The following is a 54833-nucleotide window of genomic DNA, read 5'->3' on the forward strand; positions in this document are numbered from 1 at the left end:
AGCTTGTGCAATGGTTCGGCCTTGACCAGCGCCGCCCAGCGGTACTCCGGGGGAATGTTGCCTTCCTCGCGGTTCCGCTCCGCCATCATCTTCAGGAACAGCAGGTAGGTCAGCTCAGTGACATATTGCTGATAGGTGATGCCGTCCTTGCGCAAAACGGTGCAGAGACGCCAGAGTTTCTGGATGATGGCATTGGCATTCATGAGTGGGTCATTTCCTGATCGAGTAAGTTTGTTTTGCTTCTAACCTGATTCCGCCTTGATTGCTCATGCGGCTGGTGTCCCCCAGATGGCTTCATTGAACTGCATGAGCACCGCATCCAGCTCGCCGTCAAACTCTGCCGAGATGCGGGTAAATCCGCCTTTGTCCGCAAAGACGCCCTGATCCAGCAGCGAGGGGTCCGCGACAGGCTTGTCCTTCAAAGCCCGGCCAATGCGCCTAAGCCAGTCCTTCTGCTTCTTTGTCCAGGCTCTGGAATCCTCGATCTTCCTGATCGAATCCTCCACCCGAGTGGCATAGGGCACCAGAGGATCACCGAGGGCAGCCTGACGGACAAAGCCAATGATGTGGGCTGCGATGTCAGAATTTCGCGCCTTGCCGTAGGCCGCCCGGAGCATGGATTCGGAATAGTTCTTCTCGTCCAGCAGACCGGCCAGTTCCGACAGTTCCTTCCGGGTCAACTCCCGGGGACGTTGGGTGACCGCAATGAGGGCAGGAACCGAGTTCATGTTCTCCCTCACGTAGCGCTCGAAGCCCTCGATGTAATCCTCAGGCGTGGTGTTCTTGCCGAATATCTCCTCAATGCGAAGCAGCTCATCCTCGTGGTTCGAGATGACAACACCGTCGCCCGGCCTCTTCACCGTGACAGGCTTACGTTCCAGCAGTTCGACAGAACGCGGATGATCCTTCATCCATGCTTCGAGTTCTGCTCCCGATTTTGTGGCCAGCGACTGCACGGCAGCTTCCGGGCTCTGCCCGGTGTGGCGTTCGAAGCTCTCTCGGGTTTCCTCGTCCATATTCTTGGCAAGGTTGCGCATCCGGACCACCAGCTGACCGGCAACCCAGTCCTTGTCCTCAGTGTCTACGGCCTGAGTGAGGTCTGCCACCAGTTGCCCAAGCGAGATGTTCGGTTTTACCACCACCGGACGCATGTCCGACATTTCCTGAAGTTCGGCGTATAGATCGACAGCGTCAAAGATCCGAAAGTGCTGTTTGCCGATCTCTGGGCACAGCCGGGTGGCCCGTCCGATCATCTGGTCATAAAGAATGCGGCTCTTTATCCTGCGCAGGAAAACCAGATTGCAGATTGTCGGCACATCGACGCCCGTGGTGAGCAAATCCACCGTCACCACATATTTGGGATAGGGATCGTTCTTGAATTTGAGGATCCAATCCTGGGTATGGTCGACGCTGCCGGTGATCTTCATCACCATGTTGTGCGGGATGGCGTCCTTACCGTATTCGTCCTGCAGTTCCTCGGTCAGCAAACGCACGACATCGTCTGCATGGGTATCGCGAGCCGCAAAGATCAGCGTCTTGCCCGGGCTGTCCGGTGGTATCTCGGTGGCTAATGCCCGGCATACGACCTTGTTAAAGGCCTCTGAATAGACCCGTTTGTTGAAGGTCGCGAGATCATAGTCGAGCTCGACATCATCCGGCAGCGCGAAGAGATCAATCTGCCCGGTTTTGCGGTCAACGATCTCGACTTCCTCGCCGCCCTCGAAGTGGATCCCGGCTTCCGCAAGTGCTGTGGTGATGCGCCTCGGCGGCAGGTGATCATTGAGATAGCCTTCGACGACGGCCTGACGATAGCCGTAGTGATACACTGGGTGACCGAAGATCTCCCGCGTGTGCAGGGCAGGGGTCGCCGTCAGCGCAACCTTGACCGCATCGAAGTAGTCGAGAATCTGACGGTAGGCCGACTGATAATCATCCAGGTTCCGAAAGCCGATGTCGGTTTCCCTGAGTTCAGCATCCAGTGTGTAACCCCGGTGGGCCTCATCCACGATGATGCAGTCGAAAGTACCGGGTGTGGGGCGCTTGGTGACATCAGGCTCATTCAGAATCCGGGCTATGAGCGACTGCACCGTTGCGACCTGTACCTGATCTTCCGGCTCCGGCATCTTCTGCCCCAGACCAGCGACCTTGTAGATCTGGGCGAAGTTCAGAAGTCCTTCGAGCTCGGTGGTGTCGAGCGCGTCCTCGGTCTGCTTCCCAAGGGCCTTGCGATCCACCAGGAAGAGGATGCGGCGGAACCGCTTGTGCTTGAGCAGCCGGTACATCAGCGCAATGCTGGTTCGGGTTTTTCCGGTGCCGGTGGCCATCGAGATCAGAACATCCCTCTGCCCTGCCTCGATTGACTTCTCAATGGCTTCGACGGCATCTTCCTGGTAGGGCCGCAACTTGCCCTTGCCGAAGCTCTCTTCCGCGAGGCCTTGCACCGCCGCATCAACATCAGTTTCCAGCTTGTCCAGAAGGTCCTTGGGTGAGAACCACTGCAGCAGTGCCAGCGCCTGATTGGTCGAGCGCCGGACATCGCGATACCAGATGCCGGACTTGGTTTTCCACTGGCGGACGAAGGGACGCCCATTGGTGGCGAAGACGAATGGAACGCGGTACGGATCATCTAGCCCGTGTCTCCATGGGGCGTCCGGATGCGCCTCGTCGTCAGTCAATCGGATGGATTGGGCGTAACGCTCAGCCTGTATCAAGGTTGAAGGGACATCCACCGACTCCCGCTTTGCTTCAATGACGCCTACGCAAGTCAGCCCCACAAACAGCGCGTAGTCGACCGGGCCGGTTGCGGTCGGCCACTCCGCGATTGCCATGTTGTGCCCGATCTCGGGGCGAGTGCCCTTGGAATGCCGAAGCTCCTTGGTGTCTGCTTCCCAGCCCATATCCATCAGCTGGACATCGATCAGAAGCCGAGTATCTGCCTCGTCCAGCTCGAGACGGCTGGCTGCTTCCCTAGCTGCCTGCTTGAACTCAAGCTTCAGTTGCTCGGGTTCCGACTGGGCCTGTTTCTGAAGTTCGGCGAGCTTCTTGGCAAGCTCGACCTGGTTGGCCTCCAGCTCAAGAGCTGACTGCTCCCAGACGGCGCTTTCCTCAACCGACTGCCGTGCAAGTTCTTCAGCTGCCTCTCGGGCCTTGGCTTGTTCCTCGGCAGAGGCCTGAGCCGCCGACAGCTGTGTCTCTGCCTCAAGCACCTTCTTGCGCAAGGCTTCCAGTTCAGCTCGGGTCGTGTCGTCAGCCTGTACCGAGTCTCTTGGCGGAACGAAGGGGCCAGGCTTGAAACCGGGATCGCGCCCGTAGGTCCGGCGATACCAGACACCAAGGGTCCGGCAGAACTTCAGCGCCGCGAGGGCATCCGATGGCGTTCCGGAGAAGTCGTGAGTTGCTTCATTCCCCTTCTTGCGAACGGCATGGAATACATCGACTACCTCGCGCGGCAGAACTTGCTCGGCAGACAGTCGACGCAAAAGATCATTGGTGCCTTCGCGTTTCGCTGGATCATAGCTGCCCGAGAGCGCCGCGATCTCCTTGACCATATATTCCGCGAACTGTCGGCTCTTGATCAGCGATGTATTGGCATCATCTGCGAAGAACCGCTCTGCCAAAACGCCAAGGCGATGCAACTCGCTGCTGAGAGGCTCAAGGTGGTCAAAGTTCATAGAGCGCATGAAGCTGCCAATTCACAAAAGAACTATCGTTACAATTGCTAAGGCATACACGCCGAACATACAACCTGAGCCTAATCGGGTTTCAGATGCGACAGATCCAAGCCCGGATATTCTAATTTCTCCATTGCCTCTGCGAGCCGTTGCAAGCTGAAGCCGCTCCCGTAGCGAGCCGCCATGCCGCCCTCGGTATGACCCTGCAGTGCGTTCATAAGTTCAGATGAAATCCCGCTGTCGCGACAGGCATCCTCAAAGCTGTGGCGGAAGCTGTGAAATGCGTTCTTTTGAGTCTTAGCACCGACCCCTTTCAGTAGGTTACGAAACTTGCTCGAATACGGGGATGAATAATAGCCGTCCTTTCCCTTCGGCATCTCTGGGAAAAGGCGTTTTTGCTGCTTCTCTCGGCGGGTCTGAATGAGCCGGGGCAACCCGAGCTCCTTCAGTATAGGATGGACAGGAATGAACCGGTGCGATGTCGTAGTCTTGAGCCTCTGATCATCACCATCATCGGTCAACTCAAAGCGAAGTATTCCGTTTTCCTCGACAATGTCCGATGTGTAGAGCTGAATGATCTCTCCTGACCTTGCTCCGGTAAACAGCGCTATCAGGGGCACCCAGAAGAGGCCGATGTCGCGCGGAGTAATGCTGCCCGGTGTCCCCCAACTTCGTCTGGACCGGCAGCCAATGTATAGGGGTGCACTGAATATGGACTTGAGTTCACCCGGAGTGAACTTGTCGCGCTCATCTCGCGCCTTGCCACTCTTCTGCAACTTCATGCTGTCGAACGGATTGCTCGTCACGCCATCATAATGTGCTTTCGCCCAATTCCAGAAAGCTCCGACGAAGCCAATGATCTTGTTGATGTTGGAAATGGACATGGGGGGCAATTGAAGCGCAGCGGCCTTGGTCGCGGCTTCATTAATGCGCATGTCCTTCAGATCTGGATGACCGGTCCAGTTAGCTGGAAGCGCCATCAGAGTTTCCTTGAAACTCCTTCCATCAGCCTTGTTGTATGCTTCAAGGGGCTTGTCACCGGCGATTATCACGAACCGGTCCGCCCATATCCGGTGTGCGTCAGCCGTCTTTGGTACCCACGAAGTCCGGCTCTTCTCCTCGATCCATTTGTTTATTGCTTGAGATAAGAGAGGGGTTTCGGCGGGTATGGCTTGCGAGACAGATCGAATGACTGGCGTGTCAATGACGTCCCCCGCGTTACGAGCGCATTTTGCTTTATGGGCTCTCACAGTTGCAGATTGTAGTTCGCGGATCAGCCGGGGCCAACTCGGAGAACTCGGGGCAATTTTCAGATCGACATTGGTCCAGGTCAGCACTTCGGCAGCTTCGTCAGTGAAGAACGTGTCCTGAATGCCACGGGCCAGATTGTGCCGATTAACATCGGCAAGCGCGTCGACCTCCTCACTATGCTCCTCAAACGAACGGTCATCGAAGCCCGCAAGACGCAATTCCTCATCCTCATCTAGGAGGTGAGCGTAATAAGCTTCACTTATGTGGGAGAGCTGTGCTGCTGTGAGTTCGGCTAGCGCCGGTTCGGGCTCCCGTGTAAGCCTATGCCGATGTGCATCGAAGAGGCGATCTACCCTTGCAGCTTCAATGCGAACCATTCGGACGGCTTCCCGGAAATCTTTCGTTCTGAGCGAGATCGTTTCCTCGGCCTTGGGGTAGGTAACTTTGATGTCGGCGGGTATCGCTGCGCGGTGATAGAAGGTCGCGCCGCGACGAAAAAGACGGGGGTGGTTTGCCATTGCTTCCATCGCTCCACTGTAACAGTGTAATGGAACAGCAGGAAGGATTTTGCCTTCTAAACCAACAAGTTATTGAAATCATACGCTTGAAACTGGTGCTGCCGGAGAGATTCGAACTCTCGACCTCTCCCTTACCAAGGGAGTGCTCTACCCCTGAGCTACGGCAGCCCTTTGCTTCAGTTCCCGATCAGCGGCGAGACCGGAGATTGTCTCCGCAAGCCGCTGTCTGTGTCACGCTCTCGATTTGAACGAAAGGCCGTAAACGACTGAAGCGGCCCGCTATTGCCACAGCTTGGACAGGAGTGCAAGCGCAAACGGGCGATTGGCGTGACAAGTTTCAAAAAGCCCGGAAACGGCCGGACTCACCCACCGCAAAACAGCGCTCCGCTCACCTGCGGAGAGCTCAGGGCTTTCCCGCGAAGTGGTTATACCGGGTGAGTCTCCGCGAAGAAACTGTGCCTGATGATCTCTCACGGGCCAGCGGCCAAGCCGTGATCGCAGGCAGGTGCCCGCTGGATCTTCACCTGGGCGTGATTTTGCGCTATCGGTCCCGTGTCATGACCGAGAAAACATCCACAGACACCGGGACGACTCAGCGCAAGGCGGAAGTCGAGCGTCAGGCCGCAAAGCGCGCCCAGCGCAGCGCCGAGCAGTTGCGCGCCAATCTGCAGCGCCGCAAGGCGCAGGTCCGTGCCCGTCGCGAAGGTGGTGCTGATGAGACAGACGGCCTGCCTGCGTCCGGCAGTCGTGGTGACATGGGCGGTTCCGGGGACGGGGATTAACTGCAAGCCCGTCCTTGTGTTGCCGCATTCCCGTTGATGGTCTAAACAGCCCACCAGATATTTTTCAGGGCTTGCCGCCGGGTAACCGGCGCAGCCCGAAACTCCAAGAGGACAGCATGGATCGCATCAGGATCGTTGGCGGCAATCCGCTCAATGGCGTCATTCCGATTTCCGGCGCGAAGAACGCAGCTCTGCCGCTGATGATCGCCTCGCTCTTGACCGATGACACGCTGACGCTGGAAAACCTTCCGCATCTTGCCGATGTCGAGCAGCTGCAGCGCATTCTCGGCAATCATGGCGTCGATATTGCCGTTGTCGGTCGCCGTGAGCGCCAGGACACTGCTTATGCCCGCACGGTGCATTTCACAGCCCGCACCATTGTCGATACCACGGCACCTTATGAGCTTGTCTCCAAGATGCGCGCCAGCTTCTGGGTCATCGGTCCGCTTCTCGCCCGCATGGGCGAGGCCAAGGTTTCGTTGCCCGGCGGTTGCGCCATCGGCACCCGGCCGGTCGATCTGTTCATTGACGGCCTTCAGCATCTGGGCGTCGAGATCAACATCGAGAACGGCTACATCAATGCACGCGCCCCCAAGGGCCTGATTGGCGGTCGCTACGTATTCCCGAAAGTCTCGGTCGGCGCCACCCACGTGATGCTGATGTCCGCAACGCTGGCCAAGGGCCAGACGGTGATCGAGAACGCCGCGCGCGAGCCTGAAGTTGTTGATCTTGCCAACTGCCTGATCGCAATGGGCGCGAAAATCTCCGGCGCCGGCACCTCGACCATCACCATTGATGGCGTTGCCTCGCTCTCAGGCGCCCGTCACCGGGTTCTGCCGGACAGGATCGAAACCGGCACCTATGCCATGGCGGTTGCCATGACCGGCGGCAATGTGCTGCTCGAGAACACATCAGAAGCGTTGCTTGAAAACGCATTGCTGGCGCTGCGCCGCACCGGTGTCGAGATCACCCCGGAGGCCGGCGGCATTCGCGTTCGCCGTAATGGCGGCGACATTCTGCCGGTTGATGTGACGACAGATCCATTCCCGGGCTTCCCCACCGATCTGCAGGCGCAGTTCATGGGCCTGATGACCCGTGCCAACGGCATCTCGCATATCACCGAGACCATCTTCGAGAACCGCTTCATGCATGTCCAGGAACTGGCCCGCCTTGGCGCCAAGATCTCATTGTCGGGACAGACAGCGACCGTCACCGGAGTCCCGTTGCTGCGCGGTGCGCCGGTGATGGCAACCGATCTGCGCGCCTCCGTATCACTTGTCATCGCAGGCCTCGCGGCCGAGGGCGAGACGGTGGTCAACCGGGTCTACCATCTCGACCGTGGGTTTGAGCGGCTGGAAGAAAAGCTTACAAATTGCGGGGCCATCGTCGAGCGCATCAGTGAGTAAATCCCGAATGTCGGGCTGATGTGTGCGCAGAAGCTGAAGTAACCGCGTGTTTCGGAAGCTACGGGCTACTGCTCATTGCGCTTTGACCCCGGCGCACCTACCTTGCAGTGCAGCACCTGCTTTGCGGCGGGGTGAGCCCTGAATGAAGCCATATCGAGGTACCCATGGACAGTCTGAAACTGATCGCGCTTGACGAAGCAGACCTCGCTGTGATCTCCGCCTGCCTGCAGGATGCCGTCTTCAAGACCGGCGATACGCAGTTTCTCGGCAAGGACGGCGTTTTCACGCTTGAGGCCAACCGGTTTGTCTGGGAAGAGGGCAGGGACAAGAAAACCTTCGAACGCCGCCGTGCCCTGTTGGTGCTCAAGCAGGTCCGCGCGGTCAAGTCGCTTGGGGTCAAGCCGAAAGACACCGACGCGGTTCATTCGCTGCTGGCCTTGCGGTTTCTGGCGGGCGACGAAGCACCTGCCGGTGTGATCGAACTGGTTTTATCCGGCGGCGCGGTGATCCATTTGGATGTCGCCTGCATAGAAATACAGCTTGCCGATGTTGCCGGCGGCTGGGAAACGAAATTCAAGCCGCGCCATCCGCTGGGTGGCTAATACGGTCTGCATGCAGGCCCGCGGACGATGATGAAGACATGATGTAGGGGCAGAAAATTGGTATTGAGGCTTGATTACCGGCAGTCGGATTTTGAAAGCCGGTTTGCCGCTTTCCTGACAACCAAGCGTGAAGTGTCCGTGGACGTCGAGGCTGATGTGCGCGCAATCATCGCCGAAATACGGGCACGCGGCGATGCGGCACTGCACGATTTCAGCCAGCGCTTTGACGGTATCGACACGCGTACGCTCGGTCTTGCCGTGACCGCGGACGAGATCGAGGCCGCTTTTCAGGCGACAGACCCGAAGATCATTTCAGCGCTTGAACTGGCGCATGACCGCATCGCTAGCCATCACAAGCGGCAGATGCCGAAAGACGATAGCTATGTCGACGCGCTTGGCGTGGAACTCGGCTCGCGCTGGACGGCGATTGAAGCCGTCGGCCTTTATGTTCCAGGTGGCACGGCGAGCTATCCGAGCTCGGTGCTGATGAATGCCGTGCCTGCCAAGGTGGCAGGGGTCGAGCGGATCGTCATGGTGGTGCCGGCACGCGATGGCGCGCTCAACCCCGTGGTGCTGGCAGCCGCCCGCATCGCCGGTGTCAGCGAGATCTACCGTATCGGCGGCGCCCAGGCGATTGCAGCACTCGCCTATGGCACCGAGACCATCCGCCCTGTCGCCAAGATCGTCGGCCCTGGCAATGCCTGGGTGGCAGCCGCCAAGCGCCAGGTCTTCGGCACCGTCGGCATCGACATGATTGCCGGACCATCTGAAGTGCTGGTGATGGCCGATCCCGACAACAATCCCGACTGGATCGCCGCCGATCTTTTGGCACAGGCAGAACATGACGTTGGCGCACAATCGATTCTGATGACCCGCGACGAAGCCTTCGGTGAGGCGGTGATCGCCGCTGTTGACCGCCAGCTCGCAACGCTGAGCCGTGCGGAGACAGCGCGCAAGAGCTGGGCCGATTTCGGCGCTGTGATTGTCGTGCGGGACTGGGAGGCGGCGCTGCCGCTCGCCAACCGGATTGCTGCCGAACACCTGGAAATAGCCACCGGTGACGCTGAGGCACTGGCCGCCCGGGTCCGCAATGCCGGCGCTATCTTCATCGGCCGCCACACGCCTGAAGTGATCGGCGATTATGTCGGCGGGTCCAACCACGTGCTTCCCACGGCGCGCTCGGCGCGGTTTTCCTCCGGTCTTTCCGTGCTCGACTATGTCAAGCGCACCTCGATTCTCAAGCTCGGTGCTGAGCAGTTGCAGTCACTCGGCCCTGCTGCCATAACATTGGCGCAGGCGGAGGGGCTTGATGCCCATGCGCGTTCGGTGTCGATCAGGATGAACCAGCGTGACGAAGGGCTGGATGAGGGGCTGTAGAAGGGATGACAGCGGCGGACACTCAACGGCTTTCAGATGTTGTGCTCGATGAAACCATCGGCCGCGCAACCCCTGATGTTGAGCATGAGCGCGCTGTGGCCATTTTTGACCTGATCGAGGAAAACAGCTTCGAGCCGGTCGGTCACGACAAAGGCCCCTACAAGCTCAAGCTCTCACTGATTGATTCCAAGCTGGTGTTCTCGATTGCCACGCAAGCCGACGAAGCCGTTTCCACCCACATTCTGTCGCTGACGCCGTTCAGGCGCATCGTCAAAGACTACTTCATGATCTGTGAAAGCTATTACGAGGCCATTCGCTCTTCGACGCCCTCCCAGATCGAAGCGATCGACATGGGCCGGCGCGGCATTCACAATGAAGGCTCGCAAACCCTCATGGACCGGCTGGACGGCAAGATCCGGATGGATTTTGACACCGCCAGACGTCTGTTCACGCTCGTCTGCGTGCTGCACTGGCGCGGATAGAGACCGTCATGGCGGACGACATCGCCCCGGAAGCCGCCAAGACAACCGCCAAGGCAACACCCGGCGCGGTGCTGTTTGTCTGCGGCATGAACGCGATCAGGTCGCCGATGGCCGAGGTCATCGCCCGATCGATCCTGCCGCCGGGCACCTATATCGCCTCTGCCGGCGTGCGTCCGGGTGAACGCGACCCGTTTGTCGACGTGGTTCTGGCCGAGATCGGACTTGATCTGGGCAACCGCCAGCCGCAAACGCTTGATGAGCTTGAAGACGATTATTTCGATGTCATCGTTACACTGGCGCCCGAGGGCCACCACCGCGCATTGGAACTTACCCGCGGCAATGCCGTTGAGGTCATCTACTGGCCGACCCCGGACCCGACGGTGGCGACGGGAACCCGCGAGCGCATTCTCGATGCTTATCGGGAAGTGCGCGACATGCTGAAGCTGCGCATTAGCTCGGGCAAGGGCTGGTCGCGGGGGCCTCCGGGCATGTGAATCAATTTGGTTCACAAAGCGCTCGTCTTTGTGTAGGTTCCGGCCAAATTTCAGGCCCGCGCATTATGCGCCGCCTTTTTTTAAAAGAAAGACAGACACTGAATGGCGAAAGAAGAAGTCCTAGAATTCCCGGGCGTGGTCACCGAACTGCTGCCGAATGCAACCTTTCGGGTGAAGCTCGAGAACGAGCATGAGATCATCGCGCACACGGCAGGCCGCATGCGCAAGAACCGTATCCGCGTGCTTGCAGGCGACAAGGTGCTGGTCGAAATGACCCCATACGATCTGACGAAAGGCCGCATCACCTACCGCTTCAAGTAAGCGCTAGATGTGATGCCACCCCATGGCACGATCGCAAAAACTGATCCTCGCTTCCGGTTCTCCGCGCAGGCTTGAACTGCTCGACCAGGCAGGCATCGCCCCCGACCGGCTGATGCCGATGGATCTCGATGAGACCCCGCAGCGTTCTGAACATCCTCGCTCTCTCGCCCGGCGCCTGTCGCGCGAGAAGGCCGAAGCTGCGCTTGCCCAGACCCGGATCGATCCGGCCTGGAAGGACGCCTATATCCTGGCGGCTGACACTGTGGTTTCCGTCGGTCGCCGCATTTTGCCAAAGGCCGAACAGATCGATGAGGCGTCCAACGCGCTTTATCTGCTGTCGGGCCGCAACCACCGTGTGTTCACTGGCATCTGCCTGGTCACGCCCGGGCACACCATTCGTCAGAAGATCGTCGAGACAAGGGTGCGCTTCAAGCGGCTCTCGAGGATTGAGATCGAAAGTTATCTGGCTTCGGGCCAGTGGCGCGGCAAGGCTGGCGGCTACGCCATCCAGGGGCTGGCCGGAAGCTTCGTGGTCAAGCTTGTCGGCTCCTACACCAACGTCGTGGGACTGCCGCTCAATGAGACCGTTGGCCTGCTCACCGGCGAAGGCTATGATGTCCATTACAAATGGCTTGAGGGCTGAGACAATGAGTGACGGCAAAGTGACCCCTTTGCGCAAGGCGCAGCCATGTCCGGAGTGCGGGCGTTCATCGACGCGTGACAGCTATCCCTTCTGTTCAGAACGCTGCCGTGCGGTCGATCTCAACCGCTGGCTGGTCGGCGGCTACGCTATTCCGGTCACCGAAGTCGAGGACAATCAGGACGAGGATTTCGACGACCGCGGCTGACCTCGGTACCTGTTTTTTCGCGTGTTGGAAAAAACCGCAAAAAGGGTGCTGGACAGTGCCTTTCAAGATGGTATAACGCGCTCGCTTTCGGTGGTGGAAAACTTCTTCGCCGGCAAGCTTCTGGTCCCGCCTTTAAGGCTTACGGACCGGATGCCCGGATAGCTCAGTTGGTAGAGCAGCGGATTGAAAATCCGCGTGTCGGTGGTTCAAATCCGCCTCCGGGCACCATTTTTCCTCAAATATGTGATGATGGTGCAGCCTTCCGCAATTTTGGCGGACTTTGGCATTTTACGGTTCTATCAGTCTGGGTTGGCATCTGCCCTGTCTCAAGCTGTCGGAGAAGCTGATCAGATAATATGTTTGTAGCTCGGCCCCTCAGGGCGCTGCTGCACGCCCGTGTGAGTCTCGCCCGCGGCTAAAGCGGCGCGACATCTTTGAATTAGGCAGCTTTGGCCAGCATGCCTATTTCAAAGGACTGCCGTCACTATTCATCCCGCGCCATTTTCATCAATTGGAAGCGTGTGGCCGAAGCGCGGTGCGAGGCCGCTTTGGATGACCTTCGCCTCAAAGAGGATTGCGTCTCGCACGGCTGCATCGCCGCTTTCGTGATCACCTGCTGCCATCGCGTCAACAACCGCGCGAAGTCGAGCGACAGCCTCTGTTTTCGCTTCTGTTGTAATGTGTGGGAAAAAGTAGAGCAGTTTCATCCGAACAGATGCGTCCTGCGCCTCAAGGAAATATTTCTCGAGGAACCGGTTCTGCGCCTGCCTGGCGATAAAACGGTAGAGTTCGAGCTGGGCGCGAAACGCGCGCTCGACGTCTCCCGCCTCCAACCCGTCCGCATAGTCCTGCAAGAGCTCTTCCAGCCGTTTGCGGTCTGTGCCTCCGTGCATGCAGGCGGCTCGGATCAGTCCCCGGGAAAGCAGGATATAGGTGTCCAGGAAGGCTGCCTGATTGTGGAGCGATAGCGGTGCCACGATCGAGGTCCGGTTTTGAAGAAACTGCACAAACCCTTCTCTCTCAAGCAGTAGCAAGGCCTCGCGAACGGGAGTGCGCGACACGTCGTATGTTTTGGACAGGGCGACTTCATCCAGCGCCGAGCCGGGGTCGATACGCAGCCACTGAATGTCCTCGCGCAGCTTTTCATAGACCAGCAGCGCCCCGCGCCTCTTGCGCAACGGCACTTCGTCCTTGGGTTTCTTGTCAGCGTTCTTCATCTTGGTTTCTTCTTGCATTAAGTTTGTATAATGTGCGACCTTGTTTCCATCAATGAATACGGCTTTCTCGCGGAGGATCAGTGATGGGGCTTTCAGGACCCGCACTGTCGGCTTGTTCGGCCTTAGCACGGGCGTTATCGGTCCCGACAAGGGTCCGCTGTTTTTCAGCGACGTCTCAGGGCTGCTTCAAAATCCTCCGTATCGATCCGTTGTGTCGCGATACCACCATGGCGTTGATCATTCCGGCCGCAGTCGGAATTTCTGCCCGGGAAGCACTACCTCCGATCGCCGGCAGCAGGTCCATACAATTCCAAATTCAGCACAACTCGAGAAATAGGAGATCTGAATGCCTGAAGCAAATTGCGAGTGGGTTATCAACGAATATACCGGGATATCCGGTCTCCAATTGCGCGACTACGCGCCCAAGACCGCAGGGCCAGGCGAGGTTCGTTTGAAAGTCGAGGCCTTTGCCCTGAACTGGGGTGACATGGACCTCATGCAAGGCCGCTACTCATTCAATTTCAGCCAACTGCCAGCGCGCATCGGCTGCGAGGCGGTTGGTATTGTTGATCAGATCGGCGAAGGGGTCACCGGGATCAAACTGGGGGAGCGATACTGCACGCTTCCGTATTTCTATGACATGGAAGGTGTCAGCGGCGACAGCGTCATCAGGGATCCCCGCTACCTGACAAAGGCACCGGAGGGCATGAGTGCGGTCGAAGCCGGATCGATCTGGATGCAGTTCATGACCGCCTATTATCCGATCGCTGAACTGGCCAAGGCAGGCCCCGGCGTCAACATCCTCGTGACCGCGGCGACCAGCACTGCAGGCCATGCCGCCTTGGAAATCGGAAAGCTGAAGGGCGCAACGATGATCGGGACGACCCGTTTCGACCACAACCGTGACTACCTGATGAAGGGTGGCGCAAGCCATGTCTATGTCGGCAACGGCGAGGGACTGGCTGAGGCCGTAAGGGAGGCTACCGGCGGCGTTGGCGTCCATGCTGTCTTCGACTCGGTCGGGGCAGGGATGATCTCGCATTACAGCCAGGCACTGGCAAAGGACGCACAGATATTCTTTTACGGCACTCTCGACGAGAAACTGCCCGAACTGCCGATGATGTATCTCTATCAGGCGAACGCCACCTTTAAGCCCTACTCGCTTTTCAACTACATCGAAGATGCTGACTGGAAGAAGAAGGGCCTCGATTTCGTCTATGCGGCCTTAGCATCCGGCAAAATCGCTCCGACCGTTGATCGCGTCTTCCCGATGGAGGAATTTCGCGAGGCCTGGGACTATCTTCGCGCGCCACGCAAGAACCACGGCAAGGTGATGATCAAGATCTGATTGCCTCTGTATCGACAACAATCAAAACCGGGATATCGCACACTTCTGACAGGATACTTGAACCATCCGGATCAGGATCTGCAGAAGGCGTCGAAATCCTCGGCAATGGCAGTAACAGCCGCTTCAACCAGCAGGTGCCCATGTTCGGGTCTGGCGAGCGCTGAATGGGAACCAACCCGGCCATCCGGAAAATCGCGCCGATGCTCGTCCGGCGGCCCGTGCCGGTCTCCAGTATGCGCGCGCATATAGTCGGGGCTCAACTTTCGTGGTGGCTGCTTTGCAATCTCGGATGGTTCGATCTGGCGGTGCAGCGCCTGGGTGATGGCGATCTCCGAAGGCGTGGCGTGCATGCCTTCCCAGTCGCCGTAATACTGTTTGCGCAGCACATTGACCGGTTCAAAATCCCACCAGCTGCGATAGCGCACAGAGGTGCCGGCCGGCGGGGCCAGCTGTGAAAGCGGCGCAAGATTGGCGCCGTGGCCGTTGACGATGTAGATCCGGGTGAAGCCTTGCGCCGACAGGCCTGTAATCACTTCGCTCACAAGCGCCAGAAACAGTTCTGTCGAAATCGATACCGTGCCGGGAAAAGCGGTGTTGAAAGGAGCAGGCGTGTAGCTGAAGCCCGGCGCACAAATGGCGCCTGCCAGATCTGCCGCCCGCTCTGCAATTGCGGATGAGCAGAGCGCATCGGTGCCGATCAGGCCCATCGGGCCATGCTGCTCAATCGAGCCGGTTGAAAGAAACACGCCGTTTCTGTGAGCCAGATAGGCTTCAACCTCCAGCCATGTCATGTGATCAAGCTTCATGATTGGCCTCAATCGTCACGCCCGAGGACAGCTTTCGCTAGCCAGCCGTCAAGCACCGGTCTGTAGGCATTCAGTTCCGCGGCGATCGCCGGCAGCGCACTCAAGCGCTCCCGGTAAGCCACCACTGCATCAGGCCAGACCATCCTCAAGTCGAAGACGGGGTCGAGCCTTTCGATCCATTCAAAGCTGATCGGAAATCCGCAATCGGCGAGCGTCAGCGTGTGACCGGCGTCCTCGCGTTCGCCAAGCATTTTGCCGAGCTGGGCCAGCCGGGCGGATAGGGCATCCGATTGCCGCCGTTGCACATCGTTGTCGCGCTCGTCAGCCCCGATATGCGCGAACAGCACACGTAGCGCCGGTTCCAGCCGTGTGTCATGGAACCGGGAAAGCTCGCGAACTTTCGCCCGAGCTGCAGGGGCGTCGGGCAGCATCTGTGGGCGCGGATGAAGCTCGTTGAGGTATTCGGCGATGGCTTCAGAATCTGCCAGTGTGATATCGCCATCAACCATGGCCGGCAGATTGCCCGAAGCGATCAGGCGCTTGTACTCATCTGAGCCGTAGCCGCCGGGTGGCGGCACTTCTTCCCATGTCAACTGCTTGTGACGCAGCAGGATCCTGAGCTTGGCGCAATAGAGGCTGGGGGCAATGGCATAGATGGTCAGCATGATTGGGAACCGTAACGGGGCGCTTGCGCGCCCCGCATCATCAGTTGGAAAGCTGCCATTTTTTGCTCAGCTCATCAAAAAAGCCAGCTTCTTTTTTCAAGGTGATCCAGGTGTTGATGTAATTGATCCAGACCTGATCTTCCTGCGGCAGCAGCATGGCAACCGGCGTCCGCGCACGCGGAGCGGAAACCGGCACGATCATCATCTCGGGATACTGCTCGACCAGTTTGTAGGCCTCGACATTCGATGTGATATGCGCGTCGGCGCGACCGCCAAGAACTTCCTGGAAATCCCGTGCCGGTGCTTCGACAATCTTGTACTGGGCGTTCGGGAAGAATTCCTTGACCTGCTTTTCCTGGGTCGTGCCAAGGGTGGCAGCGACTGTCACGTCGGCCTTGTCGAGATCAGCCCAATCCTTGAACTTGTCGGCGTTCTTTGCCAGGATCAAGGGCACTGTTGCGAGCGAAAAATAGCTCATCGAATAGCCGGCGGCCTTGGCGCGCGCAGGCGAAATCGAGGCCGAACCCGTCAGGTGATACTTGCCGGCGGAGACGCCGCTCACAAGTGTCTTCCAGTCGGTAGGAACGAACTCCACCTCGACACCGAGGTCTGTCGCCAACTGTGTCATCACGTCGATGTCGTATCCGGTATAGCTGTTGGTTGCCGGATCTTTCATCGTCATCGGGTTCCAGTCACCGGTGGTGCCGACCTTGAGTGTGCCGGAACTGAGGACGTCCTGAAGAGCGGATTGCGCATGGGCTTGCCCTGATGCGATTGCCATCATCAGAGCCATGGCGAAGGTGGTGAGAAAACGCATGGTAAATTCCCCTTTATTGAGCGTTCAGGCATCATTGTCCGGAAAATTTGAGTTTGCAACCGGATAAATTTGTTGCATAGAAAGCAACAGTATTTTGGTTTGTCTGTCTGAATCCGCCCAAATGGAGCAGTTTTTGTCCGATACCGCGCCGCCGATCATCAGTTTTGAACGGGTTTCGAAGCACTTTGATGATTTCAGGGTTCTAAACGAGATTTCTCTCGAGATTCGGCGCGGAGAAAAATTGGTCATCTGCGGCCCGTCGGGGTCGGGAAAATCCACACTTATCCGCTGCATCAACGGACTAGAGAGCCATGGCTCCGGCAAGATTGTCGTCTGCGGAGCGGAACTCGGGCCGGGAATGGGAGCAGACATATCGAACCGCTCCAAGGTCGGCATGGTGTTTCAGCAATTCAATCTGTTTCCCCATTTGACCGTGCTGGAAAACCTGACCCTGGGCCCGATGCGGGTGATGGGGCTGAAAGCATCCGATGCACGAGATCTGGCGATGCGCTATCTTGAACGCGTTCGCATCCCTGAACAGGCAGCGAAGTATCCGCGCCAATTGTCCGGAGGCCAGCAGCAGCGCGTGGCGATTGCGCGCTCACTGTGCATGAACCCGGAGATCATGCTGTTTGACGAGCCGACCTCGGCGCTGGATCCCGAGATGATCCACGAAGTGCTCGAGGTCATGGGCGAACTGGCTGAAAGCGGCATGACCATGATTTGCGTCACCCATGAGATGGGGTTTGCCCGCCGGGTCGCCGACATGATGGTTTTCATGGACCATGGAGAGATCGTCGAACGGGCCGAGCCCGCGACATTCTTCACCAGCCCCAGGAGCCCGCGATGCCGCGAGTTTCTGCAAAGGATACTGCAACATTGATGGGCCGGATCCGCACTCCGATTGTCTTGTTACTGCTCGCCACGGTGCTCAGCGGCTGCTCGGCCAATTGGGGCTGGTATGTCGTCAATCCGGCCACCAAGAACGGTGCCATCAATCTGTCCTTCATGCTGAGCGGGCTCAAATACACGGTTCTGCTGTCTTTAACGGCCATCGTCATTTCCGTGGTGGTCGGCCTGCTGATTGCATTGCCCGGGCTTTCGAAAAATCGCGGCCTCAGGTTCATGAGCCGGACCTATGTCGAGATCGTTCGGGCGGTGCCTATTCTGGTGCTCATTTTGTGGGTCTATTACGGCTTGCCGCAATTGTCGGGCCTGACGATCAGCGTCTTCTGGGCAGGCGTCATTGCACTCGCCCTGTCCGACAGTGCCTTTGAGGCGGAGATCTTCCGGGCCGGCATTCAGTCGATCGCCAAGGGGCAGTACGAGGCTGCGCATTCCATTTCGCTCAATTACCGCGACACCATGCGTTATGTCATACTGCCGCAGGCCATCCGCCGCATCCTGCCGGCGCTCGGCAACCAGCTCGTCTACATGCTCAAGATGTCATCGCTTGTGTCCGTCATCGGCATGCAGGAACTGACCCGCAAGGCCAATGAACTGGTCGTCAGCGAATACCGCCCGCTCGAAATCTATACGGTTCTGGTGCTCGAATATCTGGTCTTGATCCTGATCGTGTCTGCCGGAGTGCGCTGGCTTGAGCGCCGCATGAAAACCGATGAGCGAAACTAGGGAGACGCAGATGTCAGCCGCCTGGATCCACATGATTCCCGATGCCGAGGCCGATGACGCCTTGATGGAGACACTGAAGCTGGCGCGCACGCCGCATGGCACTGTCGACAATGTCATGCGCGTCCATTCGCTCAGACCCGGCACCATGCGTGGCCATGTGGCGCTCTATCGTGCGGCGCTTCATGACGACAGCAACACCCTGCCCATGTGGCTGCAGGAGACCATCAGCTCCTACGTGTCCATGCTCAACACATGTCCCTATTCACTCGCCAATCACTGGGCCAATGCGCATCATCTCATCGGAAACAACGAGCGCGCCGACGCCATCCATGCCGCGTTGCAGGAGAAGCGTCCTGAGGATGTTTTCGCCGGCGCCGAACTTGCGCTCATGCGCTACGCGGAAAAGCTGACACTGAACCCGGGTGAGATGGAAAAGGCTGATGTGGAGGCCTTGCGTGAGGCCGGACTTGATGATGGCCAGATCCTCGAAGCCAACCAGATCATCGGCTATTTCAACTACGCCAACCGGCTTCTCAATGGCTTGGGCGTGACCACCGAAGGCGACATCGTCGGCTACTATGCGAAGACTTGACATGTTGCCTGAAAAGCAAATAATTTACCTATAGTAAATTTCTCGGAGGAGGCTTGATATGGGTTACTCGCAGGCTCGCCAAATGGACGCCGACCAGATTCCGGTAGTCGATATCACTCCCTTGCGTGATGGCAGCGATCCGCTTTCGGTCGCCCAGGCGCTGCATGCCGCCAGCACAGGCCTTGGTTTCATCTACATCAAGGGACACGGCATCCCTGAAGACGTGATCGCCAATTGTCGCACATCGGCCTACGAGTTCTTCCATGCTGACGCCGCGCTCAAGGAAACGGTGCGCGTGTCCTCCAAGCATCGCGGCTGGCTCGGTCAGGGCGGCGCCAAGATGCAGGATGAAGCCAAAGCCGACCTCAAGGAGAGTTTCATCTGGGGTTACCAGGATGATCAGGGGCAGACGCCGGAAGATCATGCGCTGCGCGGCCCCAATCAATGGCCCGGTTTCCTGCCGGACATGCAGGCCAATGCGATGACCTACTTCGAGCATGCCCATGGTGTTGCCCATTACCTGATGCAGGGCTTTGCCATTGGGCTGGGTCTGGAGCCGGACTTCTTCCTGCGCACCGCGACGCGTCCCCTGAGCCGCGCATCCTTTGTTTTTTACCCGCCGCAACCCGCTGAAATGGGCCAGAACCAGTTTGGAGTGGGACCACACACGGATTTTGGCGTCCTGACCGTTCTGTGTCAGGATTCCGTCGGCGGCCTTCAGGTTCAGGATACCAACGGTGAGTGGGTCGAAGCACCGCCGCTTGAAGGCACCTTGATCGTCAATGTCGCTGACCTGCTCGCCCGCTGGACCAATGGCGCCTACAAATCGACACCGCACCGGGTGGTCAATGCGTCAGGCCGCGAGCGGCTGTCGCTTGTCTTGGCATTTGATCCCGATCCGGACACTGTCATTGACGCCACACAGATCTATGGCGAGGATGGTAGTCAGGTCGAGCCGCCGATCACCTGCGGCGACTACCTTGTATGGCGTTTTGCCAAGGCATTTGCTTACCGAAAAGCCGAGTGATGGACGAAATGGAACAACCGGGTACGAGTGTGGAGCATCCAGTCGAAGCTTCGACCGGCAGTTCCGAAACCGATCTGGCAATCGGCCTGGCGCTGAAATCCATTCGGGAAGACCGCCAATTGTCGGCACGCCAATTGGCGACAAAGGCCTCCGTGTCGCCGGCGATGATCAGCCGGATTGAAAGCGGTCAGGTTTCCCCTTCGATCTCGACCTTGACCGCGTTGAGCCGCGCGCTTGATGTGCCGTTGGTCAGCCTGTTCAGGGAAACCGCATCCGACCACACCGATTTCACCCATGTCGAGAACGGCGGCGGCCTGAAATCCACCCGTATCGTCGGCAACCACCGGCATGATTATGTCAATCTGGCTTTCCACACCCGGCGTGATCTGCAGTTTGAAGCCCGAATTGTAACGTTGGAGCGCCAGGATGCCCGCCCGCCGATTTATCTTGGCCACGGGGTCGTTTTTATTCACATCCTCACAGGCGAAGCCATCTATCAGTACGGACCGAACGAATTCAGCTTGAAACCCGGTGACAGCCTCAGCCTCGACGCCGAACTCAGCCACGGATTTCGCAAGGTGCTGAGCCAAACGCTGACGTTTCTGACGGTACAGGCAGAACGGCGTGGATGATGGCACAGGCGGCTCCATCTGACAGCGATACGAAGGCTGGAGCCTACAATCTTCTCATCAACTGCGGTGGCTTCAAGCGCGGTGAGAAACTGCTGATCCTGCACGAGGATCCTGCGCTGGGTTGGTACGACCAAGCTGCACCGCTGGCAGTGGCCGAGACTGCATCAGAGCTTGGGCTTGTTGCGCATCTGGTTCAGGTCGGCGCGCCTTCCCAACCACTGGATCCTGTCGTCTCGGCACAGATCGCTGAAAGCGACAAAATAGTCTATTTCGCCCGTATCGGCGACGAAGACCGTTTCGGTGACGCCGCGCCTGGCAAGACATCGGTGATGAGCTACATCCGCTCCGCCGCCATGCTGGCGTCAGCCTATGGCAGGCTCGAGCACCAGGCCATGCTGTCCCTCAAGCAGGCCGTCAACGACGTTCTTGCGCGGGCTTCGCGGATCGACATCGAATGCCCGTTGGGGACGCAGGTTACCGGATCGCCGATCACCAATCCCAACGGTGCGGTGGATGTATCGATGCGGCGGTTTCCAATGGGCGTGCCGGCTCCCGTTTCAGCAGAACGATTTTCCGGCCGTGTTGCGCTTGCTGGCTATCTCACCCCGAGTGGGAATCGTGCCTACGCACCTGCCTGGCTGGCACTGGAAAAGACGATTTATGCGGAGATCGAGAATGGTCGCATCTTGGATTTTTCGGGCGATGCGGAGACTGTCGCAAGCGTTCGCAACCACTATCATCATGTGTCCAGCCTCTTCGGCATAGACGCTGGTGCGGTGCATTCCTGGCATGCCGGCATCCATCCCGGGGTCAAGTATGATATGGCTGTGGCGGATGATCCCGACCGTTGGTCAAACACGATTTTCACCAGTCCCGGCTATCTGCATTTTCACACCTGTGGCGCCTATGCCCCGGGAGAAATCTGCTGGATGCTGGCCAATCCTGGCGTCTGCGTCGATGGTGTTGCGCTTTGGAGCCAAGGCCAATTGCGTCCGGAGCTGCATGATGAAACGAGAAGCTGTCTGGAGGCATTCCCGGCGTTGAAGCAGCTGTTTGATCTCGCCTGACTTGCAACCGCGGCCCGGTCTCTTGGCGTGTCCTTGTGCGCGAAGAGCTTGTCACGACGATCTTTCTTCTGCCGCGCGCATTTTCCGGCGATGAAACGATTCCCTTTCCAACAAAACGGGTCTAGCTTTCGCGTTCAATGACGTGAGGGGAGCAGTGATGGACCGACCGGATGCAAGCAATAGCATACTGGCGCTGCGCCGCGCCGCCACCGATGTGATCGGCTTTTCAGATCTTGGCCGGGAAATGGTGTTGCAACGCGCCTATGGCAAAGCCATCGAATACCAGGCGCTGGCAGCAGCGGGCTGCTTGCGGCTTGGGACAGTGGCAGAAACCTTGCTGCCGCTGATGGAAGAAACAGCGCCCGGACAGGCGAAAACCATCGAGCAAATGCGCGCCCGCATAGTGATGCTCGCGCTTGGCGAATCCTGTCTCTCGTTTGATGAGTCCGCAGACGACAGCGATGATCTGATGTCGGAAACCGCACGTGCCTTTCACAGCGACGCTGTCCTCGTGCACGGCACCAAGCTGGCGCTGCTTATTCTGAATTTCACCAAAGCGATGGAGAAGGACGATGAATGAGAAAAGGCCGGACGACCGCCAGCCTCAAACGCTCAAAAGCCTGCTCCTTCGAGAAGGCCTGACCAAGAACAATTACGGCAAGGCGCTCATGGCCGAGTTGCGGGCAAAACTGGGCGCGCTTTAGGTCATCTGCGCAGTGTCAGAACCGGCGGGTTGGCAGATCGCTGTGATCACGCGAAGCGCTTTTCCAATCGCTCGGTTTCACAGGCTCTCAGCCACATCTCGTCGATCCGGGACAGCGCCCGGGCATCAAAACGCTCGGTGTGATGCCAGTATTCGCCGTCCTCGACCATGTAACCGAGCCTGGCTTCCTCTGAAAGTGCGTCTTCAATCATTGCCGGGTCAGTCTCAAAGGCGGCTAGCGGTCTCTTGAGATCTGCAAATGTGGCGCGTGGGAAGACTAGGCGGCTGTCAGGTTCCGCCGAAAGATTGATGCAGGCGCATCCCTGCCGCCCGGCAAGCGCCATCAGCCGCCCGGATTTGGCTTCAAGCGATTGCAAGGTCACATCCGGGCGCAACGGATCGGCGGTGCCATTGCCGTAAAAATGGGTCACCTTGCCGGAATAGGTCATGTCGCAGGCAAAATAGGCCAGGATATCCGGCTTGAGCACATCGAGAGCCCAATACCCGGCGGTAAATGCCATGGTGCCGCCGCCATAGACAAATCCTCCATAGCGGTTTTGAGCCGAAACGTAGCTTTCATGACTATGCACAGACTGCCATGGTGCGACCTGTTCTGGCATGCGATCGACCGGAAAGTCGCCTGCATGAACCAGATAATCCCAATCTGCGCGTGCCTGCCAGGCGTTGTTGATGGCAACAATTTTCACACGATCAGGCTTCTGCCAGTTCTGGATATTAGGCGCACTGGGGCCACTGCCGAGAATCAGGGCAATCGAAGGAAGCGTCATCTCAAGCATCTTTTCAGGTCCTCGGCGCCCCGGTACGCGAAACAGTCAAATCTGGCGTTGAGGTGAACGTAGGCACGGTTCGGCGGTCGGCAATGCTTGGGTCAATCATCCTGTCATTTTTTCACAATTCGGCATAACCGCGTTGCTGGTGGTTTGGGGCAGCATGAGACGCGTCTGGTCCCTTTATCAGGCAAATTGGCCCACTTTCCGGCAGTTATCTTCTTGTTGCATCTGTCAGGTTTAAGCCGTTAAGGCCCCGGTATGGCCAACCTGCGTAACAGTTTGGATTCATTCTAAACTATACAGTTTGACTCCACTTTCAGAATACATTACCCAAAATCTCATGTTTAGAAGGCGGGTCGATGAAATGGCACGAATGGAACACGATGATTGTGGAGACTGTCCGGCTGCAGCCTACCTGCGTCAGCAGCCGGAGAACCTGGTCATCAATGGATATCGCAACTGGATTGCCGGCCTGACACATTCGGATTCGCGCTACTGGGATGCGGCCCGGGCAACCCACGCCAAGGCGCTTGGGGCGATCGACGGGCCGGTGGCGCTTGATGCGATGGCGGCGCTGATCCGCCAGCTTGGCGCCTGCGCAACCTGCCCGCTGCGGTTTTACAAACCCGGCGCCGGACATCTGTGTCGCGATGAGTGTCTGGTGCTCGGCATGGTATCGGGCGCGCAGCACGGTGACGAGGATCTTCTGGTTCAGTCTGCCAGGCTGCTGACTTGTTCCGATGCATGCTTCGAGGTGGTCGACCGCGCAAGTGCTTACGCCGCGATCCTGCTTGGCCACAGCCAGCGACTGGCGCCGATCCCGTTGAGCGCGATTGCGGACATCGACATCAGATCATCTCTCGCCGTATCCGGCGCGAGTGGGTCTATCCACTGAATGAAATTGGAATAGTGAGAGTACTGCAGACCATGAAACGCTTCGCACATTTACTCGGACTTGGCCTCGCCGCCTCAACCGCCATGACCACCATTGCGCTTGCCGATGTGACTCCCGAAGCTGTCATTGCCCACTACGTTGATATCGCCGAAGCCAAGTACGGCGATGCGCTTTCAACGGCGCAGGCATTGGATGGCGCGATCGAGGACTTGCTCGCAAATCCGACGGACGAGACACTGAAAGCCGCAAGAACTGCATGGCTTGCGGCCCGCGTACCCTATCAGCAGTCCGAGGTCTATCGTTTCGGCAATCCGATCGTGGATGACTGGGAGGGGCGGGTGAACTCCTGGCCGCTGGACGAGGGTCTGATTGACTATGTTGATGCGAGCTATGGCTCCGAGAGCGACGAGAACACGCTTTTCACGGCGAATGTGATCGCCAATCCGTCCATCGAGATCAACGGCAAGACCATTGATGCCAGCAAGATTACCCCGGAGCTGATTTCCACCACGCTTCAGGAAGCCGGCGGCATCGAAGCCAATGTCGCTTCCGGATATCATGCGATCGAGTTCATGCTTTGGGGGCAGGACCTCAATGGCAATGGTCCCGGCGCGGGCAGCCGTCCCGCCACTGATTACAGCCTTGAGAATTGCACCAATGGCAATTGCGAGCGCCGCCGTGACTATCTTGGCGCAGCAAGCGATTTGCTTGTGGCTGATCTCGAAGAGATGGCTGCCAACTGGAAAGACGGCGGAGCGGCGCGGTTGGCGGTTGAGCAAGGCGGCGTAGCCAGCGGGCTTTCGACAATCCTCGCTGGCATGGGCTCGCTCTCCTATGGTGAACTTGCGGGCGAACGCATGAAGCTCGGTCTGCTGCTTGGCGACCCGGAAGAGGAGCATGATTGCTTCTCCGACAACACCCACAATTCTCACCGCTATGATGCGGTCGGCATTCGCACCGCTTATACCGGCGTCTACACCAGGCCCGATGGATCTGAACTGACCGGCCCGTCGCTCTCAGATTTGCTTGTTGCAAAGGATCCAGCGATCGCGAGCGAACTTTCGACTGATCTTGATGCCACTGTCACCGCCATGGAAGCGATGGTTGAGCGCGCAGAAACGGTTGAAGCCTATGATCAGATGATCGCCGTTGGCAACGACGAGGGCAACGCCACCGTACAGGCCGCTATTGACGGTTTGATCACTCAGACCCGATCGATTGAACGCGCCATAGCTGCACTTGAGCTCGGCACGATCGAACTGGAAGGGTCTGACAGTCTCGACAGCCCCGATGCCGTATTTCAGTGAGAACTAGACCATGATTGTTTGCAGCTGCAATTTCGTTTCGACCAAAGACATCGAGCAGGTCGTTATCGACTTCCTGAACGCCGACGAATGGCAGCTGATCACGCCGGGAAAGGTGTTTCAGGCAATGAGTGCGCGCGGCAAATGTTGTGGCTGTTTTCCTGGCGTGATCGACATCATCGTCGAAACAACTCAGGCGTATCATGCCCAGATGCAGAGCCCGGAGCCGAAGGTGGTGGAACTTTTGACCCGTATCGCGGATCAGCGTCTGCGTATGGAAAACGCAAAAAAGAAGGCGGCGGCCAAAAGGCAGTCGCAACTGGTGGCTTGATGGTGCAAAATGCAAAGCGTTTTCACCACAAGGACACGGACGACTTATGAAAAAGAGCAAGAAAGTCATCGACTGCCTCAATGAGGCTCTGTTTCTGGAGCTGGGGGCGGTCAATCAGTACTGGTTGCATTACCGGCTGCTTGACGATTGGGGTTACTCGAAACTGGCGGCAAAGGAGCGGGCGGAGAGCATTGAGGAAATGCAGCATGCCGACAAGATCATCGAGCGGATCATCTTCCTCGACGGTTTCCCCAATCTTCAGACGGTGGCGCCGCTCAGGATCGGCCAGAACATCAGGGAAGTGCTCGAAAGCGATCTGGCCGGCGAGCAGGATGCCTGGACCGCCTACACCAAATCTCGCGACATCTGTGAGAAAGAGGGCGACTATGTCAGCAAGAACCTTTTTGAGTCTTTGATCGCCGACGAAGAGGGGCATATAGATTTCCTTGAAACTCAGCTCGAGCTGCTCGGCAATCTGGGCGAACAGAAATATGGCCTGCTGAACGCATCACCTGCTGACGACGGGTAACTAATACAAGAACGCAAAGGCCTTTTTCGGGCCAATGCCGGGATTGAACATGATCGCGGAATCCAAAGTTTATGTGCTCACTGATGTAAAATTTGTGTGGCACTGTATGACCGATTACTTTTCATTACGTATTTCCAAACCGAACCGAATGCCTGCCTCCCGTTTTGTCCTCCGGGGCTGGGCGGCGGGCTGCTTGGCTCTTTCTATGCTGCTGCCGGCCTTGGCCGACGATCTGGCGGCGTTGCCTCACACACGCGATGACCTCACTGAAAAGGACCGCAAGCGTGTCGAGCGGGTTGTTCAGCCAACAACCAGCTTTGATGCGGCCGAACAGTTCGAACGAATGCAGGGCGGCGCAGGCACTTCCGTCAAGCTGGTCAATCGTGATGCCTTGTCGCAATTCAACGCCAATCTCACTTTTGAGCAGGAAGAGACCTTCAAGCTCGGCAATGCCCTGTTTCGCAAACTCTGGGTATCCTCGCCATCGTCAACCCTCGCATCTGACGGCCTCGGACCGCTGTTCAACGCACGGGCCTGTCAAAGCTGCCACATAAAGGATGGTCGCGGTCATCCGCCCGAAGGGGCTGCGGACGCGACGTCAATGTTCCTGCGGCTTGCACGTCCGGCAAAAACCGATGAGGAGCGTCAGGCGCTCGAGAATTTCCTTGTCGCCTCGCTGCCGGACCCAGGGTATGGCGGCCAGCTCCAGGATCTTGCCGTGCCCGGACTAAAGGCCGAAGGCCGGATGGTGATCGAGTATCAGGAGCAGCCGGTCGAACTGAGCGATGGTTCGGTGGTTTCCCTGCGCAAGCCAAGCTACAGCGTTGCTGATCTTGGCTTTGGTCCGCTCGATCCCGAGACCACACTGTCGCCGCGGATGTCGCCGCCGATGACCGGCATGGGCCTGATCGAAGCCATTCACCCGGCAGATATTCTCGCGCACGCCGATCCCGAGGACCTCGATGGTGATGGCGTTTCGGGTCGTGTTGCAATGGCCCGCGATCCCGCTACGGGCAAGCTTGCCGTCGGGCGCTTCGGCTGGAAGGCGCAGAATGCGACGGTACGTCAGCAGTCTTCCGGAGCCTTCGCCGGAGACATCGGTATTTCCACGCCTGACGTTCCCAACAGCCATGGAGATTGCACGGCCAGACAGGCTGAATGTCTGGCTTTGCCAACCGGTGTTCAGGCAAGTCTCGGTAACACCGAGGCGCCCGATCCGGTGCTGGATCTGGTCACATTCTATTCGCAGAACCTGGCGGTCCCGGCCCGTCGGCAGGTTGGCGATGCCGATGTTTTGGCAGGCAAGCAGACGTTCTACGATCTCGGATGCACGTCATGCCATGTGCCAAAGTATGTCACATCCCGGCAAGCGGCGACCAAGGAGCATCGGTTTCAGTTGATCTGGCCCTATTCCGATTTCCTGCTGCACGACATGGGCGATGGGCTGGCAGACGGCCAACAGGTTGGATCAGCCAGCGGCAAGGAATGGCGGACGCCGCCGCTATGGGGTGCTGGCTTGACCAAGATCGTCAATGACCATACGTTTTTCCTCCATGATGGCCGTGCGCGCAATCTGACCGAGGCCATTCTATGGCACGGCGGCGAGGCAGAAAATGCGCGGGATGGTTTTGCCGCTTTGCAGAAGTTGGATCGCGACAACCTGTTGAAATTTCTGGAAAGTCTCTGATGAACCGCATCTTGATCTGTCTAGTGGCGCTGGTTGCCAGCGCCGGTGCTGCTCTCGCGGATCAGGACACGACGCGTCCTCCTATCGGGCCAGTGCTGGAACGGATGCTCGTCGATTACATCCGTCCCGGCTATGCGGCCGTCAATGTCGCAGCATCGGATCTGACAGCCGCCGTAACTGCGCTTTGCAGCGCCCCGTCTGATGAGAATCTGCAAGCCTCACGGTCTGCATTTCGCGCTGCCGTGGACGGCTGGGCACGGATTGAATGGCTGCGGCTCGGTCCGGTGATGTCTGACAACAGGCTTGAGCGCATCCTGTTTTTCCCTGATCGGAAGGGCACGGGCAGAAAGCAGGTCCAGGCTGCCATCGCATCAAAGGATGAAAGCGTTACCGAGGTAAGCACACTCGCAGGCCAGAGTGTCGCGATGCAGGGCCTGGGCGCACTTGAGTTCATCCTTTTTGGTAGCGGTAGCGATGCGCTTGCCAAGTCTGAGGCGAGTCACCGCTGTGCATTTGCGAAGGCTGCTTCGTCCAACCTTGTTGACCTGTCGGACGAGATCATCGCCGGTTGGCAGGACGACGCCGATCTTGTGCCGGTGTTTCTCAAGCCAGGCCCGGAAAATCCCTTGTTCAGGACCGATCAGGAGGCTTTGAACCTGCTGCTGGGCCAGATGATCCATGGCCTCGATGCGATCCGCGACACCCGCGTGAGCGCTTTTCTTGATCAGGAAAATCCTGATCATGATCGGCCGAAGTCCGCACTTTTCTGGCGCTCCGACATGACTTTGCCGTCGATCAGCGCCAATCTGGAAGGTCTCGAAGCGTTGTTCAATGAAAGCGGCATCGAAGTCGTATCCAAAGACAGCGCACCCCGCCTCGCCGATACCATTCGCTTTGAGTTCAGGCAGGCAACTGATACCGCAAAGAGCCTGGAGGCCCCGGTCAGCGATCTGTTGGGCAATGCTGAAACGCGTGAAAAACTGGTCTATCTCGATTACGCCATCAAGATCATCGTGGGTCGTCTCGACGAGGAATTTGCTCAAGCCGGAGGTCTCGCGGTCGGATTTTCGTTTGGAGATGGCGATTGAAACCGGTCGTTCTTGAAAGACGCACATTTCTGGCGGGAGCAGGGCTTGCCTGGCTAAGCAGCCTCACACCGGCAGGGGCCGAGAAACTGCTTGCATCCGATGTTCTGTTTGCTGCCGCCTACAGGGATCCGCAGGGTGCCTATGGTGTCGCGATACTTGATGAAAAGTCAGCGATCGTTTCAACCCATACACTTCCGGGTCGGGGGCACGGTTTTGCAGTAAACCCACGAGCGCAATGGCTGGTGGCCTTTGCCCGTCGCCCCGGCAATTTTGCAGTCGCGCTGCATCGCGGGCGGGAAGCCGAACCAATTGCGTTCCATACGCCAGCGACCCGGCATTTCTATGGCCACGGTGTGTTCTCGGCAGACGCTCGTTTGCTCTATGCGGCTGAAAACGCATTTGAAACAGGCGACGGCGTCATTGGCGTTTACGATGTCACCAATGGCTTCAACCGCATAGGGGAGTTTGCCTCCCATGGTGTAGGGCCGCATGAAATCGTGTTGATGCCGGACGGCAGAACACTGTGCGTAGCAAACGGCGGCATACGCACCCATCCTGATCAGGGGCGCCAGAAGCTCAATCTGCCCACCATGGCGCCGTCCATGGTGTTGATCGACATCTTGACCGGGGCATTGCTCTCCTCCCACGCCCTGCCCGAAAGGCTGCATCGATTGTCCTTGCGCCATATGGCGGTGGACTCTAGCCATCAAGTCTGGATAGGCGGGCAGTACGAGGGCAACGCCGTCGACGAGGTGCCGGTTCTGGCAAGACTTGATGATGATTCGGGTTTGGTCTCGGTCGAACTGGAAGACGCTGCGGCGACGGCCCTTGGCAAATATGCTGGATCCGTGGCTATCGCCAATGACGGCGTGACCTTGGCCGTCACGTCGCCCAAGAGCGGCGCCGTGGTCATGCTGGATACCCGCACTGGCAAGGCTTTGAAGGTTGATAATATTCCAGGTACTTGCGGAATCCAGGCCCGTCGGGATGGCTTTGTCACCTCCAGTGAATCCGGCCGGTTTGGAACCGTTGGATATGATCGCGCCTGGGACAATCACATAGCCCGTGTATGAGATCTTTACTGCGCACGAAGATTTGGTGGCCCGTTGTGGGCCCGCATCTGTTCGCAGGTCAGCAGAAAAGCCGGCCTGAAAATGCTCGCGGACTGCAAGATCTTGTAGTCAGCGATTAAATTGTTAGCTTTTTAGCATGTTGAACTGGACCGAGCTGGCACCAGTAAAACGTCTGTAGCGGTAACAGATTTCTTCTTTGTCAGAAAATCCGCTTGAACCGGCGACGTGTTTCACTTGAATGAAGAAGAAGTGAAAAGCTTGCGAGAGTGGTGATAGCGATTGCAATCGCACCAATTCCTAGAACAATCATTGCTCGACCTCAGCTGACATCATTGTCATTGTCGGAATAAGCTTTAGGGGATGCAACTTGCCCGAAGCTTGTGTTGTAACATCTCCTTTTGCTTGAAACTGAACCGAGCTTGGCAAGTCAGATCGCGATTTATGCCCAATATATGATTAACACTGGCAATCAGCGTTAACCTTCGGGCAAGGATTAATACGTAAAAAACAATCTGATCTTCGGATTGTGGATATGAGCGATCATTGCGACCCCACAAAGGCATGAAGCCGCTCCGAGGTTCCGGCCAGATCCGGATTTCCAGAATTTCATGGGCCAAGCGGCGCGACGGTATGAAAACACCGACTGTGCTCTGTCAACAAGTGTGACAGGTACACAAGGTGTTTTGACCCCGCACACGCAGCAAGATCGGCCCAACTTATGTTTTCGGCACATAGCCGTCTATTGGGGTTAAACGCGTGGGGCAGGTTCAAGCAAGAGTGAGGGATGCAGCGGCTGCTGACGGCCTGCGCGCGCGCCTTGACTTGACCAAACTCGATCAGGCAAGCGGCGAACGTTTACGTGACATGCGGCCGATGATCGAGGCAGAGGCCCGAACTGCACTCTCCGCATTCTTCGAACGCCTTCAAAATACCCCGGAAATTGCCTCCCTGTTCACGTCCGGTCGCCAGATCGACCGGCTCGAAGAGCTTGAAGTCGCCCACTGGTCAATTTTGTCTGATGGCCGCTTTGACGGCCTCTACGTGGACCGGTCGGTTATCCTTGGAGAGGTTCGTCAACGCATCGGGCTTGATGCAGGCTGGTCGATTGGTGGTCATGCACTGGTACTCGAAAGGGTCATCCGCAGACTTGTCGACGAAAGCCGCACAGGCCTTTTCAAAGGCTTCTCGCGTCGTTCCGAGCGAAACCTGCTGGCTGATCGTCTTGTCGATGTTGTCAAGGCTGCACTTATCGATATCGACATGCAGGTGAGCCACAGACTTGGCGAGCAGGCCAGAACACTGACCAGGCAGCGCGAAGACGAAATCTCCGGGGAGCGGGCGCTGGTTGACGCAACTCTGGGCGCTGCTCTTGCGCAATTGGCCGATGGTGACCTGTCCGTTCGTATCGAGCCCCAGGCTCTTGAGATTCACCAGCAGGCTGCTGACAATTTCAATCGCGCCGTAAGCCGTCTCGAAGACCTTGTGACCGGATCCGCTGCCAGTCTTTCCGAGGCCCAGCAGCTCGCCGTTCGGCTCGGCGATGACATCGAGGCTGTTCGGGTCGAAATCCAGAGTTACGGCGTCAGCGTTGATGAAGAGCATGATGGCCTCGCGGACATCGCCGGTCGCATGAGCCTGATGGCAGAGACAGCCCTGAAGGCCGAGAACCTGATTGCCGAAGCCCGCAAGAGCGCCGAGGCCGGCGACCGGGTTGTTGGAGAAGCCATCGACGCTATGGCTGGGGCTCAAAATTCCGCCGAACAGATCGGCAAGATCATCTCGGTCATCGAAGAGATAGCATTCCAGACCAATCTTCTTGCGCTGAACGCGGGCATCGAGGCTGCACGTGCAGGCGACGCTGGTCGGGGCTTCGCGGTCGTGGCCACCGAAGTTCGGGCGCTTGCGCAAAGGTCTGCCGGCGCCGCCAATGAAATCAAGGACCTGGTTTCCGACGCAAAATCACATGTTGGCCGCGGTGTCGAGCTCGTCGATCAGACGCGATCGGCCATTTCCGGGCTTGTCGAGCAGGTTGGCAACATATCCCAGTCCGTTGCAGGTGTTGGAACACAGGCGCAGACGGAAGCCAGTCATATCAGCGGCTCGGCCACCTCTCTGGGACGCATCGCGGGTCTGATCACCACCGGTGGCGCACGCTTTGCCGGCGCGGCCGAAACCGGCGCTGATCTCAAACTCGTCATTTCAGAGCTTGGCGAGCAAATCCGGCTGCACCGGCGGCAGCGTCATGCCGGTTTTCAAAGTGTTGAGCTGACAGCGCAGCGATCACCCGCTGACGACGGACACATGCAAGCGTTGCCGCGGAGGCTCGCTCGATGAGCCCGATTGAAAGACAGAACGCATTGGCAAACAGCCTAGGCACATTCACCAGCAAGGATAGTCGACATGTCGTCTGACGGTACATCACCGAGAGTTTTGAAACTACCGGAGGTCCTGGACCTCAACGCGGCCAGTCGGCTGCACGAACAGGTGCTCGCGCACAAGGGCGAGGACATCGACATTGACGCATCCGATGTAAACCGGGTTGGCGCCCAGTGCATGCAGGTACTGTTGTCTGCTGCAAAGAGCTGGCGCGCCGAAGATCAGAATTTCAAGGTCGAGTCAGCGTCTGATGTTTTCGTCAAGACTCTGCAATTATTAGGAATTTCGGATGAAGCTATGCTTCCAAAGGAGATGCTGAAATGAAGAAGAAGGTTCTCACGGTCGATGACTCGCGAACCATCCGCAACATGTTGCTGGTGACATTGAACAATGCCGGCTTCGACATTGTGCAAGCGGAAGACGGTATCGAGGGATTGGAAGTTCTCGAGGAATCCAACCCGGACGTAATCGTCACAGATATCAACATGCCGCGCCTTGATGGCTTCGGCTTCATTGAAGGTGTGCGGCAGAACGAACGCTACCGCGCAATTCCTATCCTGGTTCTGACGACCGAAAGCGACGCGGAGAAAAAGAACCGCGCCCGCGAAGCCGGAGCAACAGGTTGGATTGTAAAGCCTTTTGACCCATCCAAATTGATCGCAGCCATCGAGCGTGTAACCGCCTGACAGGATCTTCCCCATGGATATGAATGAAATCAAGGAGATCTTCTTCCAGGAATGCGAGGAACAACTCGCAGAACTGGAATCTGGTCTGCTCCGACTCAATGATGGCGATACCGATCCGGAAACGGTAAATGCGGTTTTTCGCGCGGTGCATTCGATCAAGGGTGGCGCAGGGGCCTTTGGTCTGGATGATCTCGTCTCCTTCGCTCACGTGTTTGAGACAACACTTGATTGCGTTCGATCCAACAAGCTTGACGCCTCGCCGGACCTGCTCAAGGTAATGCTCAGATCCGCCGATGTTCTGGCCGACCTCACCGCGGCGTCTCGCGATGGCGGCAGCGTTGAGGCATCCCGTACCTCGGGTCTGGTGGCTGAACTTGAAGCCTACGCCAAGGGCCAGCCATTGCCGACTTCCGCTGCACCCGCCGCTGCACCCGCGGCGGCCAAGGTAGAAGCTCCGGCGGTCGAGGCACCGGCACCGTCCGACGACAGCGGTTTTCAGCCCGTTCCGTTCAGTTTCGACAGCATTGATGATGATGATGAACTCGCGATCGATGATAGCCATTCGGTGTTTACTGTTCGCTTCAAGCCGCGCTCCGATCTTTACGCGAAAGGCAATGAGTCCGTTCTTATCCTGCGCGAACTGGCCAAGCTCGGCGAGCTTCAGGTGCGCTGCATAACCGACGATCTGCCCTCGATTGATATGCTCGATCCTGAAGGTTCGTATTTTTCATGGCTGATCCGGGTTGAAACCGATCAGGACGAAGAAGCCGTTCGTCAGGTTTTCGAGTTTGTAGAGTGGGACTCCACGGTTGAAATCAAGGCCGGTGCTGACGAGGAGGCTTTTGCCGCCCTGAACGCTTCGGGTGAGGAGCAGCCGATGGCGGCAGTTCCGTTCGACCTGTCTCTGCTGGAAGATCAGCCGTCTGTTTCTTCCGAACCAGCCGTTTCCGAAACTCCCGCAGCCGCCGAAGAAACACCTCTGGCTCCGGCGAACTTGCCGCTCGCAGCCAAGGCGATTGCGGCAGAAGCTGAGAAGAAGGAAAACGTGGTTCCCGCGGCTCCTGCCGCGCCACAGACCATCCGTGTCGACCTTGACCGGGTTGATCGTCTGATCAACCTCGTTGGTGAGTTGGTCATCAACCAGGCAATGCTGGCGCAAAGTGTCGTTGAAAACGAAAGCGGCGGCTCATCCGCCGTCAACCTTGGACTCGAAGAACTTCAGCAGCTGACCCGGGAAATCCAGGACAGCGTGATGGCCATCCGTGCGCAGCCGGTCAAACCGGTATTCCAGCGTATGGGCAGGATCGTTCGCGAAATTGCAGACATGACCGGCAAGCAGGTTCGACTGGTTACCGAAGGTGAAAACACCGAAGTCGACAAGACGGTTATCGACAAGATCGCCGAACCGTTGACGCACATGATCCGCAACGCGGTCGACCATGGACTGGAACGGCCGGAGAAGCGTACCGAGCTTGGCAAGAACGCCGAAGGTGTTCTGCGTCTGAGCGCGAAACACCGCTCCGGGCGTATCGTCATCGAGATTGCCGACGACGGCGCTGGCATCAACCGCGAGCGTGTCCGTTCCAAGGCGATCGAGAATGGCTTGATTGCTCCCGATGCAAATCTGAGTGATGAGGATATCGACAACCTGATCTTCCACCCCGGTTTTTCCACCGCGGACAAGATTTCGGACATTTCCGGACGTGGCGTCGGCATGGACGTGGTCAAGCGCTCCATTCAGGCTCTGGGAGGTCGGATTTCGATCACTTCCAAGCCTGGCAAGGGCTCTGTCTTCACCATGAGCTTGCCGTTGACACTTGCCGTCCTCGACGGAATGGTCGTCACGGTCGCCAACCAGACGCTTGTTGTGCCGCTCACCGCAATTGTGGAGACGTTGCAGCCGGAGAAGGCCGATATCCATTCCTTCGGTCCAAGCCAGCGGCTTATTGCGATCCGCGATACATTCTGCCCGCTCGTCGACGTCGGCAATATCCTCAACTTCCGCTCGGATCTCGCAAATCCGATCGATGGGGTGGCATTGCTGGTCGAATCCGAGGGTGGCGGTCAGCGCGCGCTGATGGTCGACGCCATCCAGGGCCAGCGGCAGGTGGTGATCAAGAGCCTCGAAGCCAACTACACGAATGTTCCCGGCATTGCCGCGGCAACAATTCTTGGCGATGGACGAGTGGCTCTCATTCTTGATGTCGATGCAGTTGTCACGGCTTCTCGCGGTCAGCCGCTGAGCCCTGACATGATGCTCGCGGCGACCGGTTAAGAGGGACAGTACACCATGCGGATTTCCGGAAATGATATGCTGGAGTTGATTGCCTTTAACCTTGGCGATCAGGAGTTTTGCATCGAAGTGATATCAGTGCGTGAAATCCGCAGTTGGACACCCGCGACGATCTTGCCGCACTCTCCGCCCCACGTCTGTGGAGTAATCAACCTTCGTGGGGTGGTGCTGCCGGTGATGGACTTGTCGGTGAGGCTGGGTATGGCTCCAGCCGAACCGTCTCAGGGACACGTGATCATAGTCACGCAAATCGGAAGTCAGATTGTCGGTCTGCTTGTGGACGCAGTGTCAGACATTCTGGCAGTCCCTGCGAGCGACATTCATTCGGCGCCGGACGTGAGCAAGAACATGGATCCTGAACTGATCCGCGGGATGCTTCCGATGGATGATCGAATGATCTGCTTTATTCAACTCAACGCCCTTTTTGCCAGTACTGAAAGTGAGGCCGCATGAGCGCCGCTGCAATTCTCCAATCGGGACGGCCTGACGATTGCCTTGTAAAGGGAGAGTATCCGCTCACTCGCAAGGATCTCTCCGAGATCGCCGGAATGATCTATGCCGATGCAGGTATCGCTCTCAACGAGACCAAGGCATCTCTGGTCTATTCACGGCTGTCAAAGCGGCTGCGTCAGATTGGGCTCAACAGCTTCCGGGACTATTGCGCGCTCGTCAGTTCAACTGCAGGCGCTGACGAACGTCGCGAGATGTTGAGCTTCCTGACGACGAACTTCACCCGCTTTTTCCGCGAAAACCATCATTTCGAGCATCTTCGCAATGAAGTGCTGCCGGGTCTCATTAGCCGTGCCAATTCCGGCGGTCGGGTTCGCATATGGTCTTCTGCCTGCTCTGATGGCCAGGAGCCCTATTCGATTGCCCTGACAGTGCTCTCAATGGCGCCGAATGTGGCGAGCCTTGACTTCAAGATTCTTGCGACTGACATCGACCCGAAGATTATCGCTCAGGCGAAAGCCGGCGTCTATGATGGTCAGTCTATCGAAACCGTCGATGGCGCAATGCGCAGCAAGTGGTTCACCCAGACGCCCGAAAAGCGCTGGAAGGTCAACGACCAGGTCAAGCAGTTGGTGAGCTTCAAAGAACTCAACCTGATGGCACAGTGGCCGTTTCGGGGGCCGTTCGATGTCATCTTCTGTCGTAACGTTGTGATTTACTTTGATGAGCCGACCCAGGCGAAAATCTGGGTCCGGTACGCAGATCTTCTGCCGCCCGGCGGGCATCTCTACATCGGCCATTCAGAACGGCTTTCCGGTGACGGCAAGGATCGTTTCGAAAATACGGCCATCACGACTTATCGCCACAAGGGGAGGATCTGAAGACCATGACAGCACGAACGCGTGTACTTGTTGTAGATGATTCTCCGACTATGCGGAGCTTGATCAGGGCCGTTCTCCGGTCTGATCCGGGCATCGAAGTTGTTGGTGAAGCCGCCGATGCGCTTGAAGCCAGAAGCGCCATCAAGCAGCTCAACCCAGATGTCATCACGCTCGATGTCGAGATGCCGAACATGAATGGCATCGAGTTTCTTGATAAGATCATGAAACTCAGGCCCATGCCTGTCATCATGGTGTCGACGCTTACCCAGCGCGGCGCCGAGGCGACACTTGCGGCGCTCGAGATAGGAGCATTTGATTGCATCGGCAAGCCATTGCCCGGCGATCCGAAGCCGTTCGCGGGACTGGCTGAAACAGTCAAGGCTGCGGCGCGTTCGCAACGACATTTGCCTGAACTGTCCAACGGGCAGCCAGGTGTTGCGGTACCGGACTACGCGGCTCCCAGCGATTATCAGCCGGCGCGCAAGATCATCGCAATCGGCGCTTCGACCGGTGGAGTAGAGGCATTGATCGCGGTTTTGACCAAATTCCCGGCAAACTGTCCGCCAACGGTCATTACCCAGCATATGCCTGCGACTTTCACCAAGAGTTTCGCGGAACGGCTCAACCGGCTATGCGCACCTCAGGTCAAAGAAGCAGAGGATGGCGACCGGCTTGAGATCGGCCGCATTTATCTTGCGCCAGGTGGCGACCGCCATATGGAGATTTCCAATCCGACCGCGCCTCGCTGCATGCTGATGGAGGGTGCACCGGTCAACGGTCACCGTCCTTCGGTCGACGTGATGTTCAGATCAGTCGCTAAACTTGCCGGGCGCAAGGCGGTCGGAGTCATCCTGACCGGCATGGGGCGTGACGGCGCAAGCGGGTTGCTGGAAATGCACAAGGCTGGCGCCACCACGATCGGTCAGAACGAAAAAACCTCTGTTGTCTACGGCATGCCGCGCGTAGCGCATGAGATCGGTGCCGTAGATTTCCAATTGCCGCTTAATCAGATTGGGGAAGAGATCCTCAAGTCAACAACAACAACCTCTCGCAAAGATAGGGTCGCGTGATGTCCATTGCACAGAAAATCAAGGTTCTCATAGTTGATGATCAGGTGACCAGCCGGCTTCTGCTCGGCGACGCCCTGCAGCAGCTCGGTTTCACACAGATCACTGTGGCCGGCGACGGTGAGCAAGGCGCCAAGATCATGGCTCAGCAGCCGCACCATCTGGTTATTTCGGACTTCAACATGCCGAAAATGGATGGCTTGGGCTTTCTCCAGGCGGTCCGATCCAATCCGGCAACCAAGAAAGCGGCATTCATCATGCTGACAGCCCAGGGTGACCGGGCATTGGTTCAGAAAGCTGCTGCACTCGGTGCCAACAACGTTCTTGCGAAACCGTTCACCATTGAAAAAATGAAAGCGGCGATCGAGGCCGTGTTTGGATCGTTGAAATGACAACAGACGTCCAGTTTCGCCGGATTCATGTGATCCAGGGCGAGTACAAAGTATCTGACGATCCGGATGTCGTTCTGTCCACCATTCTTGGATCCTGCGTAGCTGCGTGCATGCGTGATCCGGTAGCGGGCGTTGGCGGCATGAACCATTTCCTGTTGCCCGGTTCGGGCAACGGGTCTGGCGGCGAAGCGACCCGTTACGGCGTGCATTTGATGGAATTGCTCATCAACGGCCTGTTGAAGAAGGGCGCCCGGCGCGAACGCATCGAAGCCAAGATTATCGGCGGCGCCAAGACAATTGCGGGCTTTTCCAATGTCGGGGAGAAGAACGCCGAATTTGCGCAGCAGTTCCTGAGCGATGAAGGCATTCGTATTGTCGGCAGCAACACCGGCGGCGATGTCGGGCGCAAGCTCGAATATTATCCAGTCAGCGGTCGCGCCCGCCAGTATCCGCTTTCCGGTGCAGAAATGCAGAAGACAGTGGCACTTGAGACTGCGGCACCAAAGATCATTGCACCGAAGCCGGTGGATACGTCGATCGAGTTTTTCTGAGGAGTTCCGCCATCATGACGAAATTGCCCTTAGAAAACGGCGACGACACAAGCGAGCCCTTGCGTGAAGTCATGGCCCGGATCAGTTCGGAACTCATAGACGTCGCGCAGTTGATAGAACGGCTCGAGCCGCTTCTCTCCAACGGCAGATCGACCGAGTTTCTTGCCTCCCCGGATCATATGCGGGTTATGCAGGGAATCGATCTTGCAGTTCAAAAGACCCATGGTCTTGCGGATTTCCTCAACGGAATCGGCGAAAGATTGGAGCCTGAACACCTCATCGATATTACCACGGCACTCAATCTGATCACTCTGGAAGACATGAAGCGGCGCCTGATGGCCTCCATTCATGAGACATCCTCTGCCGAGGCTTACCAAAAGGCGTCTGGCGACCTGGAGTTTTTCTGACCGCTCAAGGGCCGACGGTTCCTGACCATCTTCGCGCAAGCTTCGCCCTCTAGGGTGAACATACCGGTCAATGTGGCCGGCATCTTTTATTGAGCGCGGATACAGAATGAGTCTGTTGAACCAGCTGTCACAAATCACCAAGAATCTGGCCGGCCTCGGTCAGACGAAGTTGTTGGCACTTGCCGGGGTTGGCGCCCTTGCGATCTTATTGATTATCGGGTCTGCGATATTCCTCAACAAGCCGACACGGGAGACCTTGTACATAGGCCTCTCGGGTGAAGACATAAATCAGATCAGTTTGGTTCTTGCAGAATCCAACATCGATTTCGCCGCCGGTTCGGATGGAACATCCGTAACCGTTCCGGCAGGCATGACCAATCGCGCCAGAATGTTGCTGGCAGAACGTGGTTTGCCGTCCTCAAGCACCGCCGGTTACGAATTGTTTGATCAGGTAGGCTCACTCGGGTTGACCAGCTTCATGCAGGAAGTGACCCGTGTCAGGGCGCTTGAAGGCGAAATTTCCCGCACCATCCAATCGATCAACGGCATTTCCGCCGCCCGCGTTCACATTGTCATGCCGGATCGCGGTAATTTCAGGCGCGGAGAACAGAAGCCGTCAGCTTCTGTGATGGTGCGCGGCGGCAACAACATTGCCGGCCGTACTGCCGATTCAATTCGTCATCTGGTTGCCTCATCGGTTCCAGGCTTGACCGTGGATGAAGTCACCGTGCTTGATGCGACAGGCAAGCTGCTCGCCGCCGGAGACGATTTCTCCAACTCGAACATCAACCGTTCGCTGTCGATCGTACAAATGGTGCAAGGCGAGGTCGAGACCAACATTGAAAAAGCGTTGTCGCCGTTCCTTGGAATCGAGAACTTCAGAGCTAGCGTCAATGCCAATGTCAACACCGATAGCCAGCAGATCCAGGAAACCGTTTACGATCCGGAATCCCGCGTCGAGCGGTCTATTCGGGTAACACGGGAAAACCAGACTTCCAGCGAATCGACATCCGGAACGCCTGCAACTGTAGAGCAGAACATTCCCGACCAGGGGCCTGGCGCTACCGGTGCTGACGGTCCTAAATCCAGTGAACTGGCTGAGCGGAAAGAAGAGCAGACCAACTTCGAGATCAACTCGAAGACAGTTTCGACCGTTCGCAACAGCTACACCGTTGAGGGACTGTCGATTGCCGTGGTGGTCAACAAGGCGCGCATCGACGACATGCTTGGTGGCGAACCAACGCCGGAACAGACCGCGGCATATGTTGCGGAACTTGAGCAGGTGGTCGCATCCGCATCGGGCATCGACGCTGAACGTGGCGACCGCGCCACTGTCACCGTCATGGAGTTCCTGGCCAGCGAAATCCTCACAGCCGATGCCGGGCAGCCTGGCCTTATGGATACCTTGAAGACCCAACTGGGCACGATCATCAATGCAATCGCCTTTATCACGGTCGCGGTGTTGCTGATCATGTTCGGCTTCCGTCCCCTCCTGCGCGGCTCGGCTGGTGCCACCGATCAGGAAGAAATTGGCGCACTTGATGATCTGGAACTGCCGGACTTCTCACCTGGGGCTATGGGCGGAGGAAGCTCAATGCCGATGGAAGGCTTCGGCGCTGACTTCGGATTTGGCGAAGAAAGCGAATCCGATCTCGAACTCGAGGACAGCGGAGCCTTCAATCGCCGCGTCAAGGAAGGTCCAGAGCGGCGTCTCGCCCGGATGGTCGAGATCAACGAAGAACGTGCCGCGAAAATCCTCAGAAGCTGGGCTTCCAGCGAGGCGGCTTAGCAGACAAAGGCAAATCCCCGGCAGACAGATTGTGTGCCGGGGTTCGGGTTTTCCCGGTAGGAACACACGGACACTGCGAAACGAAGTCCGGAATTTGACACCCCGACAGGTCTGCATCCTTCCATTCTGCGCGAACTGGTTGGGTTCCGCAGCGAGCCAGGCGATGCTTCGCGCACAGGCAGGCCTCAAACACCTCGAAGACACTTCAAGCTTCACCTTGCTGGCGGCTCGTAATTGGCCCGGCTCTGTCAACGACGGATTAGATTGCTAGATCGTGGCTAGGGCCAGGAAGTCCGCTGTCATGCGCGGCTTAGAGCCATTTAATCTTTGAGCCCTATGTAAGGCATGCCCACCAAACCTATCCTGACGGGATGCGGAGCTGGTTCGCTTGCAATGCTGCAGGAATACAATTCAGACGGACTAATTATAGCTGAGGTCCAAATGCGGGCTCATTTATACAGGCTGATTCGACATCATGCCGTGCATGGCGTTGAAATTAGGGTAAACTTGACTCAGAGAAAATTGGCGCTGTCCAGTCCTAGAAAGTGGTTATGTTTTCTCGGGGTAATTTTGGGCACACTATACATGCGTTCAGGTCGATTCGTTTGTCAGACCGGCGCGGGGCAAAATAGGGTGCAGCCAGGTCATGGTCCGGGGAATCGGTATCGACAATCGTATGGATGATGACATCTACCGAGCCAGGTGGCGGTTTCTAGGTGTGTGCCGGCTGCAGCGTGCAGCATAGGGGTTAGGGGGATCTGATGATCGCGCGCGGAGCATTTCTCCATAAATTGGAAGCTCAGCGGAATTGTGGGCATCTCACGGGCGGAATGGACCTCATTTGTGCCTATGGTGGTGCACGCTCCTATCTTCTTGCTCGTACCGATCAGTATTCAGACCGCAACCATGATTTTATAGTGACCTCGGACTGGCCATTCAATCTGGTCCGCAAATTTGGTGTTGCGCTGGTAGATTCAGAGGCGCGGACAAGCGAGGTCCGTCGTTGTCTTCAAGCCTTCGAGCCGTCATTCCGCGAAGTTGATGCTTCGGTCGAACTGCCCAGCGAGTATGCGCGGCGGATGTGTCTGATACCCTACAATGCGGGGCAGGCCCGCATGTTGCTGGTGCTTCTTTTTGATAAAGATGCGTCTCTTTCCCATGACCGTTTACGCGATGTGGCTTTGGCCACGGCTTATCACACGTCGCAGTTCCCCGAGATTGTTTCCAACAACTACGCGCTGTCAGATCTGACGGTCCGCGAGGTCGAATGCCTTTCCTGGATTGGAGAAGGCAAGACAAGTGACGAGATCGCGCTGATTATCGGCATTTCCCGCAACACCGTGAACAACTACATCACCAGCATCATGAACAAGACCGGTGCGAAAACTCGCTCCGAGGCAGTTGCATTCGCCGTCCGCCAGCGCATTATATGACCAGAGGAACACCTTGATGGAAATCGGAGCATATCAAGACGCCCAATTCGGCCAAGAGCGGACCCAGGAGCGATCCGAGGGCAGTGCCGGGTCGATGGCTGATCTGTTCCCCAAACTTGTGGCTATGCAGCGACTGTGTGGCAGCACGGCTTTCGCAGTGCTCAGTGTGCATGCACACACCTTGCTCAAGCCGGGCAAGATAGAATGTACAACGCAAAGCCCCGGTTCGCAGGAGTTTGTCAGCCCGTTCCTCAAGCTAAATACCGAATTTTTGCTCAGTCACCTTTGCTCGTCACCTTGCCCCGTCATTTTCATGCCAGAGAATGCGCAGGCAATGGATTCGTCTCCTGCGTGCATCGTCCGCAACCAAGCCGTCACTGAGACCAGTCTGGCCTTTCCTGTGCAATTGGGGACGCTGGGCAACGGATTTGTAATGTTCTTCGACGCGCGTGCCATGCTCAGCAACGACCTGTTGATCGACCTGCACAGGAAATCTCTTACAGTAATGCGGGAGAAACTTCGGCTGGCATTTGGAATGACAACCGGGTCGGAAAATCTCAATGACCGTGAGATCGAGTGCCTCCAACTTGTTGGCAACGGAATGAAAAGTGAGGCAATCGGTGAACAGCTCAACCTTTCAGTCCACACGGTAAACGCCTATCTGGGATCTGCCACCACCAAGCTTAACGCAGTCAACCGTATTCAGGCGATCGCCAAGGCCATCCGTCTCGGCATTATCGCCTGAAACGGGACGCGGGGGTCTACCTGGTTTCTATCAGGCGATGTGGGCGGCGCGGCCCGAAATCCCGCAAATAGCATGCAGGAGTGTGGGTGCTCTCACCTGATATCTGCATCAGGCGGGTCCCATCCAGATCGTATCGGACTTCTAACTGTTTCAGGCTGCGGGCCGGGAGACATGGATTGCGGGCACAAACGGGCGGAATGCCGCTGCACGCAGACTTTCCGCTAGAATTGCGGTGTCGTCTTCAGGATTTTCCAGTGGCTCGTCAAAATTGATGTGGTGGATTTCAATACCGCCGCAGTCCTGTTCCAGCACCAGTCGCGCGTAGATGGTCACCTTTCTCGGACGGATCTCGAGATCGAGCACGACACGCGGCTGACCACCCCAGTCGAGATAATAATCGCCGCCAATGCCAAGCTTTATCGTGCCGGGCAGAAAATACATCTCGGCTGCCGAAGCGACCAGGTCGGCCAGGTCGCCATGCCGTTCAAAACGCAGCATTGAGATCAGATCAGCCACGTCGATCAGACGCAGTTCGCTCGCCACTGTGCAGATGGCATCCGCAATGATCTTTTCCTGTTCGGCAGAAAATGGGTTCTGTTTCATTGTAGCCTGCCCGGAGTTTTAGAATTTGGTTTGGCCGAATAGATACGGTGCACCAACTCGGCAACAGCCTTGTAGAACACCGGTGGAATGAAATTATCGACTGAGACTTGCGCAAAAATGGAGCGCGCCAATGGAGGGTCCTCGAAAACCGGAATTCCGTGCGCTTCAGCAACTTCACGGATTTTCAGGGCGATCAGGTCTTGACCCTTTGCAATGACAATCGGTGCGCCGCCTTCTTCACGCACGTAGCGCAAGGCGACCGCAAAATGGGTCGGGTTGGCAATTACCAGGGTCGCGCGCGGTACATCCGAAATCATCCGCCGCCTCGCCCTGTCACGGGCAAGCGACCTCTGACGGGCTTTCATGATGGGATCGCCGTCGGACTGCTTCATCTCGTCCTTGATTTCCTGCTTGGTCATCTTCTGGTCTTGATGCCAGCTGTAGCGGGTCCACAAGAGATCGAGGACGGCAAGCACGGCCGTGCAAATCAGCACCACCACGACAACTTTTCCGGCCATGCGGGCCATGTCGGGCGCGACCAGAGTAGGATCCATGAACATGAAGTCGAGAGTACGGAAATACTCTGTCTGCATCACGACGGCAACGATCGTCGAGACCGCTACGATCTTGAAAATGTTCTTGGCGAATTCGACAAAGCCCTTGACACCGTAAATGCGGCCAAAGCCTTTGGTAATCGAGATACGCTCGAGTTTGGGCTGAATCCGGTCGAGCACGGGGCTGGGCATGTTCTGCAGAACAGAAGCAGAAATACCAAATCCCATCAGCAGGGCAAATGCCGGCAGCAAGATGCCCCCGGCTTCCCAAAACAGCAGCTGGAACAGCGCCATTACATCGCCGCCGGTATTGAGCCGCCAACCGTCAGATTGTTCGAATAGATCCCGCAAAACTTCGGTAAATCGTCCTGCGCTGTTGGGCAGAAAGAAGACCAGGAAAACCAGCATTCCAAGTGTAGACGCAAAAACCGGGACCTCTCGGCTAAAGGGCACATTGCCCTTGTCCACCGCATCCCGCATCTTTTTTTCTGTTGGTTCTTCTGTTTTGCTGTCTTTGTCGTCGTCTTCAGCCATCGGAGCTCAGGCTCATGCCGCTGCAGCTTCGGATGTTGCTGCCTCGCGCAACGTCAGTTGGTCGAGCCCTGCCAGTCTTATGGCCTCCTGCGCGATACTGCGACGCGCGACTGCGATTTCACGTGTGCTGACATTGCCTGCACCTGAAGCCAGGTCCGATTCGATCATCCGCCGCTGACGGGCGCCGATGGCCGAAAGCACCGAATCGATAAGAGCCTGATCGGCGCCGCGCAGCGCGGTTGTGATGATGTCGCCTGAAATGTCGTTGAAAAGCATAACGCGACTTTTCTGCGGCATCAGCATGATGTCATCGAACAGGAAGATCCGTGGCCGCACTTTTTCGACTGCCGATTTGGAAACAGTTTCAAGCGCTCCAAGCAGTGATTCGACATCCGGCTTGGACAGCTCGTTCATGATCTCGGCAACCTTGACCGAGCCCGTGCTGGATCTCTCCGCCTCGATCTCGGCAACCAGATCCCGGACCCGTGCCTCAATGATTTCGGCTGCCCGCGGATTGACGTTCTTGAGATCGACAGCCCGGCGGACGATATCGACGCGGGCTTTTTCGGGCAGTTTCATCAGAGTTCTGCCCGCAAAGGCGGTTGGCAGCATCGAAACAATATACGCCGCAGTTTGCGGGTGTTCGCTCTGAAGAAACTTGCCGACACGATCCGGATCGGAATCCTGCAAACGATCCCATATTGATGTTTCAAAGGCCTGGAACTGGGTACGGCGTCCGAGAAGGCCATCGACCTCATCAGGGGTAAGGCCTTCTTCGAGGATGCCTTCCATCGCCTTGGCGTTGTCCATCAGGCCAGCGCCTTCGCTGAACAGATCCTCGAATTCATTGACTAGTTCGACCAGTTCCTGAGGCTTGATGGTGCGCAGGTTCTGGGCATTCTTGATGATTTCCTGCAGTTCTTCGTGTTCGAAGAATTTCAGCAGCTTGCCCGCCACCGGCTTTCCCATGGCGAGCAGCACTGCTGCAGCCTTTTCAGACGGCGTCAGAACGGTGCCGACTTCGGTGCTTTCCGGGGTGAACTCATCATAATTTGTCATATCAGTTCGATTTCTTCTGCGGTTCGCCGATGACTTCGATTATCTTGACAGCAAATTTCGTGTCGTCAGTTTCAAGTACTGTAATCTCTCCGCGCCCGATTAGCTTCCCATTGACCATGATATCCACAGGTTCGCCGATTTTCCGATCGAGTGCAATTGTCGCGCCTTCGGAAAGGTTCATGAGTGTGGAAACAGCCATCCGGCTCGAACCGAGGATGATTTGCACATCAATCGGAATGCCAAGAACCAGGTCAACCCGGTTGGCAGTCCCGCTTGCGCCCATCTTGACGCCTGACTGGGAAGCCTGTGGTGAGCCGAAATCCTGAACCAGCGACTTTCCGCCGCCAAAGCCTCCGCCCATCCCACCAATTCCGGAATCATCGAGATCCGGCGCGCCGCCGAAGTCGCCACCGAAATCGGTGCCGCCCAAGCCATCAGTATCAAGTCCAGCTGCACCAAAATCGGATGTATCCATCGCGGTGTCGCCAATGTTGAAGGGATCGTCGGCTTCAGCGTCGTCTTCGAGGTCTGCGCCAAAATCGGAACCAAAGGCTGCTGCGCCACCCATACCATCCACGCTTTCTTCAGTGAGATCCGGCTCCATGCCGGTATCTTTTTTCAATACGTCACGAAGATCACCAACAGCTTCGTCTATAGCGCTGTCGTCCTGCGCTATTAGATCTTCATTGCCATCGAGTGCTTTTTCGCCAGCCATGTATCTTTATCCCGCTTGAAGCTTGCCCGGAGCCTTCCATGCGGCTCGTGGGCTTGTTCTCATTTAAAATCGGTTTTCCAGTTTTCGTCCGGCCCGGCCTGGCCTTCAACCTTGACCATATAGCGTGAGCCGGCCCGGCCAAGAGCACATGTGTATAGCGGTGTTCCATTTGCGCTCAGCGTAACTTCGATATCGCCATTGTGCGCAAATGCGATGAGGTCGCCTGGCTGCAACCGGCTGACTTCCCCAAGCTCTAGCGATTGCAGTGCTACAGCAGCTTGCAGGCTGATCTGCGACTTCGACACGCGATCACTCAGCCGTTCTGTCCATGCGCCCTTGTTGGGGTCGGATTGCTTGTCGAGCTTGGCCGGGTTGATCGTTGTCTTGAGCAAGACCGACTGCGGCAGAATAAGGGTCAGTGGTGCGGCTACAGCGCCGAATTCGACATCGAGCGTCAATGCAACTGCATGAAAATCCGGTATAGGATCGTCGTCTTCTTCCGGATAGTCCGGCTGCGGGTTCTGTGCCCGCGCCCTTGCGTCGTGCTTGGCCGAAACCAGGTTGCGCAGGCTGTCGTTGAGCTGTTCAAACACCACCAGCGACATATCGAGTTCGATACCGGAAAGTGGCCGGGAGGCAATGTCGAGCTGGTCAGGATCAGATCCCCCGAGCAGACATTCTACCATGCCGATAATAAGCTTGGTGCCGCACAGACTTGAAATCTCTGTCGACCAGTTTGCTATCGTTGCTTCGCAATAGACCGTGTCGCCGCTTAATTCGGAAAGCAGTTCGCGTCGGCGTCCCATCTGGATTTCGCCAGGGCGCGCGTCGATTGTTACGCCGGTCGCCGTCATGAAGGCAGCGGACAGGGTCGGACAGAGAGCATTCAGCAGAGCCTCGCTTTTGGTCTCGATATCTGCCCCGTTGCCCTTTGCGCCGATCATCCGGTCCAGAAGGTCCGGATCAAATCCACGACGGTCTGAGTTTTGCTGGTTCTCTGTTGCCGCGGTCATCGGATCAGGCCGCCTTCGCTTCGCCGCCGCCGCCAGGATTCATCATTTCCTGTTCGACTGCGTCAATGGATGGACGCTCATAGGATGAAATTGTCTTGCGGCCGTGCTCGAGAGCGACCTGCGGAACCGAACCGTTCATGTAGGCCAGCAGGGTCTGCTTGACGATCGTGTAGAGCCTGTTCTGCTTCGTCCGAACGATCTTGATGTTCGTGGCGATCGGGCTGAAGACACAGTAGGACAGGAAAATCCCGAGCATGGTACCAACCAGCGCAGCGCCGATAAGGCCGCCAAGCACCGCCGGCGATTCATTGATCGCGGCCATCGCCTTGATCACGCCGAGAACCGCAGCAATAATTCCGATTGCCGGGCAGGCGTCGGACATGGTGCTCATGGCGTGGTAGGCCTTCAGGCGGTCCTGCGAGATGGTCTGGATTTCTTCGTCCATCAAGGCTTCGATTTCATGGGGGCGGGCGTTGCCGATGATGATCAGTCGGACGTAGTCGCAGATGAACGAGGTCAATTCCTTGTTCTTCAGGATCGTCGGAGCGGACAGAAACAGGTCGGATTCTTCCGGATTGTCGATGTGGCTCTCGATCTCGTTGCGGCTCTTGGTCCGCAGGTCGCGCATCAGCGAGTAGAGAATGCTCAGCGTATCGAGATACTCACGCTCCTTGGGGACCTTGTTTTTAAACGCTTCGCCCAATGCCTTCATCGTATCTTTGATGGTCTTGACCGGGTTGGTCATGATGAAGCCGCCGATTGCAGCACCACCGATGATCAGAAGTTCGAATGGCTGGTTGAGCACTTCGATATGCCCGCCCATGGCCATAAAGCCGCCGAGCACGCAGCCAATGGTAATAACAAAACCAATAATGATATTCATGGTGCCCCGCCGCGATAAATTACATGCAAAACAATCACTACGGCTTGAGCCTTGTGTGAAGCTGAATCTGTCTGCTTGATGAATGGCTTCCTGCCAATCTTCAGCTTCGCACAAGCAAGGTGGCCTAATCCGGAACAAGCTTGTGGGGACTGTGCCGGTTTTGTAACCGAGCAATGCACTCTGGAAAACAAGAGGGGTACATCCGGTGACATCAACATACACCAGCTACAATCTTATTGCCCGGGACCTCCCGCGCTCAATCGAACGGATTGCAAGCCAGCCTCAGGTTGCCCGGGAAAGCGAATATTACCTGAAGCGGATTTCCGAGATCAAATCCGTTGACGAATTCATGGCAGATACACGTGTCTTCAACTACGCCATGAAGGCCCATGGTCTTGAAGACATGAATTATGCCAAGGCGTTCATGCGCAAGGTGCTGACTGAAGGCGTCGACAACGAGGATGCCTTTGCCAATCAGCTTGCGGATTCCAAGTACAAGGAATTCGCCGAGACTTACAATTTTGCCCGTAACGGCGAAACCGCGACCATCTTCGCCAAGGCGCAGCAGGGTACGGTCGACAAGTATCACCGTCTGTCTCTGGAAGAAGAAGCTGGCGAAGACAATACCGGAGTGCGTCTGGCGCTGTATTTCCAGCGAACCGCGCCGCAACTTGATTCAGCTTACGGCATTCTGGCCGATACCGCTCTGTATGAAGTTGTCAGGACGGCGCTTGGCATCCCGGCTGAAGTCGCTGCCTCCGACATCGACAAGCAGGCGGATATGCTCAATTCGCGTCTCGACCTTGAAGACTTCAAGGATCCGGAAAAGCTCAACACCTTCATGCAGCGGTTCACGGCTCTCTGGGAGCTTGAAAACCCTGCATTCGGATCGGTCGATTCGAGTCTGCTACTGGGCTCTTCCACCGGTTTTGGTATCACCCCGGAGCTGATGCTCTCGATCAACAATCTCAAACTCGGGGGACGCTGATGCAGGGTTCACTTTACGTCGCTTTGTCATCCCAGATTGCGCTTGAGCGCCGTCTGACAACTTTGGCTGACAACGTTGCCAACGCCAATACGACAGGTTTCAGGGCCACAGAGGTCAAATTCAACGAAGTTCTGGCCAATACCGGCTCGACCGATGTTTCGTTCGTCGATCAGGGGCAGGACTATCTGACGACTGCCAATGGCGGTCTCAAGTCCACCGGCAGCCAGCTTGATTTTGCCATCCGCGGCGACGCCTGGTTCATGATCGAATCCCCGACCGGGAAAATGCTGACCCGTGACGGTCGGTTCACGCTCACGAACACCGGACAGGTGGTCAACATCAATGGCTATCCTGTGCTTGATCCGGGTGAAGCCCCGATCCAGCTGGATCCCGATGGCGAACCGCCCAAGGCCGGGCGTGACGGCGGCTTGACCCAGGATGGCTTCAGGCGCGGCGCGATCGGCCTGTTCAGCGCTGATTTCCGAGATGGCTTCACGCGTAAGGCTGCGCTCGGAATTGTGCCGACAATACCGCCCGAACCGGTGCTCGACGCTGACAGTGCCGGTCTGGTGCAAGGCTATATTGAGAATTCAAACGTCAATGCGCTGTCTGAAATGAGCCGCCTGATCGTCATCTCGCGTGCCTTCGAGAACACTTCGGCCATGACCAAGGCAACCGAGGACACGTACAAGCAAGCAATCCGTACCTTGGGCAGTGGAAGTTGAACATGATGCTCGATTGGGCAAATAGTTGCTTTGCTGCGCCGGAGACCTCAGCGTCATGAGCGGGCGGCCAGGTCTGGCCAGGCTTGCCGAGAGCGTGCGCCGCTTCTCTACTCCCGAAGGCGGCTATGACATTTCAGGCACCGTCACAGCAGTCGCGCCCGGACATTGTGTTGTGGCCGGGTTGTCGCGACACGTCCGGATCGGGGATTTCCTTACGTTTCGCACCGGTGAGACATCCAAGCTTGCTGAAGTGGTCAGCCTTGGTCCCGATGAATTGATCGCCTGTCCTGTGGATGGAGGCTCCCAGGCAAATATCGGCGAACGGGTATGGCGTCGTGGACCGTATCGGCTGTCACCTGACAAGAGCTGGTGCGGGCGAACGATCAATGCGCTCGGAGAGCCGGTTGATGGTCTTGGCCCACTGAAACAGGGCCCGGTTCGGCGTCCTGTCACAGGTTCCCCTCCAGCATCAATGCTGCGTCAGCGGGTCGACAAGCCTCTCAAGACCGGGATCCGGGTCGTCGATGTTTTTACGCCGATGTGCCAGGGGCAACGCCTTGGTGTTTTCGCGGGATCAGGCGTCGGAAAATCCACGTTGTTGTCCATGTTTGCCAAGGCAGCGGATTTCGACCGGGCCGTTGTGGCGTTGGTCGGTGAACGTGGCCGCGAAGTCCGGGAGTTCATCGAGGATACGCTCGGCCCGAATATGAGCAAGACAGTCGCCGTGGTCGCCACCAGCGATGAAAGCCCGATGCAGCGCAAACTTGCGCCACTGACGGCCATGGCCATTGCCGAACATTTCCGTGACACGGGTGAGAATGTTCTGTTGATCGTCGACAGCCTGACCCGGTTTGCGCATGCACTTCGCGAGATCGGCATGGCGGCTGGTGAGCCGCCGGTCGCTCGCGGCTATCCGGCATCTGTTTTTACCGCTTTGCCCGGTTTGCTTGAGCGTGCCGGCCCAGGCCCTGAAGGTGCCGGTGCAATCACCGCAATTGTCTCGATCCTTGTGGATGGCGACAATCACAACGACCCGGTGGCAGACTCCGCCCGTGGCATTCTCGACGGTCACCTTGTGCTCGACCGGGCACTCGCCGATGAAGGTCGCTATCCACCAGTCAATCCGCTGACTTCGATTTCCCGGCTGGCCCGCAAGGCCTGGCGTGGTGACGAGGAAAAACTGGTGATGCGTCTGAAATCCCTGATTCACCGCTACGAGGAAACTCGCGACTTGCGGCTGATCGGCGGCTACCGGGCGGGATCTGATGCCGAACTTGAAATGGCGATCAAACAGACACCGGTGATTTACGAGACATTGCGCCAGTCGCCGGAACAACCACCGAGCGCCGATGCGTTTGCCGAACTCGCGGATGCAATGAAGGCTGCGGCCGGGTTGCCGGTCTCATCGCCCGCCAAGGAAAGGACGAAACAGTGACCGACGCTGTAAAAGCCGCGATCGAAGCCGTTGAGAATGAAAATGGTGCTCCACTTCGCAAATTTGTTCCCAAGCGAACCGGAGATCGTGTGTTGGCGATCACCGGCTTCATGCTGGCAACCGCGGCTGCGTTCTTTCCATGGTACGTGTTCTTCAATCAGGAGAGCTTTGGAATAGCTCCGATGGGTTACACAGAGACGAGGGATTTGCCGGAAGTCGGCGGACGATCGTTCGTCAATGTATCGCCGCTTGCCATTCCCGACGAAAGGGACGGAGCCGCAGAACCTTCGGCTTTTGATCCGATCATAACCGCCACCGTGCCTGGTCAGAGTGAAGGAACTTCGACTGCACCTGGCGCAGCCACTATCGACCCCAACACGACTTTTCCCGGAAAGCCGCGCTACAAGCTGTTGCATGTTGCCAATGGCAGGGCGCTTATCGAGGACAGATCGGGCATGTACATTGTTCGGATTGGCTCGGTCTTGCCGGACAATTCGCGGCTTGCGACACTCGAAAAGCGCGACGGGCAGTGGGTCATCATTACGTCCAACGGCGAAGTCATCCAGCGTTGAGATAATGCGCTATAGCTTGATCATCCCGTGCAATTGGCGGGGGACAATTCAACGCGAAAAATCCAACAAGACAGCCGGGTGCCAAAGCAGGCAGCCCGGCTGTTTCGATATTGAGACACACAAAGACAGCGCTTTTCCGAGGGCTTGAACTGGGCTGCAATGCCGCGGCATGTCGGGCTGATTAGCTTGTCGTTGTACCGCCTGAGCCCAGCATTTGTGGTTGCCGCTGCACGCTGCTTCGACATCGACATGCCCTGAGTATGGCGCTCGCCGATCGACACATTTCCCGTAAGGCACACGCAAGATTAACGGCCTAGTCTTTGATCACGTTAAAGACAGGGAAACGCCATGCAGCCGATTCAGCTTTTCGAACTGGCATCAAAGCAATCACACTGGCTCACAGTGCGCCAAAGCGTTGTTGCCGGCAACATTGCCAACGCCAACACGCCTGGCTACGCGACACGCGACGTGGCGGCTTTTGAAGCCGTGCTCGACAAGACCCAGCCTCAGGTCCGCATGGCTGCAACCCAACCAGGCCATATTCAGGAAGACCTCTTGCGCGGTGCTGTTCGCAGCGGAAGCTTTGATGACGTTGATGTTCAGCCTTCGGGAAACTCGGTCAGCCTGCCTGATGAAATGAGCAAGACCGGAGAAATCAAACGCATGTACGAACTCAATACGGGAATGGTGAAAGCCTTTCACCGCCTGATGCTTCTGACCGTGAGGCGCTGACTATGCCTGTTGATCCGCTTACTCTCGCATCCCGCATCGCCTCATCGGGCCTGAATGTTCAGGAAACCCGGATGCGCGTGCTTTCCGAAAACCTGGCCAACGCCCAGTCGACCGGCAATACGCCCGGAGCAGATGCCTATCGCCGCAAGACCATCAGTTTTTCATGGGAACTCGACCGTTCGATTGGCGCCTCGCGCGCCGAAGTTTCCAAGATCGATAACGATCCCGGTGAGTTCACGATCGAATATGACCCGGGCAATCCGGCGGCTGACAGCAAGGGCATGGTGAAGCTGCCCAACGTGAATGTCTTGGTCGAATTGGCTGATATGCGGGAAGCCAACCGGTCTTACGAAGCCAATCTCCAGACCGTGAAGCAAACCCGCGAACTGGTTTCCATGACGATTGATCTGCTGAGGGCTGGACAATGATTGACAAGATTTCTGGATTTTCTGCTCTGTCGGCCCTGGGTGGGTCACGGCAGACTGACATGGCCAGTGCCGCAGCAATGCCGAACATGGCTGCAGCAGCTGGCGCGCCTTCACCTGCCTCTTTTGCCGATACCATGAAAAGCCTCGGCGAAGGCGTGGTGACCAATCTCAAGGTCGCTGAAAGTCAGTCATTTGCCGCTATTCGCGGCGAGGTGCCGACGCGTGAAGTCGTCGACTCCATCATGGCTGCCGAACAGTCGCTGCAGACCGCTGTCGCAATCCGCGACAAGATGGTCACCGCTTATCTCGAAATCGCACGTATGCAAATCTGAGGAACTCGCCATGAAGGCTTTGGCCATCGCAGCTACCGGTATGAATGCCCAGCAGCTCAATCTTGAAGTGATCGCCAACAACGTGGCGAACATCAACACAACGGGCTTCAAGCGGGCCCGCGCCGAATTTTCTGACCTTCTCTATCAGGTCGAGCGAAATTCAGGCGTCCCCAACGCCTCCAACCAGGCAATCGTGCCGGAAGGTGCACATATCGGACTTGGCGTGCAGACATCTGCCGTTCGAAATCTGCATATCCAGGGAAGCCTTGTCGGCACATCGAACAAGCTGGATCTGGCGCTCGTCGGACGTGGTTGGTTCCAGATTGAAACGCCGGATGGAGAGACCCAGTACTCTCGCGCGGGCGCCTTCAACACCAATGCCGAAGGTCAGCTTGTGACCATTGATGGGTATGTTGTTGTGCCCGGGATCACGTTCCCCGATGAAACCAGCGATGTTCAGATTTCACGCACCGGTCAGGTTCTGGCCCGTATCGGTGACGAAGTCGAACTGCAGGATCTGGGGCAGCTGACTCTGGCCAATTTCGTCAATGAGGCAGGCCTGGAGCCGCTCGGCGACAACCTGTTCCGTGAAACCGTGGCTTCTGGCCCTGCGATCGTCGGTGTTCCAGCCGATCCTGGTTTTGCCAATATCCAGCAGGGCTACCTGGAAGCTTCAAACGTGGATCCGGTCAAGGAAATCACCGATCTCATTTCCGCACAGCGCGCCTATGAGATGAACTCGAAGATCATCCAGGCGGCGGATGAAATGGCGTCCGTCGTTTCCCAGAACCTCTAGGTCAAAAAAGGATAAGGCAGACATGACGTTTCGCCCTACATCGCCTTTGCAAGGCCTCATCCGTGCGAGCGTTGTCTTGGTCGGCCTGCTCTGCGCCATCCCCATGGCGCAGGCGGGACGTGGCACCGCAGTTGTTCCGGACCGAACCATCTATCCCGGCGAGGAAATCCTCGAGGAGCTGGTTCACGAGGTAGAGGTCACCAACCCCAACCTGCGCGGCGGTTATGCCGAGGTTACCAGCGAAGTGCTGGGCAAGGTAACAACCCGCACATTGCTGCCGGGCCGGACCATTCCGGTCGCGGCCTTGCGCGATTCATGGACCGTTGAGCGGGGCAAACCGGTGCAGCTGATATTCAGCGGTAACGGCCTGACCATCATGGCAATGGGTACACCGCTGGAAAATGCAGTAACGGGCGATTTCATCCGTGTTCGCAACGT

Annotated in this window: 61 protein-coding genes and 2 tRNA genes (2 of these 63 cut by a window edge); 48 read left to right on the plus strand and 15 right to left on the minus strand. The window is 57.2% G+C overall.

The features are described 5' to 3' along the window. The 4 genes from WNZ14_RS07040 to WNZ14_RS07055 all read right to left on the minus strand — a co-directional run. Positions 1–203: the start of an N-6 DNA methylase gene (locus WNZ14_RS07040; RefSeq protein ID WP_342867865.1), read on the minus strand. The gene continues 1261 nt to the left of window position 1, outside the view; the window shows 203 of its 1464 coding nt (coding positions 1–203); the start codon lies at positions 201–203; its stop codon lies beyond the left edge, outside the window. Positions 204–266: 63 nt separating this feature from the next. Beyond that, a complete protein-coding gene (hsdR, locus tag WNZ14_RS07045) occupies positions 267–3680 on the minus strand; it encodes a type I restriction-modification system endonuclease (protein ID WP_342867866.1) in 3414 nt (1137 codons plus the stop codon). Positions 3681–3751: 71 nt separating this feature from the next. Then, positions 3752–5440 (minus strand): site-specific integrase, encoded by a 1689-nt coding sequence (locus tag WNZ14_RS07050; RefSeq protein WP_342867867.1) that lies wholly within the window; start codon positions 5438–5440, stop codon positions 3752–3754. A gap of 93 nt (positions 5441–5533) precedes the next feature. Further along, positions 5534–5608, minus strand: a tRNA-Thr gene (locus tag WNZ14_RS07055). Between the two features lie 389 nt (positions 5609–5997). Between WNZ14_RS07055 and WNZ14_RS07060 the strand changes: the two genes are divergently transcribed. The 10 genes from WNZ14_RS07060 (at position 5998) to WNZ14_RS07105 (ending at position 11980) form a co-directional block, all read left to right on the plus strand. After that, a complete protein-coding gene (locus WNZ14_RS07060) occupies positions 5998–6222 on the plus strand; it encodes a hypothetical protein (protein ID WP_342867868.1) in 225 nt (74 codons plus the stop codon). Positions 6223–6338: 116 nt separating this feature from the next. Further along, positions 6339–7628, plus strand: a complete 1290-nt coding sequence (gene murA / locus WNZ14_RS07065) for a UDP-N-acetylglucosamine 1-carboxyvinyltransferase (RefSeq protein ID WP_342867869.1) — start codon at positions 6339–6341, stop codon at positions 7626–7628. Between the two features lie 164 nt (positions 7629–7792). After that, positions 7793–8230 (plus strand): DUF2948 family protein, encoded by a 438-nt coding sequence (locus WNZ14_RS07070; protein ID WP_342867870.1) that lies wholly within the window; start codon positions 7793–7795, stop codon positions 8228–8230. Positions 8231–8287: 57 nt separating this feature from the next. After that, a complete protein-coding gene (gene hisD, locus WNZ14_RS07075; protein WP_342867871.1) occupies positions 8288–9607 on the plus strand; it encodes a histidinol dehydrogenase in 1320 nt (439 codons plus the stop codon). Positions 9608–9612: 5 nt separating this feature from the next. Beyond that, on the plus strand, positions 9613–10089 hold the full coding sequence (locus WNZ14_RS07080) for a UPF0262 family protein (protein WP_342867872.1): 477 nt from the start codon (positions 9613–9615) through the stop codon (positions 10087–10089). Between the two features lie 8 nt (positions 10090–10097). Continuing rightward, positions 10098–10583, plus strand: coding sequence for a low molecular weight phosphatase family protein (locus tag WNZ14_RS07085; RefSeq protein WP_342867873.1), 486 nt, complete (start codon positions 10098–10100; stop codon positions 10581–10583). A 102-nt stretch (positions 10584–10685) separates the two neighbouring features. Then, positions 10686–10904: a translation initiation factor IF-1 gene (gene infA, locus WNZ14_RS07090; protein ID WP_004435948.1), complete on the plus strand. Its 219-nt coding sequence runs from the start codon at positions 10686–10688 to the stop codon at positions 10902–10904. A gap of 22 nt (positions 10905–10926) precedes the next feature. Beyond that, positions 10927–11547 (plus strand): Maf-like protein, encoded by a 621-nt coding sequence (locus WNZ14_RS07095; RefSeq protein WP_342867874.1) that lies wholly within the window; start codon positions 10927–10929, stop codon positions 11545–11547. Between the two features lie 4 nt (positions 11548–11551). Then, complete coding sequence (yacG, locus tag WNZ14_RS07100) at positions 11552–11752, plus strand: DNA gyrase inhibitor YacG (RefSeq protein WP_342867875.1); 201 nt, start codon at positions 11552–11554, stop codon at positions 11750–11752. A 152-nt stretch (positions 11753–11904) separates the two neighbouring features. Further along, a tRNA-Phe gene (locus WNZ14_RS07105) sits at positions 11905–11980 on the plus strand. Between the two features lie 260 nt (positions 11981–12240). On the opposite strand, the gene WNZ14_RS07110 is transcribed toward WNZ14_RS07105, so the two are convergent. Further along, a complete protein-coding gene (locus WNZ14_RS07110; protein WP_342867876.1) occupies positions 12241–13074 on the minus strand; it encodes a GntR family transcriptional regulator in 834 nt (277 codons plus the stop codon). Positions 13075–13315: 241 nt separating this feature from the next. Here WNZ14_RS07110 and WNZ14_RS07115 point away from each other — a divergent pair, with 241 nt between their 5' ends. Then, complete coding sequence (locus WNZ14_RS07115; protein WP_342867877.1) at positions 13316–14317, plus strand: zinc-binding dehydrogenase; 1002 nt, start codon at positions 13316–13318, stop codon at positions 14315–14317. A gap of 71 nt (positions 14318–14388) precedes the next feature. Here WNZ14_RS07115 and WNZ14_RS07120 read toward each other — a convergent pair whose 3' ends face one another. From WNZ14_RS07120 to WNZ14_RS07130, 3 genes are read right to left on the minus strand one after another with little or no spacing between them, the layout of a single operon-like run. Beyond that, positions 14389–15123, minus strand: a complete 735-nt coding sequence (locus WNZ14_RS07120) for a creatininase family protein (RefSeq protein ID WP_342867878.1) — start codon at positions 15121–15123, stop codon at positions 14389–14391. Positions 15124–15131: 8 nt separating this feature from the next. After that, complete coding sequence (locus WNZ14_RS07125; protein ID WP_342867879.1) at positions 15132–15788, minus strand: glutathione S-transferase family protein; 657 nt, start codon at positions 15786–15788, stop codon at positions 15132–15134. A 40-nt stretch (positions 15789–15828) separates the two neighbouring features. Beyond that, positions 15829–16605, minus strand: coding sequence for a transporter substrate-binding domain-containing protein (locus tag WNZ14_RS07130; RefSeq protein ID WP_342867880.1), 777 nt, complete (start codon positions 16603–16605; stop codon positions 15829–15831). Positions 16606–16726: 121 nt separating this feature from the next. Here WNZ14_RS07130 and WNZ14_RS07135 point away from each other — a divergent pair, with 121 nt between their 5' ends. The 8 genes from WNZ14_RS07135 to WNZ14_RS07170 all read left to right on the plus strand — a co-directional run bounded on the left by WNZ14_RS07135 (position 16727) and on the right by WNZ14_RS07170 (position 22259). Then, the gene (locus tag WNZ14_RS07135; RefSeq protein ID WP_342867881.1) at positions 16727–17488 is read left to right on the plus strand and encodes an amino acid ABC transporter ATP-binding protein; all 762 of its coding nucleotides are present in this window, start codon (positions 16727–16729) and stop codon (positions 17486–17488) included. After that, entirely contained in the window at positions 17452–18237 is a 786-nt protein-coding gene (locus WNZ14_RS07140; protein WP_342867882.1) for an amino acid ABC transporter permease, read from the plus strand. Before WNZ14_RS07135 ends, WNZ14_RS07140 begins: the two co-directional genes overlap by 37 nt. A 10-nt stretch (positions 18238–18247) precedes the next feature. Continuing rightward, a complete protein-coding gene (locus tag WNZ14_RS07145; protein ID WP_342867883.1) occupies positions 18248–18829 on the plus strand; it encodes a peroxidase-related enzyme in 582 nt (193 codons plus the stop codon). Positions 18830–18887: 58 nt separating this feature from the next. Then, the gene (locus tag WNZ14_RS07150; protein ID WP_342867884.1) at positions 18888–19856 is read left to right on the plus strand and encodes a 2OG-Fe(II) oxygenase family protein; all 969 of its coding nucleotides are present in this window, start codon (positions 18888–18890) and stop codon (positions 19854–19856) included. Then, entirely contained in the window at positions 19856–20488 is a 633-nt protein-coding gene (locus WNZ14_RS07155) for an XRE family transcriptional regulator (protein WP_342867885.1), read from the plus strand. Before WNZ14_RS07150 ends, WNZ14_RS07155 begins: the two co-directional genes overlap by 1 nt. Further along, positions 20488–21555 carry a hypothetical protein gene (locus WNZ14_RS07160; RefSeq protein ID WP_342867886.1) on the plus strand — a complete coding sequence of 356 codons (1068 nt, stop codon included), beginning with the start codon at positions 20488–20490 and terminating at the stop codon, positions 21553–21555. Before WNZ14_RS07155 ends, WNZ14_RS07160 begins: the two co-directional genes overlap by 1 nt. A 157-nt stretch (positions 21556–21712) precedes the next feature. Continuing rightward, the gene (locus WNZ14_RS07165; RefSeq protein WP_342867887.1) at positions 21713–22135 is read left to right on the plus strand and encodes a hypothetical protein; all 423 of its coding nucleotides are present in this window, start codon (positions 21713–21715) and stop codon (positions 22133–22135) included. Continuing rightward, positions 22128–22259, plus strand: a complete 132-nt coding sequence (locus WNZ14_RS07170) for a hypothetical protein (RefSeq protein WP_342867888.1) — start codon at positions 22128–22130, stop codon at positions 22257–22259. Before WNZ14_RS07165 ends, WNZ14_RS07170 begins: the two co-directional genes overlap by 8 nt. Positions 22260–22305: 46 nt before the next feature. On the opposite strand, the gene WNZ14_RS07175 is transcribed toward WNZ14_RS07170, so the two are convergent. Beyond that, entirely contained in the window at positions 22306–23055 is a 750-nt protein-coding gene (locus tag WNZ14_RS07175) for a hypothetical protein (RefSeq protein WP_342867889.1), read from the minus strand. A gap of 367 nt (positions 23056–23422) precedes the next feature. Between WNZ14_RS07175 and WNZ14_RS07180 the strand changes: the two genes are divergently transcribed. From WNZ14_RS07180 to WNZ14_RS07275, 20 genes are all read left to right on the plus strand, one after another. Further along, a complete protein-coding gene (locus tag WNZ14_RS07180) occupies positions 23423–23944 on the plus strand; it encodes a hypothetical protein (RefSeq protein WP_342867890.1) in 522 nt (173 codons plus the stop codon). A gap of 83 nt (positions 23945–24027) precedes the next feature. Beyond that, the gene (locus WNZ14_RS07185) at positions 24028–25251 is read left to right on the plus strand and encodes an imelysin family protein (RefSeq protein ID WP_342868534.1); all 1224 of its coding nucleotides are present in this window, start codon (positions 24028–24030) and stop codon (positions 25249–25251) included. Positions 25252–25261: 10 nt separating this feature from the next. Beyond that, positions 25262–25579 (plus strand): (2Fe-2S)-binding protein, encoded by a 318-nt coding sequence (locus WNZ14_RS07190; protein WP_342867891.1) that lies wholly within the window; start codon positions 25262–25264, stop codon positions 25577–25579. Between the two features lie 46 nt (positions 25580–25625). Continuing rightward, complete coding sequence (bfr, locus tag WNZ14_RS07195; RefSeq protein ID WP_342867892.1) at positions 25626–26108, plus strand: bacterioferritin; 483 nt, start codon at positions 25626–25628, stop codon at positions 26106–26108. A gap of 205 nt (positions 26109–26313) precedes the next feature. Beyond that, entirely contained in the window at positions 26314–27795 is a 1482-nt protein-coding gene (locus tag WNZ14_RS07200) for a di-heme oxidoredictase family protein (RefSeq protein ID WP_342868535.1), read from the plus strand. After that, positions 27795–28883, plus strand: a complete 1089-nt coding sequence (locus tag WNZ14_RS07205; RefSeq protein WP_342867893.1) for an imelysin family protein — start codon at positions 27795–27797, stop codon at positions 28881–28883. The genes WNZ14_RS07200 and WNZ14_RS07205 overlap by 1 nt, the downstream gene beginning before the upstream one ends. Continuing rightward, on the plus strand, positions 28880–29956 hold the full coding sequence (locus WNZ14_RS07210; protein ID WP_342867894.1) for a DUF1513 domain-containing protein: 1077 nt from the start codon (positions 28880–28882) through the stop codon (positions 29954–29956). The genes WNZ14_RS07205 and WNZ14_RS07210 overlap by 4 nt, the downstream gene beginning before the upstream one ends. A 777-nt stretch (positions 29957–30733) precedes the next feature. Further along, complete coding sequence (locus tag WNZ14_RS07215; protein WP_342867895.1) at positions 30734–32290, plus strand: globin-coupled sensor protein; 1557 nt, start codon at positions 30734–30736, stop codon at positions 32288–32290. Positions 32291–32356: 66 nt separating this feature from the next. Continuing rightward, positions 32357–32656 (plus strand): STAS domain-containing protein, encoded by a 300-nt coding sequence (locus tag WNZ14_RS07220; protein WP_342867896.1) that lies wholly within the window; start codon positions 32357–32359, stop codon positions 32654–32656. Continuing rightward, the gene (locus WNZ14_RS07225; RefSeq protein ID WP_342867897.1) at positions 32653–33018 is read left to right on the plus strand and encodes a response regulator; all 366 of its coding nucleotides are present in this window, start codon (positions 32653–32655) and stop codon (positions 33016–33018) included. Before WNZ14_RS07220 ends, WNZ14_RS07225 begins: the two co-directional genes overlap by 4 nt. Before the next feature lie 13 nt (positions 33019–33031). Beyond that, positions 33032–35293 (plus strand): chemotaxis protein CheA, encoded by a 2262-nt coding sequence (locus WNZ14_RS07230; RefSeq protein WP_342867898.1) that lies wholly within the window; start codon positions 33032–33034, stop codon positions 35291–35293. Positions 35294–35329: 36 nt separating this feature from the next. Further along, positions 35330–35764 (plus strand): chemotaxis protein CheW, encoded by a 435-nt coding sequence (locus WNZ14_RS07235; protein ID WP_342867899.1) that lies wholly within the window; start codon positions 35330–35332, stop codon positions 35762–35764. Next, positions 35761–36642, plus strand: a complete 882-nt coding sequence (locus WNZ14_RS07240; protein ID WP_342867900.1) for a protein-glutamate O-methyltransferase — start codon at positions 35761–35763, stop codon at positions 36640–36642. Before WNZ14_RS07235 ends, WNZ14_RS07240 begins: the two co-directional genes overlap by 4 nt. 5 nt (positions 36643–36647) lie before the next feature. Continuing rightward, positions 36648–37712 (plus strand): chemotaxis response regulator protein-glutamate methylesterase, encoded by a 1065-nt coding sequence (locus tag WNZ14_RS07245; RefSeq protein ID WP_342867901.1) that lies wholly within the window; start codon positions 36648–36650, stop codon positions 37710–37712. After that, the gene (locus WNZ14_RS07250; RefSeq protein ID WP_097108711.1) at positions 37712–38101 is read left to right on the plus strand and encodes a response regulator; all 390 of its coding nucleotides are present in this window, start codon (positions 37712–37714) and stop codon (positions 38099–38101) included. The genes WNZ14_RS07245 and WNZ14_RS07250 overlap by 1 nt, the downstream gene beginning before the upstream one ends. After that, positions 38098–38652 (plus strand): chemoreceptor glutamine deamidase CheD, encoded by a 555-nt coding sequence (gene cheD / locus WNZ14_RS07255; protein ID WP_342867902.1) that lies wholly within the window; start codon positions 38098–38100, stop codon positions 38650–38652. The genes WNZ14_RS07250 and cheD overlap by 4 nt, the downstream gene beginning before the upstream one ends. Before the next feature lie 14 nt (positions 38653–38666). Continuing rightward, positions 38667–39059, plus strand: a complete 393-nt coding sequence (locus WNZ14_RS07260) for a hypothetical protein (protein WP_342867903.1) — start codon at positions 38667–38669, stop codon at positions 39057–39059. Between the two features lie 106 nt (positions 39060–39165). Further along, positions 39166–40848, plus strand: coding sequence for a flagellar basal-body MS-ring/collar protein FliF (gene fliF / locus WNZ14_RS07265; protein ID WP_342867904.1), 1683 nt, complete (start codon positions 39166–39168; stop codon positions 40846–40848). A gap of 761 nt (positions 40849–41609) precedes the next feature. After that, complete coding sequence (locus tag WNZ14_RS07270) at positions 41610–42281, plus strand: helix-turn-helix transcriptional regulator (protein WP_342867905.1); 672 nt, start codon at positions 41610–41612, stop codon at positions 42279–42281. A 16-nt stretch (positions 42282–42297) separates the two neighbouring features. Then, positions 42298–43026, plus strand: coding sequence for a helix-turn-helix transcriptional regulator (locus tag WNZ14_RS07275; RefSeq protein WP_342867906.1), 729 nt, complete (start codon positions 42298–42300; stop codon positions 43024–43026). A gap of 150 nt (positions 43027–43176) precedes the next feature. Here WNZ14_RS07275 and WNZ14_RS07280 read toward each other — a convergent pair whose 3' ends face one another. The 6 genes from WNZ14_RS07280 to motA are packed head-to-tail and all read right to left on the minus strand — an operon-like array spanning position 43177 to position 48387. Beyond that, positions 43177–43629, minus strand: a complete 453-nt coding sequence (locus tag WNZ14_RS07280) for a hypothetical protein (protein ID WP_342867907.1) — start codon at positions 43627–43629, stop codon at positions 43177–43179. Next, positions 43626–44717: a flagellar biosynthesis protein FlhB gene (gene flhB, locus WNZ14_RS07285; protein ID WP_342867908.1), complete on the minus strand. Its 1092-nt coding sequence runs from the start codon at positions 44715–44717 to the stop codon at positions 43626–43628. The genes WNZ14_RS07280 and flhB overlap by 4 nt, the downstream gene beginning before the upstream one ends. A 12-nt stretch (positions 44718–44729) precedes the next feature. After that, positions 44730–45776 (minus strand): flagellar motor switch protein FliG, encoded by a 1047-nt coding sequence (locus WNZ14_RS07290; protein WP_342867909.1) that lies wholly within the window; start codon positions 45774–45776, stop codon positions 44730–44732. 1 nt (position 45777) lies between these two features. Further along, a complete protein-coding gene (fliN, locus tag WNZ14_RS07295) occupies positions 45778–46491 on the minus strand; it encodes a flagellar motor switch protein FliN (RefSeq protein ID WP_342867910.1) in 714 nt (237 codons plus the stop codon). A gap of 59 nt (positions 46492–46550) precedes the next feature. Continuing rightward, positions 46551–47504: a FliM/FliN family flagellar motor switch protein gene (locus WNZ14_RS07300; RefSeq protein ID WP_342867911.1), complete on the minus strand. Its 954-nt coding sequence runs from the start codon at positions 47502–47504 to the stop codon at positions 46551–46553. Positions 47505–47508: 4 nt separating this feature from the next. Then, positions 47509–48387 (minus strand): flagellar motor stator protein MotA, encoded by an 879-nt coding sequence (motA, locus tag WNZ14_RS07305; protein ID WP_342867912.1) that lies wholly within the window; start codon positions 48385–48387, stop codon positions 47509–47511. A 205-nt stretch (positions 48388–48592) separates the two neighbouring features. Here motA and WNZ14_RS07310 point away from each other — a divergent pair, with 205 nt between their 5' ends. The 9 genes from WNZ14_RS07310 to flgA all read left to right on the plus strand — a co-directional run. Then, the gene (locus WNZ14_RS07310) at positions 48593–49375 is read left to right on the plus strand and encodes a DUF1217 domain-containing protein (RefSeq protein WP_342867913.1); all 783 of its coding nucleotides are present in this window, start codon (positions 48593–48595) and stop codon (positions 49373–49375) included. Further along, positions 49375–50100 (plus strand): flagellar basal-body rod protein FlgF, encoded by a 726-nt coding sequence (gene flgF / locus WNZ14_RS07315; protein ID WP_342867914.1) that lies wholly within the window; start codon positions 49375–49377, stop codon positions 50098–50100. Before WNZ14_RS07310 ends, flgF begins: the two co-directional genes overlap by 1 nt. Positions 50101–50155: 55 nt before the next feature. Further along, the gene (fliI, locus tag WNZ14_RS07320; protein WP_342867915.1) at positions 50156–51535 is read left to right on the plus strand and encodes a flagellar protein export ATPase FliI; all 1380 of its coding nucleotides are present in this window, start codon (positions 50156–50158) and stop codon (positions 51533–51535) included. Continuing rightward, on the plus strand, positions 51532–52107 hold the full coding sequence (locus WNZ14_RS07325; RefSeq protein ID WP_342867916.1) for a flagellar protein: 576 nt from the start codon (positions 51532–51534) through the stop codon (positions 52105–52107). Before fliI ends, WNZ14_RS07325 begins: the two co-directional genes overlap by 4 nt. Positions 52108–52455: 348 nt before the next feature. Continuing rightward, entirely contained in the window at positions 52456–52839 is a 384-nt protein-coding gene (gene flgB / locus WNZ14_RS07330; protein WP_342867917.1) for a flagellar basal body rod protein FlgB, read from the plus strand. A 2-nt stretch (positions 52840–52841) separates the two neighbouring features. Next, positions 52842–53267, plus strand: coding sequence for a flagellar basal body rod protein FlgC (gene flgC / locus WNZ14_RS07335; RefSeq protein ID WP_342867918.1), 426 nt, complete (start codon positions 52842–52844; stop codon positions 53265–53267). After that, a complete protein-coding gene (locus tag WNZ14_RS07340) occupies positions 53264–53599 on the plus strand; it encodes a flagellar hook-basal body complex protein FliE (RefSeq protein WP_342867919.1) in 336 nt (111 codons plus the stop codon). Before flgC ends, WNZ14_RS07340 begins: the two co-directional genes overlap by 4 nt. A gap of 10 nt (positions 53600–53609) precedes the next feature. Beyond that, positions 53610–54395: a flagellar basal-body rod protein FlgG gene (gene flgG, locus WNZ14_RS07345; protein WP_342867920.1), complete on the plus strand. Its 786-nt coding sequence runs from the start codon at positions 53610–53612 to the stop codon at positions 54393–54395. 22 nt (positions 54396–54417) lie between these two features. Next, a protein-coding gene (gene flgA, locus WNZ14_RS07350) for a flagellar basal body P-ring formation chaperone FlgA (RefSeq protein ID WP_342867921.1) crosses the window boundary here: on the plus strand, positions 54418–54833 show its 5' portion. Its footprint extends 67 nt past the window's final position; 416 of the gene's 483 nt are visible here — the first part of the coding sequence; it begins with the start codon at positions 54418–54420; its stop codon lies off the right edge, out of view.

The sequence above is a fragment of the Hoeflea sp. AS60 genome, from assembly GCF_038900115.1.
Classification (GTDB): domain Bacteria; phylum Pseudomonadota; class Alphaproteobacteria; order Rhizobiales; family Rhizobiaceae; genus Hoeflea.

What these genes read in the sequence shown, in the direction of transcription:
- flgC (WP_342867918.1), top strand. Translation starts at nt 52,842, where the DNA reads ATGCCTGTTGATCCGCTTACTCTCGCATCCCGCATCGCCTCATCGGGC.
- WNZ14_RS07060 (WP_342867868.1), top strand. Translation starts at nt 5,998, where the DNA reads ATGACCGAGAAAACATCCACAGACACCGGGACGACTCAGCGCAAGGCG.
- flgB (WP_342867917.1), top strand. Translation starts at nt 52,456, where the DNA reads ATGCAGCCGATTCAGCTTTTCGAACTGGCATCAAAGCAATCACACTGG.
- WNZ14_RS07275 (WP_342867906.1), top strand. Translation starts at nt 42,298, where the DNA reads ATGGAAATCGGAGCATATCAAGACGCCCAATTCGGCCAAGAGCGGACC.
- WNZ14_RS07170 (WP_342867888.1), top strand. Translation starts at nt 22,128, where the DNA reads ATGAATGAGAAAAGGCCGGACGACCGCCAGCCTCAAACGCTCAAAAGC.
- WNZ14_RS07050 (WP_342867867.1), bottom strand. Translation starts at nt 5,440, where the DNA reads ATGGCAAACCACCCCCGTCTTTTTCGTCGCGGCGCGACCTTCTATCAC.
- WNZ14_RS07130 (WP_342867880.1), bottom strand. Translation starts at nt 16,605, where the DNA reads ATGCGTTTTCTCACCACCTTCGCCATGGCTCTGATGATGGCAATCGCA.
- flhB (WP_342867908.1), bottom strand. Translation starts at nt 44,717, where the DNA reads ATGGCTGAAGACGACGACAAAGACAGCAAAACAGAAGAACCAACAGAA.
- hsdR (WP_342867866.1), bottom strand. Translation starts at nt 3,680, where the DNA reads ATGCGCTCTATGAACTTTGACCACCTTGAGCCTCTCAGCAGCGAGTTG.
- WNZ14_RS07160 (WP_342867886.1), top strand. Translation starts at nt 20,488, where the DNA reads ATGGCACAGGCGGCTCCATCTGACAGCGATACGAAGGCTGGAGCCTAC.
- WNZ14_RS07270 (WP_342867905.1), top strand. Translation starts at nt 41,610, where the DNA reads ATGATCGCGCGCGGAGCATTTCTCCATAAATTGGAAGCTCAGCGGAAT.
- WNZ14_RS07260 (WP_342867903.1), top strand. Translation starts at nt 38,667, where the DNA reads ATGACGAAATTGCCCTTAGAAAACGGCGACGACACAAGCGAGCCCTTG.
- flgG (WP_342867920.1), top strand. Translation starts at nt 53,610, where the DNA reads ATGAAGGCTTTGGCCATCGCAGCTACCGGTATGAATGCCCAGCAGCTC.
- WNZ14_RS07225 (WP_342867897.1), top strand. Translation starts at nt 32,653, where the DNA reads ATGAAGAAGAAGGTTCTCACGGTCGATGACTCGCGAACCATCCGCAAC.
- WNZ14_RS07120 (WP_342867878.1), bottom strand. Translation starts at nt 15,123, where the DNA reads ATGAAGCTTGATCACATGACATGGCTGGAGGTTGAAGCCTATCTGGCT.
- WNZ14_RS07180 (WP_342867890.1), top strand. Translation starts at nt 23,423, where the DNA reads ATGGAACACGATGATTGTGGAGACTGTCCGGCTGCAGCCTACCTGCGT.
- WNZ14_RS07070 (WP_342867870.1), top strand. Translation starts at nt 7,793, where the DNA reads ATGGACAGTCTGAAACTGATCGCGCTTGACGAAGCAGACCTCGCTGTG.
- cheD (WP_342867902.1), top strand. Translation starts at nt 38,098, where the DNA reads ATGACAACAGACGTCCAGTTTCGCCGGATTCATGTGATCCAGGGCGAG.
- fliF (WP_342867904.1), top strand. Translation starts at nt 39,166, where the DNA reads ATGAGTCTGTTGAACCAGCTGTCACAAATCACCAAGAATCTGGCCGGC.
- WNZ14_RS07115 (WP_342867877.1), top strand. Translation starts at nt 13,316, where the DNA reads ATGCCTGAAGCAAATTGCGAGTGGGTTATCAACGAATATACCGGGATA.
- yacG (WP_342867875.1), top strand. Translation starts at nt 11,552, where the DNA reads ATGAGTGACGGCAAAGTGACCCCTTTGCGCAAGGCGCAGCCATGTCCG.
- flgF (WP_342867914.1), top strand. Translation starts at nt 49,375, where the DNA reads ATGCAGGGTTCACTTTACGTCGCTTTGTCATCCCAGATTGCGCTTGAG.
- WNZ14_RS07235 (WP_342867899.1), top strand. Translation starts at nt 35,330, where the DNA reads ATGCTGGAGTTGATTGCCTTTAACCTTGGCGATCAGGAGTTTTGCATC.
- WNZ14_RS07190 (WP_342867891.1), top strand. Translation starts at nt 25,262, where the DNA reads ATGATTGTTTGCAGCTGCAATTTCGTTTCGACCAAAGACATCGAGCAG.
- WNZ14_RS07145 (WP_342867883.1), top strand. Translation starts at nt 18,248, where the DNA reads ATGTCAGCCGCCTGGATCCACATGATTCCCGATGCCGAGGCCGATGAC.
- WNZ14_RS07165 (WP_342867887.1), top strand. Translation starts at nt 21,713, where the DNA reads ATGGACCGACCGGATGCAAGCAATAGCATACTGGCGCTGCGCCGCGCC.
- motA (WP_342867912.1), bottom strand. Translation starts at nt 48,387, where the DNA reads ATGAATATCATTATTGGTTTTGTTATTACCATTGGCTGCGTGCTCGGC.
- WNZ14_RS07250 (WP_097108711.1), top strand. Translation starts at nt 37,712, where the DNA reads ATGTCCATTGCACAGAAAATCAAGGTTCTCATAGTTGATGATCAGGTG.
- WNZ14_RS07290 (WP_342867909.1), bottom strand. Translation starts at nt 45,776, where the DNA reads ATGACAAATTATGATGAGTTCACCCCGGAAAGCACCGAAGTCGGCACC.
- WNZ14_RS07205 (WP_342867893.1), top strand. Translation starts at nt 27,795, where the DNA reads ATGAACCGCATCTTGATCTGTCTAGTGGCGCTGGTTGCCAGCGCCGGT.
- infA (WP_004435948.1), top strand. Translation starts at nt 10,686, where the DNA reads ATGGCGAAAGAAGAAGTCCTAGAATTCCCGGGCGTGGTCACCGAACTG.
- WNZ14_RS07230 (WP_342867898.1), top strand. Translation starts at nt 33,032, where the DNA reads ATGGATATGAATGAAATCAAGGAGATCTTCTTCCAGGAATGCGAGGAA.
- WNZ14_RS07135 (WP_342867881.1), top strand. Translation starts at nt 16,727, where the DNA reads ATGGAGCAGTTTTTGTCCGATACCGCGCCGCCGATCATCAGTTTTGAA.
- murA (WP_342867869.1), top strand. Translation starts at nt 6,339, where the DNA reads ATGGATCGCATCAGGATCGTTGGCGGCAATCCGCTCAATGGCGTCATT.
- WNZ14_RS07140 (WP_342867882.1), top strand. Translation starts at nt 17,452, where the DNA reads ATGCCGCGAGTTTCTGCAAAGGATACTGCAACATTGATGGGCCGGATC.
- WNZ14_RS07300 (WP_342867911.1), bottom strand. Translation starts at nt 47,504, where the DNA reads ATGACCGCGGCAACAGAGAACCAGCAAAACTCAGACCGTCGTGGATTT.
- WNZ14_RS07200 (WP_342868535.1), top strand. Translation starts at nt 26,314, where the DNA reads ATGCTGCTGCCGGCCTTGGCCGACGATCTGGCGGCGTTGCCTCACACA.
- WNZ14_RS07240 (WP_342867900.1), top strand. Translation starts at nt 35,761, where the DNA reads ATGAGCGCCGCTGCAATTCTCCAATCGGGACGGCCTGACGATTGCCTT.
- fliI (WP_342867915.1), top strand. Translation starts at nt 50,156, where the DNA reads ATGAGCGGGCGGCCAGGTCTGGCCAGGCTTGCCGAGAGCGTGCGCCGC.
- WNZ14_RS07340 (WP_342867919.1), top strand. Translation starts at nt 53,264, where the DNA reads ATGATTGACAAGATTTCTGGATTTTCTGCTCTGTCGGCCCTGGGTGGG.
- WNZ14_RS07150 (WP_342867884.1), top strand. Translation starts at nt 18,888, where the DNA reads ATGGGTTACTCGCAGGCTCGCCAAATGGACGCCGACCAGATTCCGGTA.
- WNZ14_RS07085 (WP_342867873.1), top strand. Translation starts at nt 10,098, where the DNA reads ATGGCGGACGACATCGCCCCGGAAGCCGCCAAGACAACCGCCAAGGCA.
- fliN (WP_342867910.1), bottom strand. Translation starts at nt 46,491, where the DNA reads ATGGCTGGCGAAAAAGCACTCGATGGCAATGAAGATCTAATAGCGCAG.
- WNZ14_RS07155 (WP_342867885.1), top strand. Translation starts at nt 19,856, where the DNA reads ATGGACGAAATGGAACAACCGGGTACGAGTGTGGAGCATCCAGTCGAA.
- WNZ14_RS07220 (WP_342867896.1), top strand. Translation starts at nt 32,357, where the DNA reads ATGTCGTCTGACGGTACATCACCGAGAGTTTTGAAACTACCGGAGGTC.
- WNZ14_RS07280 (WP_342867907.1), bottom strand. Translation starts at nt 43,629, where the DNA reads ATGAAACAGAACCCATTTTCTGCCGAACAGGAAAAGATCATTGCGGAT.
- WNZ14_RS07185 (WP_342868534.1), top strand. Translation starts at nt 24,028, where the DNA reads ATGACCACCATTGCGCTTGCCGATGTGACTCCCGAAGCTGTCATTGCC.
- WNZ14_RS07175 (WP_342867889.1), bottom strand. Translation starts at nt 23,055, where the DNA reads ATGCTTGAGATGACGCTTCCTTCGATTGCCCTGATTCTCGGCAGTGGC.
- WNZ14_RS07080 (WP_342867872.1), top strand. Translation starts at nt 9,613, where the DNA reads ATGACAGCGGCGGACACTCAACGGCTTTCAGATGTTGTGCTCGATGAA.
- WNZ14_RS07095 (WP_342867874.1), top strand. Translation starts at nt 10,927, where the DNA reads ATGGCACGATCGCAAAAACTGATCCTCGCTTCCGGTTCTCCGCGCAGG.
- bfr (WP_342867892.1), top strand. Translation starts at nt 25,626, where the DNA reads ATGAAAAAGAGCAAGAAAGTCATCGACTGCCTCAATGAGGCTCTGTTT.
- WNZ14_RS07125 (WP_342867879.1), bottom strand. Translation starts at nt 15,788, where the DNA reads ATGCTGACCATCTATGCCATTGCCCCCAGCCTCTATTGCGCCAAGCTC.
- WNZ14_RS07245 (WP_342867901.1), top strand. Translation starts at nt 36,648, where the DNA reads ATGACAGCACGAACGCGTGTACTTGTTGTAGATGATTCTCCGACTATG.